Source organism: Sunxiuqinia elliptica (assembly GCF_900113005.1).
GTDB classification, from domain to species: Bacteria; Bacteroidota; Bacteroidia; order Bacteroidales; family Prolixibacteraceae; genus Sunxiuqinia; species Sunxiuqinia elliptica.
Genome location: NZ_FONW01000004.1, coordinates 1 through 57,671, shown reverse-complemented (window position 1 = coordinate 57,671; position 57,671 = coordinate 1). Strand labels below are relative to the sequence as shown.

Here is a 57,671-nt window from a genome sequence, read left to right as displayed (position 1 = left end):
ATATTTCCCGAAGTGACAGCAAAATAGAGTCGTGGTTTGCCCAACTTCTTAAAATCACGTAAATCATCTTGCCAGTTGGGTTGCGGCACAATGGCAATCCGCAGTCCCTCTGCTTCGAGTATCCGGCCAATTACGGCAGCTCCAAACGAAGGGTGATCGACGTACGCATCGCCGGTAAAGAAAATTACATCCAATTCATCCCAACCACGATCCAAAGCTTCTTTTTTGCTAGTCGGTAACCAATCGGTTGTTTGTAATTTCTGATATAGCTGATTCACGTGTTTTCCTTTCTTTTGATTTTCGATGCAAAGTTATCATGCTTTTGGGGATTTAAAAGACTTTCACCTCTTTTTTTTGAGTGATTATTCTTTAAAAAAACTAGTACTCGTTTGTAAAAGGAAACACTATCCTTTATAATTTTAGAGCAAGCTTAATTGATAAATCGATGGAAATAGTCAAACCCAAAGACATTCTGAAAGCCAACCCATATCTTGCGTTTCTGGGGGGTGAGAACCTGGCTAAGTTTATCATGTATGTGTTGCGATTTAATCGGCTTAATAAAATCTATGGTCAAATTGCCGATAAAGAGGGGATTGAATTTATCGATGAACTGATTCGTATTTTGGAAATTAAGTACGAATTTGATGAAAAGGAATTGAAGAAGATTCCTGCCAAAGGCCCTTTTATCGTGGTGGCCAACCATCCGTTTGGCGGATTGGATGGCATTTTGCTGATAAAAATGTTGAGTGAAGTTCGTCCCGATGTTAAGGTGATGGCCAATTTCTTATTGAAGAAAATTGAACCAATCAGCAACTTTTTTCTGGCTGTTAATCCTTTTGAAAATCAGCAGGAGAATCGTGCCGGTTTTGGTGGTATTAAGCAAGCCATGACGCACTTAAAGGATGGCGGAGGCTTGTGTATCTTTCCGGCAGGAGAAGTTTCGGGTTACCAAGCCAATAATAAGATATCGGACAGGCAGTGGCAGTACGCGGCTTTAAAATTCATTAAGCATTCTAAGGTGCCTGTTGTTCCTGTTTACTTTGGAGGGCATAACAGTCGCTTCTTTCATTTGATTGGGCGTATCAATCCCAACTTGCAGCAAGTGAGGCTTCCCTCAGAATTGTTGAATAAGAAACGAAAGCCTGTAAAAGTGCGTATTGGTTCCGCAATTCGTGTTGAGGAGCAAACGGCCTTTCCTGAAGTGTACCAGTTTGGGCGTTACCTCAGGGCAAAGACATACAGTTTGTGTTCCCGCATGGAGGTTAAGCGTTATTTTAACTATTCGCTGAAGCGCAAGAAGAAGCCGGAGCCAATTGCTGGGGCAGCTTCTACTGAAAAAATCAAAAATGAGATTGCGGGTTTAACTGATGAGTGTTTGTTATTTAAGGTCAAGAATTTTGCAGTGTACTGTGCTGCTGCTAATGCTATTCCAAACTTGCTGTATGAAATAGGAAGGCTACGGGAGATTACCTTCCGGGAAGTGGGAGAAGGGACCAACCGAAGCATTGATTTGGATGAGTTCGATTTGTACTATCACCAGTTGTTTATTTGGGATGATGAGGCTTCGTGTTTGGTCGGCGCCTATCGAATTGGGAAAGGGGCTGACATTTTGCACGATTACGGCGTCAGGGGCTTTTATGTCCAAAGCTTGTTTCGCCTGAAAGAGTCCTTTATTCCCGTACTGGAGCAATCGTTGGAATTGGGCCGTTCGTTTGTGGTAAAAGCTTATCAACGGCAACCCATGCCATTGTTTTTACTGTGGAAAGGGATCCTTTACTTTTTGCTGAAAAACCCGGAATACCGCTATTTGATTGGTCCAGTGAGTATTAGTGATGATTACTCGAAAACTTCGAAGGATTTGATCATTAAGTTTATCATGTCACATCATTTTGGCTGGCAAAATGCACGTCATGTAACTCCTCGAAAGGCATATAAATTTAAGAGTCAGGATCCAAATATGAATGTGATTATGGAGAACCTGGATGATATCAATAAGCTGGATCGGTTTATTGGCGATGTGGATCAGTTAAATACCGGTTTGCCTGTCTTATTGAAAAAATACATTAAGCTGAATGCCAAGATTATTGGATTTAATGTGGATCCTAAGTTTAACAATTGCTTGGATGGCCTGATTTTGCTGGATGTTTATGATGTTCCTAAAAACACGATTGAATCTTTGTCGAAGGAGGCTAACGATGGATCAATTCTGAATCGTTTCTACTCGAGCAGGGAGCATGCTTAGCATTATTCATTAGCGAAAAGTTGTTGCAATTAGACCGTTTATTTATCTGACTTGGATGTTTCAGGAAGGGCTTTTCCTTTTTTCTTTTGGTGTTTAGTTGTTTAACAGATAAATGTCAACCTTGAATTTAACTTTATTTTATTGTCTTTGTTTATTTTTATCAGATGACTGATTTAATTCAAGAACTATAAAAACACCAATTTATGAGATTATTAGCAGTGTGGCTATTAGCCAGCGTTTTATTGGCTTCGTGTGTGCAAAAAAAGAAAGAGTCGGTTCAGCCCATTAATACTAGTTCTTTGATGCGTGCGGTGACCGTTGATGAGGTGATTCAAACCGATAGTTATACGTACCTGAAAGTTACTGAAAGTGGAAATCAATTTTGGATGGCTGTTAACCGTCAGCCAGTCGAAGTTGGGCAGAAATATTATTACGATTCTGCTTTGGAAATGAAAGATTTCAAAAGTAAAGCACTTGATCGGACCTTTGAAACAATCTATTTTGTACAGAGCTTTAGCAAAGAGCCAATTAGCGAGAAAAAGGCAACAGCAAGTATGCAAGAACCCCAAGGGAAGAAGGTGGAAGCCTATAACAAAGCAATTGATGTAGAACCAGTAGATGGGGGAGTGACCATTGCTAAATTATATGAATCCAAAAAAGATTATTCAGGAAAGCAAGTGACCGTTCGCGGTCAAATTGTGAAAGTCAACAAAAACATCATGGGGCGCAATTGGCTGCATATTCAGGATGGTACCAACTTCGATGGGAAATATGATTTGACCATTACCTCAAGCGAATTGGCTGAGGTTGGACAAGTCGTAACGATTGAGGGAACCGTTACTTTGGATAAAGACTTTGGAGCTGGTTACTTCTACGATTTAATTATAGAAAACGGAAGTCTCGTGGAATAGGAGCCTATGCTGTTTTTCTAAGTTAACTATAGAATTTTAGTTTATGATTTTTTTTTAAAGTTTGGAATTTGAGCTTTCATCTCGGGCAATAAATTCCAAACTTTAAATTTTTCTTTCCTTCAATCACCCCTATCCTTAATTATTTTTTTCTGATCGATAGAACTGCTACTTTTGCAGTCGTTTTTATTGGCGACCTTAATTACATTATACTTTCGACAGGAGAATGCTTCTCACCTTGAGGCCTGAAAACATGTTTTATAAGTTCTACCTGTTGTGTGTTAATTAAGGGGCAAGGTCTCGCCCAACCTCAATCACTTATAGTTTTTTACATGATGAAACGAATTTGGCGTTTGTATCGTCCTCACTATGCCGAAACGCGTAGGCTTGCCCTGCCGGTAATTGTGGCGCAGATAGGACAAATTACGGTTGGTTTGGCTGATAATATGATGATTGGCCGCTTGGGAAAAACAGAGTTGGCTGCGGCAGCTTTTGCCAACACCTTGTTTTCACTCCCTTTAATTTTCGGGATGGGGTTTGCAATGGCAATTACTCCTTTAACAGGAAAAGCAACTGGTTCGAATGATTATTCCGAACTTAAATCCTTAAAGAAGGCTGCATTTGGGGCTAATGGCGTGATGGCGGCCATATTAATTGCAGCAAGTACTTTGCTGTATTCGGCCATGCCTTACATGCATCAACCCGAAAGTATTCTTGAATATTCGCAGCAGTATTTTAGTGTTATTGGGCTTTCTATTATTCCCTTAATGCTGTTTTTGAGTGGTAAACAGTTTGCAGAAGGTTTATCCAATACCAAGTTGGCGATGATGATTACCTTGGGAGCCAATGTTTTCAATATCTTGGGGAATTACATGCTGATTTTTGGAAAATGGGGAGCTCCTGAATTAGGGCTTGTTGGTGCCGGCTGGTCCACCTTGTTTGCCCGTGTACTGATGGCGATCGGAATGCTTGTTTTTATTCGCAAGCTTCATCGCGAGCAGCTCAAATCAGTGGTGATTAACTTTAAGGAGCTGGCAGCTTCAACACTAAAAATTATCAAACTGGGGATTCCGATGGGATTGCATATGTTTTCGGAGTCCTCAGCCTTTATTGTCGCTGGAATTATGATGGGATGGATTAGCGAGACAGGTTTGGCAGCTCATCAAATTGTGATTAGTCTTTCCACTTTTGGCTTTATGTTGTACCAGGGGATTGGTGTTAGCACAACGATTCGGATTAGTCAGCTTGCCGGGCGTCAGGTTCCTGCTTTAATTAAGCGAGCTTCAAACGCTTCGATTCAAATTGTTTTTGGCATGGTGATTATTATTTCAATAGCTTTTGTGAGCATGAGTACTTGGTTGCCAACGCTGTTTACAACCGATGCAGGCGTGATTAAGCTAGCTTCACAGATGATTATTGTACTAGCTGTTTTTCAGCTTTTTGATGCCATTCAGATTATCTATTCCGGAATTTTACGGGGAATGGCTGATGCTACTGTCCCGGGAATTCTAACTTTTATCTGCTACTTCATTATCACCATCCCATTTAGTTATTGGGCCGCTTTTCATGGTGGCTTTAATGAAATTGGGATTTGGATGGGATTTCCCGTTGGCCTGAGTATTTGTGCCCTGATGTTTCATTTCAGGCTGAAGTACTTGCATCGGAAATTATTGGTTAGCATGCAGGCCTAGCAAAAAAAGAAGCAGGAAGTAGCGGCCTCAAAGGCATACTTCCTGCTTTGTTATTGGGTTTATTACTGTCGGCTAATCTCTATAAAGCAAACATTAGTTTTGCACCTATTCGCAAATAACCACCACTACTAACAGTGTAAGTCATTTCTGGAGCAAGCACCATTTTTTCTGATAAATCAATGTTTAATCCAGCTCCCAGGTTAATTCCAAACTCTGAGCTAGAGTATGATTCTAAAGAGAAATCATCATGTTCAAAATTAGGGAAGTCGAAGCTAACGCTTGTGATGTTAATCCCGCCAATACCATATAGTGTGCCGAGGTTTTCAATGTCGGTAAGGTTGTAATTGGCGTTGAAATCAAAAGCAGTCCATTGTAAATAGTCTTTTTCCAGGAAATAAGTAAAAGAAGCGGTTGCAGCCCATGATTCATCAATTTGATAAGCAGCATTGGCGCTAAGTCCAAGTGAGCTAATGTCGGTGGCGAAACCAATTCCAGGGCCAATACTGAATTGTGCATTAGCTTGTTTTACTGCTGTTCCCATAATCAGAACCATGATTGCAAAGGCAAGTTTTTTCATCTTAAGAATTTTAAATTATTTGGTTATAAATGAATCGACTAATAAATCTTGTTTTTTTTATTAGTCAGACTAGTTAAACACAGGTTTATATAAAAAAGTTTTTTCGTCAGTAAAATTTGTCTAATAATATTTATGAGGGTAATTGAATGGGGCTGGTAGTCAGTTGATTTATGAAGAATGAAAAGTGCTAAAAAACTTTCAAATAAAGGATTATTTCTCTTTTCGATCTGTTCTTTTTATTAAGAAGATGGATGACTTGTAGTTTGATTTTGGATATGGTATCTACAAGTACATAATATTTCTATAAAATGATTTTTGTGATTTGGAATAGGTCGGTGATGTGATTTTTAGATAGGTTAGATAATGATAAAACTTGTTTTTTACCTAATCCATTTTTGATGCGGTAAATCGAAAAGCGGAACTTTTACGTAACCTGAGAAAGTTACCTAAAAAAATGATTAAACGATGAGACAGTCTGTATTTTTTGCGATACTTATAGTATGCGGTCTTTTCGGAACCGCATTTGGTCAAGACAATGGGCAACGGGAGAGAGAGGAGCGTTTTCGGGATAAGCTATTTACAGGGGGAAGCGTAGGAGTTTCTTTGGGGAGCTATACCAATGTGAATTTTAGCCCGATTATTGGAGCCCGCTTGACGGATCAGTTTTATGCAGGTGCTGGAATTGAGTATCAATATACTCGGTACAAATACGCTCGCGAAACCTATACCTCAAGTCAATATGGTGGACGTTTGTTTACGCAATATAATGTTGTGCCACAACTATATCTGCATACGGAATTTTCACTCGTTAATCTGGAATATTATACTTTAAATCAAAAAGATCGGAGTTTTGTGCCCTTTCTTTACGTTGGAGGGGGCTATCGGCAATTACTTACCAATCGGTCTTTTTTCACATTTCAGGTGTTGTTTGACGTCATTCAGGATAAAAACTCGCCTTACAATTCCTGGGAACCAATTTATAGCGTTGGTTTTGGCGTTGATATTTAAATTATTGGGAATTGTGGTCTTGTGATGAATTGGCTACCTGTAGTTGATAATCATTATATTCGTAGGATCAATAGATCTGTAACAGATCGTATAAAGCACATGTCATTTCATGGAGTGGTACTTTTATTTGGCTTTGGTTGGAGTTGGCTTGGTTGCTGGTTTTGTTAACGCTGCAGCTGCCGGAGGATCAATGCTCTCATTGCCTTTCTTAATTTTTCTGGGCCTTCCGGCTAATGTTGCCAATGCGACTAACCGGATTGCCATTTTATTACAAAATATTGTTGGAGTAAACGCTTTTCGTCAGGAGAAAATTTTTGATGTCAAAAAGGACTACCGACTCACCATTCCGGCCATTTTCGGTGCGGTAATTGGAGCGATGTGGGCTGTTGATATTGATGCTCGAACCTTGGAGAAGATCATTGGCTTCATCATGTTTTTCATGCTTCTGGTGATTCTTTTTAAGCCTGATGCTTGGCTAAAGAAGCAAGCCATTAAGACTCGTTCGGCACCATCCTTCTGGCAATACCTTATTTTCTTTTTTATTGGTTTGTATGGCGGCTTTATTCAGCTGGGTGTTGGCTTTTTCCTGCTGGCAGGCTTGGTTTTAGGATGCGGTTATGATTTGGTAAAAGCCAATGCCATTAAACTGTTTGTGATACTGGGGTATACTTTCTTTGCCTTGGCAATTTTTATTTACAATGATCAAGTGGATTGGTTGAGTGGCTTGTCGTTAGCCAGTGGAAATATGCTGGGAGCTTGGCTGGGGGTAAAATTGACGGTCAAAGGTGGGGCACGTTTTGTGCGTTATGTGCTGATTGTTGTATTGGTGCTGATTTCTGCGAAAATGTTGCTTAGCTTCTGAAAATAAAGAAGACCGGGTTGCCCCGGTCTTTTGTTTGTTATTCGTCTTTCGGTTCTTCCTTGGGATCTAAAATATCAATAAAGTGACGGGCTATTTGCAAAGCTGGAAGCTCGTTGTAATTGTCATCTAAGTTTGCACACATGGTGATTACCAGTTTTTCTTCCGGATAGATGGCGATGGCAGAAGCTCCCCCAACGGTATTTCCAGATTGTCCGATTACTTTGCGGCCATCATTGTCATAGGTGACCAACCATCCAAAGCTGCTGTTTAACAATTGGCCGGTGCTTAATTCGTAAGGCTCAGAAAATAGCTTGATGGACTGCTCGTTAAAATAGTCCGGCTTTAACAACTGTAATGAAGCCTTATTCAGGTCGTCAGCAGTTGATAAAAAGCCCAGCGCTGGAGCCATTGATCGTAAGTTGACCTGTGGCGCATTAACCAAACGGGCAATATAATCGCGGTGGTAGTTGGTGCTTCGGTTTGGGATGATGGCTAGGTAGTTGTCTACTTGTGTATTGGTTAGCCCTAAAGTGTCTAGCACCATTTCTTTGATAAGCTCTGGGAAACGGGTTTCGGTAATATCTTCAGCAAGGATGCCCAATAAAGCCCAGCTGTAGTTCGACTTCAAAAAATAAGTGTTGGGTTCATACACTTGAGGATCGTTTTCGTATAGCGACACATAATCTTTCAGGGTAACAAGCTTCTTGTCAAGTTTTAGTTCTTCGTTGGCTGGGGCCTGTGGAAATCCTGCTGCCTGTGCCGCCAACATGCGGGGCGAAAAGTCAAAATCTTTCTGGGGGAAATTGGGAATGTACGTATAGAAGCTTTCGTCCAAGTCAATTTTCCCCTCTTCTTCCATTTTAGCCATGAGAAAGGCAGTAAATAGCTGCGAACTTGTTCCGATTCGGAATTTTGTTTCGCGCGTGACGGGCGCTTTTAATTCCTTATTGGCATAGCCAAGCCCTTCCGACCAAATGACTTCTCCGTCAATTGTAACACAAACCGACATCCCCGGCGTAAAGCTCGAAATCAAATGAGCTCCCAATTCCTTTCTGCTTTCAAGAATGGCTTCCTTATAGCTCATGTTATAAACTGGTCCATTCTCGTCTTTTTTCTTTTTGCAAGATGAAAAACTGGAACTAATTACAAGCATTAGAATCAATGCTTTAATCATTGAAACAGATTGGTACATGTTCTTTTCCATTCGTTTTTTTGTTTTTAGAGATTCTTAGCGAGTTTGTGTCAGCCCCAAAATAAGCTGACAACTTTCTATATCGCTTATGTTTGACTTTAAACAATTTATTTAAGCTCAATCGTTTGCATTTTGATGAGGAACAAGATGCTCGATTGTGTTAAATTTTTGCAGCCCTGAAAATAGTAAAATCCATTAAATGAAACAGGGGATTTTGCTGAAAATGGTTTGCCGAACGAATTTCTTTATAAGATAAAGCAGAATCATGGATTTTTGCTCAAGTTGAGGTTCGACTCCAGATTCACATGAAGAACAACAAACAAGCGAGCTAAAAAAAGCCTCCGGTAAGGGAGGCTTCTTGAGCGTTTGTGGTAATATTATTTAAACTTTTTAAGCAAGTCTTTTACGGCGTCTTTATGAATGGTGAATCCCATCATCTTTAGTTTAATATAGTCTTCGTGGAAGAAATAGTATCCGAAACGAGAATCCTGATCACCAACATTTCTGGAGCCGGAGCTTGAGTCTTTTATCAGGTACCAGTCTTTTCCTTGTCCTTTGTAATTCTCTAAAATTCCAATCAGGTGCATGCCATGATCGTCAGTGGTAGTTTCATTCGAAAAACGGAATTGACGAGCATCTTCGTTGATGTATTCTGAAGGAATGTCGTAATCGGGCACCATGGCGCAATTGGTTTCGCGGCTAAAACCGGTTTCAGAAACATCACCTCCAATACTCATGGAGTAGCCTTCTTTTACAGCCTTTTTGATGACTTCCATATAAAAATCTAGCGGAACATTGTAGTAGTCGGCACTATGCCACCAGTTATCGGGAACTTTGTATTCCACTTGCTGCCAGTAAGGTTCTTGCTTGTACGACAGAATTTCGACAAAATCGTTTGGATTAAGCTGAAGGTAGTCCGTCATGTAGGTTTTTGGTGTATAGGTTTTGCCATCTACGGTGAATTCTACCGGAGGTTCTCCAATATAATGGTTCATAATGGACTTGATGGTTTCCAAACCGTAATTAACGTTCCAGGCGTTGGAGGCTTTCATGGATTCCAGGAAGCCCTTCATTTCTTCCATCATTTTTGCATGGGTGTGAAACTGACGATTGTGTAACAGTCCAGTGTAAACATCTTCAGGAACAACCCCGTATCGGTTCATGATACGAGCAACGGCATTCCCTTCCGAACCTTCGTCAAACTTCGAATCTCCACGTTTTTCAATGTAACGGCGGGCTTTTTCTACATATTCCCAATAAACCGTATATATTTCTGATAACTCGACTTTTTTACCTGTTTGACGATAAATTTCAGATTCATAAAAAGAGGTGGTTGAAAAAGACCAACAAGTTCCGGCATTCCCCTGCGATTCCGTTGAATGGCTCCAAATTGTCTCATATAAAGAAGGATCATTAGGAAGATCCAGCTTGCTTTGATCCATGTTGAATCGAATGTAGGGAGCTTCTTCTTCCAGCTCTTCATTAACGGCATTTACATCTTTCAAAATGGATTCGTAATAATAGCCTTCACCTTGATTGTAAACTTCAACTTTCCCTTGGCTTTCATTTTTTTGAGCAAAACTGCTAAGTACCAACACCGTGGCACCAAATGTCAATAAATATTTTAAATTCATAAATGGTTTATTTTGTGTGGAATATACGAAAATATGTCTCTATAGGTAACTGAGGGATGTCAGTAATTACATAAAAACACTTTTCTATTTTTAAATAAGCGTCCTTGTCAGTAGCAAGCTTTTAGTTATTAGCCCTTTATTGGTTAGTTATTGTTTGTGTTCATTAAAAACGGGCTTGGGAATTGGGCTTGCAGATTTTTTATTTTACATTTAAAAGTTCGTAAAAATCGAATCGAGCTATTGGTATGTGGCTGGTTTATTATTGGTAAGCATCCACTGCCAATACGAAGAGGGGAAGAATAATTCGAGGAATAATAATTTTCCAAGCTATAGTGGGGTGAAACAAGCGTGAATTAAGGGTTTTATTCGTTATAGTCGAAAAACAAAAGATAAGCAGATGAAGATACCTGTTCCATTGATTGATAAGTACAATGTTCCGGTGCCACGGTATACGAGTTATCCACCGGCTAATTTTTTTGGTGATGATTTTGTGACGGGCGATTATTTGTTGGCAGTTGAGGAGTCGAATGAGAAAGAGCCGGAAAATATTTCAATTTATTTGCATGTTCCGTTTTGTACGCAGTTATGTTTGTATTGTGGATGTAACACACATATAACCAAAGATCAGGATATGATGCAGCATTATATGGATGCTTTGAAAAAAGAGATTCATATGATTGGAAAGCTGCTCGATCGGAAACGAAAAATTTCCCAAATCCATTGGGGTGGGGGAACGCCGAATGTTTTACCGGCACAGTTGATTGGTGAGGTGATGGCGATTTTTACTTCAGAGTATGAGTTTATTGATAAACCGGAAATTGCTATTGAGTGTAATCCGGCACATCTGGATGAAGCTTATATTGATGCCTTGATCTCGTTTGGGTTTACCCGAATTAGCCTTGGTGTACAAGATTTTCAGGAGAAAGTGCTTAATGCCGTGCATCGGGAAGTTCCAGAGATTCCGATTGAAGAGTTGGTGAAAATGATACGCAAGCATCCGGGAGTTTCGGTGAATCTTGATTTTATTTACGGTTTGCCCTATCAAACGGTTGAGTCATTTGCAGGAACCATGGAAAAGGCGATAACCATTAATCCCGATCGGTTGGTAACCTTTTCGTATGCGCATGTGCCATGGGTTAAAAAGGCTCAAAAAAAGCTGGAAGACTATGGTTTACCGTCGCCTGAGAACAAAGTGAAGATGTTTGAAGAAGCATGGGCGCGTATGACTCGGGCTGGTTATATTCCGATTGGATTGGATCATTATGCCAAACCGGATGATGATATGGCTGTCGCCTTGAAGAATCGATCGCTTCATCGTAATTTTCAAGGTTATTGTACGCGAGAAACAACAGGGCAGGTTTACGCTTTTGGAGTAACTGGAATTAGTCAGTTGGAAGATGTGTATGCTCAAAACGCACGAACTGTTAAAGAATATATTGACCAGATTGACCGTGGAATGATCCAGGTGGTGAAAGGATATGCCCTTTCGGATACTGATAAAATTATTCGACAAATCATCAATGAAATCATGTGTAACCAGTATTTGTCCTGGAGTCAGATTGCCGAGCAGTTTAATACTTCGGTTGAGGAGCTGAAAGACTTACTGAATTTCAATGAGGAAAAGCTGGATGAGTTTGTTGCGGATGACTTGTTGTCGTACACCGAAGATGAAATTGTGATTACAGATCTGGGACGTTTCTTTCTACGGAATATCGCAGCCGTTTTTGATATTCGTTTAGAAGGAAGTATCCAAAAATTTTCAAAATCAGTTTAATAATGAATCAGAAAGTTGCTGTCATTGGCGCCGGGCTAACAGGCCTGACCACGGCTTATTATTTGCAAAAAAAAGGTTTTGATGTAACCGTATTTGAACAAGCGGATCGTGTGGGAGGCGTCATTGAGAGTGTTGTTGAAAAAGATTTTATCTATGAAAATGGGCCAAGTACTGGTGTGCTCGGTCAACCTGAAGCCGCAGCTTTAATTGAAGAGTTGGGCGATGCCTGTCAGTTAGAAATTGCTGATGAGGATGCTAAGTTCCGATGGATCTGGAAAGGGGATCGTTGGCATGCCTTGCCTTCAGGATTGATGGGCGGTATTCAAACGCCTTTATTTTCTTGGTATGATAAATTTCGGATTTTGGGAGAGCCATTCCGAAAAAAAGGTACCAATCCGGATGAAACTTTGGCCGCTTTGGTTCGGCGTCGGATGGGGGAAAGCTTTCTGAAATATGCGATTGATCCATTCATTTTGGGGATTTATTCTGGTGACCCGGAAAAGCTGGTTGTTCGTTATGCTTTACCTAAGCTATACCAGTTGGAACAAAAGTATGGTAGTTTTATCGGTGGGGCAATCAAGAAAGCACGTGAACCCAAATCTGATTGGGATAAAAAGGCTACACGCGAAGTATTTTCTATGCAAGGAGGTTTGACTTCCTTGATTAAAGCATTGGCCAATGCGATTGGAGCTGAACAAGTTCGATTAAACCAAAAAGGATTAAGCGTTGAGCAGGAAAATGACCAGTATGTAGTCCGCAAAGAGGACGAAACCTTGGGCACTTTTGACCGGCTTGTATCGACCGTTGGTGGGCATGCCTTACGTAAGTTATTTCCGTTTTTCCCATCGGCTGAACTTGAGAAAATAGAGGCAATGCCTTATGCACGCGTTGCTCAGGTGTCGGTTGGCTTTAAAAAATGGGAAGGTATTCCAATCAAGGCATTCGGAGGTTTGGTACCATTTTATGAGAACCGCGATGTATTGGGCGTTTTGTTCCTTTCGTCGTTTTTGAAAGGAAGAGCGCCTGAAGGTGGTGCACTATTGTCAACTTTTTTGGGTGGTGTTCGAAAACCCGAAATGGTTGACCTGGACGATGATAGCATTAAAGCTCTGGTAGAAAAAGAGCTAAAAAGCATGCTGGGATTAACAAAATGGCAACCAGATTTGTTGGTAATTAATCGTTATCAGCATGCTATTCCGCAGTATGGATTAGAGTCAGCTGATCGTCTGGCAGCTATTGCAAAACTGGAATCCCAATATCCAGGATTATTGTTGGGAGGTAATATCCGGGACGGCATTGGAATGGCCGATCGCATGAAGCAAGGACGACAACTGGCTGAAATCATCGGGGATAGCTCAAATTAAGAACTATCATGAGAAATGACAAGGTTGCATTTGCTTTCCGGAATTTACAACAACAAATTTGTGCCGAATTGGAAGAAGCCGATGGTAAGGCTCGTTTCATAACTGATCATTGGGAGAAAGAGATTGGACATGGCTATACCATGGTTTTGACCAATGGTGATGCGATAGAAAAAGCTGCCGTCAACTTTTCGGCTGTAGGAGGCACCGTTAGTGAAAGGATGCTAAAAGCATTGAAAATAGAGGAAGGAGAATCGTACTTTGCCACAGGTATTTCATCCATTATTCATCCGCGAAATCCCCATGCTCCAATAACACATATGAATGTGCGCTATTTCCAGCTGGGATCAGGAAAAGCTTGGTTTGGAGGAGGGATTGATCTGACTCCACACTTCGTTAATAAAAAGGAAGCTGGCTGGTTTCATCGGGAGTTAAAATCAATTTGTGATCAATTTGATTTGAATTTTTACTCGGACTATAAAAAATGGGCCGATGATTATTTCTTTTTGCCTCACCGGAATGAGACTCGTGGGGTTGGAGGAATCTTTTTTGATCATCAGGATGGTGAAGGGATTGAGAATTTTGAAAAGTTTTTTGCTTTTACCCAGGCTTTGGCCGAGGCTTATCCGAGGATTTATAACACGCTGTTGAATGCGAACCGGGCGAAAGCATACACCGAGGAAGAAAAGAACTGGCAGACCTTAAGAAGAGGCCGTTATGTTGAGTTTAACTTGCTCTATGATCGTGGAACAAAGTTCGGTCTGGAATCCAATGGACGAACAGAATCTATTTTTCTGAGTATGCCGCCAATGGCGTCGTGGGTGTATGATTATCAAGCGCGAGAAGGTTCGGCAGAGGCTAATACATTGAGCTTGCTAAAAAAAGACGTAGACTGGGTAAACATAGATTGAGGTTGTTGTTTTAAATGAAAACGAAATAGTTGCTTATGGATAATTCGAAGAGAACAGCTGTATTGTTAGTAAACGTAGGAACGCCAGATGAACCTAAAGTTCCGGCAGTAAGGCGCTATTTATTCGAGTTTTTGAATGATCGCCGGGTGATTGATTTGCCATTGATTCCACAAAAATTGCTAGTCAACTTGATTATTGTTCCTTTTCGGGCACCAAAATCGACCAAACTGTATGAGATGCTTTGGACTCCGAAAGGTTCGCCTTTACTGATTAACGCAGAGAAAAACCGGGAGAAGCTTCAGGAAGCTTTTGGGGATGAATTTCAGGTATTCACCGCTATGCGTTACCAAAATCCACATTTGCGAAAGGTGTTGCGTCAAGTGCGAGATGAACGCTATGGGCGGATGATTGTAGTGCCAGTGTTTCCGCAGTATGCTTCATCAACAACAGGAACTATTGCTCAGTTTGTTTCGCGCGAAGTCGCTAAATGGAATGTTATTCCTGAAATTAGGATGGTTAGTCAGTTTTACAATCATCCAACATTTATCAAAGCTTTTACTGAGCGAATAAAATCCTATCAGCCGGACGCATACGATCATATTGTTTTTTCGTATCATGGGCTCCCCAATCGTCAGGTTGATAAAGTACATCCAGAGGTTCCCTCGACATCATGTACTTGTGAGCAGGAAATGCCTGTTCACGGCAAGTATTGCTACAAAGCTACCTGTTATGAGACAACGCGCCTGCTGGCTCAGTCGCTAGGCTTAGAGCGTGAGGATTACTCCGTTTCTTTTCAATCGCGCCTGACCAAAAACTGGCTTACTCCATTTTCTGATGAATTGGTTATCCAAAAGGCCAAGGAGGGCGTGAAGCGAATTTTATTCGTGGCTCCGGCTTTTGTCGCAGACTGTTTGGAAACAACAATTGAAATTGGCGTCGAATATCAAGAGCTATTTGAGGAATATGGAGGTGAGAAAATACAACTGGTTGAAAGCTTAAATGATCACCCATTATGGATCGAAACCTTGAAAGATTTAATTTTGGAGCCATAGTGTAATATGCGTTATGGCATGCTTTGTTGGTCGCTGCAGAAAATTTTAGATTAATTTTTATCGATATAAAATGATAAGCTACCGCAGCTATTCTTTTGTGAGCGAGTGGCGTATTATTTATAGGCGTTTCGGGTGAATGTCGTGAACTGCCCACTTGTATGGAATAAGGTTTCCTTGTCTCAGATTTTTTAATACATTTGCAGTCACTGAAAGACTAATTGTGGATTGCTTCTAGTGAATAGTTTTCGGATAGTTTCTAAACTGGTTTTTTATTGACTGCTATTCGAGCGCTGAGGATTGATGTTTTAAGAGGGGATGGATTTAGGGCAATATTACATAATTTACTCCCCATTGATCATACTTGCATAATTTTTTTGGGTTGAAAGAAACTGAAAAATGGCATCTTCGAGCATCATAGATCGATCTACGAATGAATGGGAGTGTTAACTCCAAATCTAACAATAAGAATCCTAAATTTTTTTGAAAAAAAGTATTTTTCAACGCAGCTTCCTGTGTTGTTTTTCATCTTATGGTTGTAGCTTTAAAAGAATAAAAGCACGACAGAAGCATAATCACGCCAAATGGTGTTTGTAATGTACTTTGATTGATTGTAATTTGGTGTGCTTTATGCTTTTTGTCTGTGCTGATATCTTCAGTTATTCTGAAAGGTTTAAACTTAGGTAATGCATCGTTAAATCACAAGAATTATTGTGTTCTATTTCATATTTTTTTCACCCATTAAACTAACAACTAACAACAATGAAAAAATTAGTTTGCCTTGTCTTGCTTTTTCAATGTGCTTTGAGTTTTGCACAACCATCTAAAAATGCTGAAAAACAAAAACTTGAACTTACTACTTCCTTGTTTGGAGAAAATGATTTGATTCAATTTCAAGATTTAGTTGGAGCTCCTTCGTATGATGGAGTCAGTTATTTTTCCGTAGGGCTGACCTACCTTCGATCAATAAATTCACTGTTGGAATGGCAAACCGGTCTTGAATATGCCCATCATAAGGTGCAAATTAATCCGAATGTTGGCCCTGATGTGAATGCTGTTTCGAGGGAGGAACAGCTAGATTTAGTTGTAATTCCAATTGGGGTTCGCCTGAATTTTCTAAAATACTTTTTTCTGGATGGAGGGGCACTGTTGGATTTGGATTTAACATCTTCCGGCTCAGTTGACTCTCAGAGCGGGGTTGGAATAAACCTGGGGGTTGGGTGTTCAGTTCCTGTCATTCCAAAACTTTCATTTGTCTTGAAAGCTAATGCAAGAGCTCACGCGTTAGTTCCTTTTTCTTCTGAGAAGTATCACGAACGTTTGCTGGAAAATGGCGTTCACCTTGGCTTGTCTTATGAACTTTGAGTGGGTGGGCTAGCTGCATAATCAAGAAGATCTTCTTTTTGAAAAACGAAAGTGAAAGAGTTGTACTAAAAACACTGAAGTCCATGCAAACTTTTAGCGAAGTGTTATGTTTGCATTTTTAGTTCCTAAGGTAATTGTACGAAAATTTCATTGAGGTCTAACTATGCCTGTTGTTTGGCAAATATCAGTTTTACATTTAACGAACCAGCGATCACTGATTCGTGGTACGTTGCTGAAATATGCTCCTTATCACTACGACAAAAAAGTAAGTGGCTTCCGTAATTTCCTCAAAATAGGACGCTCGTATTTCACGGCAACTTATGCTAATAAGGAGATCAGAGTTACTGTAGGAGCTAATGAACTACATTCATCTACTGATAAAGACGGCTATTTTGAATTGATTGCCAATGGAGGACATCAGGATGAAATAAAGGTCTTTCTTCCTGGGAGCGAGGTTCCCGTAGAGCATGTGCAAGATTATCCTTTGGTGTTTCAAGAGTCGTTGAGTAAGCTCGGAGTGATTTCGGATATTGACGATACGATTGTTGTTTCTCACACAGCTAACTTTTTCAAGCGGATAAGGACTTTAGCTTTTAAGGTTCCGAACAAAAGAGTTGGCATCCCTTTTACTCGAAGCGTGTTTGAGAAAGCAAAAAAGCAAAACGCATGTTTTTTCTATATCTCCAGAAGCGAAAGTAACCTGTTGGGAGCTTTAATTGCCTTTATCAGGCACAATGGCTTACCGAAAGGAATGATTTTTCTTACGCCTTATTTGAGTTTCTTAAGATTATTCAATCCTAAAAAAGATGTAAATTACAAAATCAGTCACATTCGTTTTTTGATTGAGCATGCTGGAATTGAACGCTATATTTTGTTGGGAGATGATAGCCAGCATGATGTGCGCATATATCGGGACGTTGTCAAGTTGTTTCCGGATAAAATACAGCAGGTTTATATTCGGAAAACCCGACAGAAGTTATCTGCGTCCCGACAGCAAATGATGGACGATTTGAAGTCTTCAGGGGTTCCGGTGACCTATTTTAGCGCTGACGACGAACTGGATGTGATGGAGACGTGAGTTTGGGAACAACATGGTGACATGCGATTAGAAACAACTAATTTTAGATGAAATGAAATTACTTTTTGTTATCAATCCTATTTCAGGAGGAATCGACAAGGCACCCTTCCTGGAGCGAGCGGGGGCGTTTTGCCATAAGTATGGAATTGAGTCTCATTTCTTTAAAACCACGGGTAATAATGATGCTGCAAAATTGAAAAAGGTGCTGGAGGAGTTCAAGCCTGATCGAGTTGCTTCGGTAGGAGGTGATGGAACGAGTTTGTTTACTGCCTTGGCACTTTTGGAGCTTAAAATGCCAATGGGAATTATCCCCTTAGGATCAGCTAATGGAATGGCTGCCGAACTGAATGTCAACTCCGAACCCATGGAAGCTTTGAAAGATCTCGTTCTTTCGAATGTTATCGGTGAACTTGATTTGCTTGTTGTTAACGATAAGCACTATTCGATCCATATTGGTGATGTTGGAATCAATGCACAGATTGTTGAGGCGTATGAGAAAGATGAGGATAGAGGTTTGATTACTTATGCAAAGTATTTTTTGGAAGAATTATCTAATACTAATCCCTTTGAACTTCAGATTGAAGCCAACGAGGAAACCATTCAAGAGAAAGGAGTCATGGTCGCCATTTGTAATTCCCGTAAATATGGAACCGGCGTTCCCTTAAATATCAAAGGGAATCCAATGGATGGAAAGTTTGAAATTGTGGTTGTCAAAAAGATTGATGCCAACGCCTTAATAAAAGCAGGCTTATCTAGATTTAACGATAGTTACCATGATAACCTGAATGAACTTGTAATAAGCACCGATAAGGCACGAATTAAGTTTTCAGAGGAGCGATTGTTACAACTTGATGGTGAGGTGATTGGTAAGTTTAAAGAAATCAATATTGAAATTATTAAAGGGGGAGTTCGGTTGATAACTAACAACGACAATCCCTACCTGCAAAAGAAGCCAGAACATGTTGCAGACTGAGTCAATTTGTATTTTCAAAGAGTAAGCTTGATTAACAACGACTATTCATTCTTCGTTAAGATCATTTCTCCCTGTTAGTTCGTCTGTTTTTTTACCTTTGTTCCCGGTAGAATCAATAGAAATACTAACTATAAAATTACACGAATGAGATTATCTGCAATACTATTTGTTGCATGTTGCTTTCTGCAGGCTTGTAATGCGCCTCAAAAGCAGGAAGTTCAGTCGGTGCCGTCCGTTTTGGACTATGTCGATCCCTTTATTGGAACCGGAGGTCATGTGCATACTTTTCCGGGGGCGACAGTTCCTTTTGGGATGGTACAGCTTAGCCCGGATGGCGATACAAAAGGATGGGACTGGTGTTCGGGATATCACCAAAGTGATAATTCGTTGATGGGCTTTAGTCATACTCACCTGAGTGGTACTGGATGGTCCGATTTAGGCGATATCTTGGTGATGCCAACAACTGGAGAGGTAAAAATGGTGCCGGGCAGCAAGGAGAATCCGGATGAAGGATTCCGTTCGCGGTTTAGTCATGATAACGAAGAAGCATCAGCGGGGTATTACCGCGTATTTTTGAAAGATTATGCTATCGATGCTGAGCTAACAACGACTGAGCGTGTTGGGATTCATCGTTATACTTTTCCAAAGAGTGATGCTGCCCATGTGATTTTTGACCCGACTCATAAAATTTTTGGAAAGACTTTGCTTTCCAGTGTATCCGTTGGAAAGGATGTGGTTCGGGGGTATTCGCATAGCACAGGCTGGGGCGGAGAGCGTACGACTTATTTTACCGCAAAGTTTTCTAAGCCATTTTCGGCAGCAGGGGTATATAAAGATGGCCAGAAGCTGGAAGGGCAGATTGAAGCAGAAGCGGAAGATGCTAAAGCTTGGGTGAGCTTTGAAACCGAAGAAGGAGAGCAAATTGAAGTTAAGGTTGCAATTTCTGGAGTTAGCCAGGAAGGCGCCGATAAAAATCTGAAAGTAGAAGCTTCAGGGAAAGATTTTGATACCGTTTTGGCTGAAGCAAAAGCGAAGTGGGAGGAAAAGCTTTCACGGATTCAGGTGACTGGAGGTACGGAAGATCAGAAGACAATCTTCTACACAGGCTTGTATCACAATTTTATTGCGCCTAACCTGTGGATGGATGTGGATGGGAAATACTGGGCTCTGGATCAAAAACTTCAGGCTGATGGTTTTGCCAATTACAGTACCTTCTCGCTATGGGATACGTTTAGAGCAACGCATCCGCTATTGTCAATTATTGATCAGAAAACAACCGCTGATTTTGCCAATTCGTTGATTGCAAGATATCATGATGGAAATGGGACCATGCCGGTTTGGGAGCTTACGGGCTACGATAATGTTTGTATGATTGGCTATCATTCAGTATCCATGATTAATGATGCCTTGGCTAAAGGTGTTAAAGGAATTGATCCGGAAAAAGCATTGGAAGCAATGATTGATGCTTCGTTAACTTGTAAGGAAAGTAGTAGTGATGGAGCTTGTGGATTGAATGAGTACATTGAATTAGGCTATGTTCCTTCCAGCGTTGATAAATCTGTTTCGAAAACATTGGAGTATGCCTATAACGACTGGAGCATTGCTTCACTGGCTCAAAAATTAGGGAAAGAGGATGTTGCTGAGCAGTACTTTAAACGCTCAGAAAACTACCGTAACCTCTTTCAGAAGGATAAACATCGCTTTTGGATGAAAGGAGAAAATGGAACGTGGCATGATGATGTTGAGATGAACAAATGGGATAACCTGTTACCTCATTATATTTCTGGAAACTTCTGGGCTTACGACTATTTTGTTCCGCATAATGTCGAAGACCTGGTTGCTTTAAAAGGAGGAACTGAAGCTTTTGAAAAAGATATGGATGCCATGTTGGCGAACAATACACCAATGGTTGGCGATCAGCATGTGGACATTTCAGGCTTTATTGGGAAGTATGGACATGGCGATGAACCAGGACATCATATTCCTTACTTGTATAATTATACCAATAGCGCTTGGAAAAGCCAGCGTTTGATCAACGAAATTCGGAATACCATGTACGCCAATGCTGTGGATGGTATGGTGAATAACGAAGACTGTGGTCAAATGTCGGCTTGGTATATCTTCTCTTCGTTAGGATTTTATCCACTTTGTCCGGGCGAGTCGTATTACAACATTGGTACTCCACTGTGGAACGAAGCGAAAATTCAATTGGAGGATGGCAACGTATTTACCGTGAAAGCCAACAATGTGTCGCCAGAAAATATTTACGTGAAATCTGTCACGATTAATGGAAAGCCGATTGATGATTTAAAGCTTTTGCACAAAGATGTGATGGCAGGTGGTGAGTTGGTGTTTGAGATGACCAATGAACATCCCTAAAAGAAGCTATAATGCTGAAAATAGATACCAAAAAGGGCTCTGCACTGCAGAGCCCTTTTTGTATACGAGTATGGAATACTGTTGATTGATCTAGTTGTTGAACCAGCCGTCAACAAGTTCTTTATTTTCTTTGTACCAGTTTAAGGCAGCTTTATCTTCTTGCCCTGGAGCATTCTCGATAGCAACCATCAATGAACCTAACTGGTCATCATTCATCTTGAAATTTTTGAAGAATGGAGCCAACTCAGGGTTTGCTTCCGACCAGCCTTTTGTTGCAATTACAGAAATGGTCTCTGCTTGTCCCATGGTTCCTTTAGGGTCTTTCAGAAGTTTCAGATCGTAACGGGCAAATTTAGTGTGAGGTTTCCAACCGGTTACTGCAATCCATTCTTTTCTGTCATAGGCTTTTTTCAAGGAGGCAAGCATTCCTGCTTCACTGGATGCTACAAGCTCAAAATCCAGGTCGTAATCTTTTATTACCTGCTCAGTAACACCCATGATTCCGGCACCTGGGTTAATTCCAATGATTTGACCATCAAATTTGTCTTTTTGGCTATTTAGCTCGTCAATCGAGTTGATGCTTACATATTCAGGAACGATCAATGCTAATCTTCCGTCATCATAAACAGTTCCCAGATGTTCTACCTGTGAGCCAAATTTCTCGATGTATGATTCGTGTGTAATTGGCTCCCAAACCTCCATAAACAGGTCGGCATCGCCTTTGGCAACTGCAGCAAAAACTGGAGCTACATCGGCATTAACCAATTCTACATCGTAACCTCTTTCTTCAAGTACTACTTTTGCCAGGTGTGTATTGGCGATACACTCAATCCAATTTACCATGGCGATGGTAACTTCTTTTTTAGCTTCTTTAGAGTCGCCTTTCTTTTGTCCGCCGCTACAGCTTGCTAAAAAAATGGCTACAACTAAACTTGCTACAACTAGAATGTTTCTTTTCATCTTATTTGTCTTTTTTTATGGTTTACAAATGATTTCAGCACTAAGCTTTTTTCTGTTTTTTACCCAGATTTTGAGTAATTCGGTCAAGAATAATGGCTAGCAATACAACTGCTAATCCACTTTCAAATCCTAAGCCAATGCGAAGTTGGCTGATTCCCTGAAGAACGATTTCTCCTAATCCTTTTGCTCCAATCATACTGGCAATAACCACCATGGATAGCGACATCATAATGGTTTGGTTTACTCCAGCCAAAATGGTTGGCATGGCCAGCGGAAGTTGAACTTTAAGCAGTAGCTGGCGAGAAGTCGCTCCAAATGCCCGGGTTGCTTCAACAATATCGGAAGGAACCTGCTGAATTCCTAGTGATGTTAGTCGAACTACGGGAGGCATTGCAAAGATAATGGTTGCAAAAGCTCCAGGAACGGTTCCCAGTCCGAAAAACAAGACGGCCGGAATCAGATAAACAAAGGCAGGCATGGTCTGCATAAAGTCGAGAATGGGACGAATGATGCTGTTGGCTGTTGGACTTTTGGCACTCCAAATTCCTAAAGGAATACCAATGGCTAGAGCAATGATGGCTGAAGCCAGCACCAACGAAAAGGTCTGCATGGTTTCGTCCCAGAAACCGGTGAAATAAATGAAGGTCAGCCCCAGCACGGTGAGGATCGCATTTTGGAGGCCGGCTTTCCAATAAGCAACACCCGTGAATAGGGCAATTACCACATAAAAAGGTAGCCAAAGCCAAAAGAACTCAATGACTTCAATCAAGCCAGACATGCCGGTGTTGATCCCATCAAAAGCTCCTGAAAAATTTGCTGTCAACCAATTAATGGCATCTTCAATGTATTGTCCTATAATCATAATTCAATTGCTTTTTGGATGATCTCGTTGATTTCTCCTCTATCTTTTCCAGTTGTTTCAACAATAAGTGAAGTAGGAGATACTACACCTAGCAAATGGTTTTCTTCATTGACAACCGGAATCGGTAAGTTCGTTTTACTGATAAGTGGAAGCATGTCTTCTACTGTTGCATCAGGATTCACCGACATAACATTGTCGCTGATGACTGATTCAATGGATTTAGCTTCCTGCTTTTTGAGCTTCACTAGATCTTCGATTTTTACAAATCCAAGGAAAGTACGGTTTGTTCTAACTACAGGTAGTATATTGAGACTGGACTCACGCATTTTCCGAAGAACAACGGCAGGCCCATCTTTTTTCAAACGAGCAACGCTTGGTTTTTCAAACATGATTGAACCCGCAGTAACAATCTTGCTTCGGTCTACATTCTCAACAAAGGATTCTACATAGTCATTCGCCGGATTGGTGATGATTTCTTCTGAAGTTCCAATTTGAACAATTTCACCATCTTTCATAATCGCAATCCGATCACCCAGTTTGATGGCTTCTTCCAAATCGTGAGTGATGAATAAAATGGTTTTTTGCATTTTCTCTTGCAACAACAAGAGCTCATCTTGCATTTGGGAGCGAATAAGCGGGTCAAGTGCAGAGAATGCTTCGTCCATCAATAAAACCTCAGGAGAATTAGCCAATCCACGTGCCAGTCCAACGCGCTGCTGCATACCTCCGGATAATTCGCTTACCCTTTGGTTTTCATAGCCTTTCAGACCGACCAGGTCGATGGTTTCCAGGGCTTTTGATTCGCGTTGATCTTTGTCGATTCCTTGTAGTTCTAAGCCAAATGCAACATTGCTGAGCACGGTTCGGTGAGGCAACAATCCAAAGTGCTGAAAAACCATCGCAAGCTCTTTCCTACGAATATTTAACAACTCTTTGTCGTTCATGTTGGTAATCTCTTCGTTGTTGACAAAGATCTTTCCTGCTGTTGGGTTAATGAGTCGATTGATGCATCGAAGCAAGGTGGATTTTCCACTGCCCGAAAGTCCCATGATAACGAATATCTCTCCTTCATGAATGGTCAGGTTGGCATTGCGCACAGCTACGTTGCAGCCGGAAGCATCCAAGATTTCGGCTTTGCTTTTGCCTTGATCGAGCATCTTTAGCGCCTTTGTTTTGCCTTTCCCAAATACCAGGGAGAGTTTTTCAATTTTAATTTTTTCCATAAATGACAATTAAAAGTAATAGCCAATGTTGATGTTAAAGCGTTTCATCCACTCCGCATCTTCTTCGCCAACGCCCATTCCTTTACCAAAGCTGGAGTTAAGCCAAGGTTGGTTTTTCCCCATAGCGTAGTCGATGTATGTATAGACAGGTCCGGCCGAAATCAAGACGCCTGGAATCAGGTGGTGCATGTCGGCATAGTCATCATTGGTTTTGTCAACGTAAGTGTAGTCAACATAGGCTTGGATGTTTTTGATTGGTCCAAGGTCAACATCAAAGGCTTTGGCAATACCAACAGCGTATGCGTTGGCTTTGGCAGCAACATCGTAAGGAGATCCATAGGCTCCCATTTGAATGATGTCGAGTTTTTCTCCATTGTCAGCTTTTGCTGCGTAGTTGTAGTTGATGAATGTACCTTTGAAATTCCAGCCTTTTCCCCAGTCAGCTACTAAGTGAGCTGCAAAAGCGGTGCTGGTTTCTGCTTCATCCAATACACTGTTGTAAATTCCACCTACTTGTGCTGAAAGCCCGGCTTCAACTTGCTCACTAATGTGGTAAGCAGCCCGAACATTAAACTGATTCAATTCGCGGATGTGGGCATCAACAGTTGTCGTTCCAATTTTTCCAACGCCAGGAGTAATATCGTATGAATATCTTCCAGGACCAGCATTTCCGTATGTTACAGCACCTCCTGCTGTTGGTCCTTCAGGTTCTGCTTGTCGGTAGTAGGCAAAGCTCAAATCCAGATTTTCGATACCGGAATAATCAAATTTGATTCCCATATCGTAATCATCTTCCAATCCAAAGTAATATTGTCCTTGGAACCACCATGAGTGTGATGCAAACTTGGTGATACCAAAAGGGACTTGGTTGACACCTAATTTCATGTATAGGTCTTCACTCAAGCTATATCCCAGGTAGCCATGATGAATAAAATGTGTTGCAAAAGTGGGGTAGAATCGGTATTCAAAACTTAGATCGATGCCACCAGCGGAACCATCAACATTTAAACGCCAGGTGTCCCAGGTAAACTCTGGTTGAGTTTTACTGTCCACCCAACTTTTTGATAATAAGTTAAATCTTACTGCTCCTCCAACCTTAAAGTAGTTCTTTTTTTCTTGTGCATTTCCTGAAATTGCAAACGCAAAAAGGCATAAGAATAAAGCACTTAGCTTTACTGTTGACTTAAGTGATAGCTTCATAATGTCAATAAAAGTTAATGTGATTTGTATAATAATTAATAGTAGAAATAGTTCGGGTATTGTTTCTATAGGACAAAAATATGAAAAAAGAATGGTTTGCCAAGTTTTTTAGTTTTTCGGAAGTTGTTGTTTTTGTGGGCATTTGGGTGTTGTTTTGCTTGTTTTTTTAGCGTGGTAGGTATGTTCTTAGGTCTTTGTTTTTAGTTGATTAGGCTTCTTCATGCAATATAGATTCTATAGGAATGATTTAGGCGTTTTCTGAATTCTTTAATTTAAAAGAAAAATAACATAGGCTCTTTGACGTTCTATAAGACTATTCAGGATAAAAAGTTGAGGTAAAACGGTAGAAAAACGATCAAATAACTTGGACTGATAGCACCCCTAAGTGATTGTTATAGAGAATGAGTAGGGCAGGCTGATTGGTGCTATTCCCTTAAGAACGGAGGTTCGAGAGTTAGAGTCGGCCTTTTGAGATGAGATCGGCGAGGTATTCGTGGTCATAAAAATAGAAAGCCTGTCTTTGCTAACAACAATTAGGGACTAAAGACAGGCTTCGTTTGTATTATCTTCGTTTGATCTATTTCGAAGGATTCTTTTGTTTGACGGTGACAAAGGCCGGTTGCGCTACATACCTCTTTTGGTAGACGAAGAATGACAGGAAGCTGGCACAAGCAGCTATTATTCCAACTGGGTAAGCAATATCTTTTGACAGCGAAAAACCTTCAGGAGCAAGTAATAAGTAGGTTACAATTACAGCGGTCATGAAAACAGCAGGGATAAGTGTTATCCAGTAAAACTTGCGTTCCTGCAAAAGGTAGATAGAGATAGTCCACAAAACGACCGTTGCCAAAGTTTGGTTAGCCCAGGCAAAGTAACGCCAGATGATGCTGAAATCAATTTGAGTGAGCAAAAAGCCAATGGCAAATAGCGGAAGACTCACCAACAACCTATTTTTGATGGGCCCTTGTTTGAAATTCATAAAATCGGCAACAATTAAGCGTGCGCTTCGAAAAGCTGTGTCACCTGAAGTAATCGGAGCAGCAACAACCCCTAACAGGGCTAGCAGACCTCCCAAAGTGCCTAAAAGTGAATTGGATATTTCATTGACGATAAAAGCAGCATTGCCTTCGTTTGCGGTCATGACTTCATTCAACTCCCTGATTCCTCCAAAGAAACTCATGCTGATGGCAGCCCAGATCAAAGCAACAACCCCTTCGGTAATCATGGCACCATAAAATACGCGACGTCCGTATTTTTCATTGGTGACACAGCGAGCCATTAAGGGAGACTGTGTTGCGTGAAAGCCGGATATGGCACCACATGCAATGGTGATAAACAACATTGGAAAGATGGGGAAATCATCAGCGTTAACATGGAAATTTTGAAGGTTTGCTGCATTGAGCTCTGGAATATGATAACCTTTGACAAAAAGTGCAATAATGAGTCCAACAGCCATGAAAACCAAGGCAAAACCAAAGACCGGGTAGATGCGGCCAATGACTTTATCGATGGGCAGCATGGTAGCTAGCAAGTAATAGGCAAAGACTACCCATACCCAGAAGGTCATGGTTGCGATGTCAGGGGTGATATCCGCCAGAATTTTTGCAGGCCCCATAATGAAAACAGCACCTACAATTATCATCAGGAAGACGGTAAACAAGCGCATGAACTGCTTGGTGCCTTTTCCCATGTAGATGCCAACAATCTCGGTAATGCTTAGTCCTTTGTGCTTGATCGAAAGCATGCCTGAAAAATAATCATGAACAGCTCCGGCAAAAACAGAACCCAACACAATCCAGATGAAGGCAACAGGTCCCCACATGGCCCCGGCAACAGCTCCAAAGATGGGGCCAAGTCCGGCAATGTTCAGAAATTGAATCAGAAATATTCGCCACCAGGGAAGCGGCATGTAATCAACGCCATCATTCATGGTGTACGCAGGCGTTTTCCGTTGCGGATCAATACCTGCAATTCGTTCAATTAGTTTTGAATAAATGAAATAGCCAATTAGCAGAATTGCCAATGAGATAAAAAAGGTAATCATAGAATTTGTTAGTTAGGTTTGTGCAATGTTGACTGCCAAAATTAGCAAAAATATTGCTACCTCATGTGCTGCCAAGCCTTTTTAGATGAGTCGCTTTTATCCCAACGAGATAGCAATATTCAATATTGGTTTAATGCACTTTTGTTAATACCTGTTTCTTCGCAAGCAATCGTTTTTCTAACTCGGCGTAAGGAACTTCCTGGACCGAATGACTCCCGTCAATAGCCATTACCGCAGCGACTGCAGCCGACTGTCCCAAGATCATAAAGACTGGTTCCATGCGGATGGAGCCAAAAGCAATATGGCTGGAAGACACACAAACCGGAACCAATAAGTTGGTGCATTCTTCTGGCTTGGGCGTGAGTGATCCGTAAGAGATGGAATAGGGGCCTGGAGGATGAACGCCAATGTCGCCTTCATTTTGAACAAAGCCTTCCGGAGTAATGTAGCGCTGCACATTGTGCGAATCCATGGCGTAAGAGCCCATACCTACAGGCTTGGGGACTTCTCGTTTTAAAAGCACGTCATTCTCAGTGGTTACATATTCTCCAATCATACGGCGAGCTTCCCGAATATAAAGCTGATGCGGCCAGTTGCCATTGTCTGTGAATTCATCTTTTGCCAATCCCCAGTTTGCCATTTCTGTCCGTATTGGTTCAGGAACACGAGGGTCATTGGCAACAAACCACAGCAAGCCCATTTGGTAGTCTTTGTGTTCCTGGGTAATTTCACGGCGACGCTCGTAGCTTCCTTCCGGATAATCATAGTTCATGCCAATATTGTCGCTGCTAAAAGGACCGTGGTTGTTGGTGTCGGTCTTCTTGTTGGGAATGGGATCGAACTTGTTGAGCCAATCAGTACGGCCTGTTTCAAAAACACGCAGGAGCAGTTCATATTGGCCCGGATCATAGTTGGCTGGTTTGGGAAAGGGGAGGCGGTTTTCATCATGGTTCGTCATGCACATTCTAAAACAATAGGCTTGGATTTTATCATCACCAGCTCCGTATTCGCCAGGCGGCTCTGTTGAAATGCGAGGAAGCACGCCACTGTTTGGATCATCCGGAATTTTGTAGGGCGAAATGTTGGCTTTAAACCAGTGCTGGTGGTGTAAAACTCCGGTTTGCACGCCGTTCCATTGCTCATTATAAGTGTCTTTGCTTTCGCGGCCAACATGATAACTCACTCCGGCTTCGGCCATCAGATCACCTTCGTAAGTGGCATCAATAAACATTTTTCCTTTAAATGTTTTTCCGGATAAGGTTTTAAAGCTGATGATTTGCTGGCCGTTTTTGCTTACGCCATTTTCCCGGTCGAGCCATTCATCCCGATAGACGGTTAAGTTGTTTTCTTTGACAAAATCTTCAAATACTTGTTCTGCTACATGAGGTTCAAAAATCCACATCGTGCGGTTTTCTCCATCCATGGCTACCGTGCCTTGTCCTTTATTTCCATACTCCGAATGCTTTTGCCAAACCCAGGCTGCGGAGTCGTTGTAGTGGAGCCAAACTTTGTGATAAAATTGACGCGCAAGTCCTCCAATAACTGATTTGTTGCCCGTATCGGTATAGCCCAAACCTCCAGAAGTTAACCCGCCTAAGTGGGTGTCGGGAGAAACGATTAAGACAGACTGGCCGGATTGGCTGACTTCGACTGCGGCAATGACTGCTGCCGAAGTTCCTCCATAGATGATCACATCGGCTTCATAAACAGGAGCTGTTGATTGCTTGGGTTGGCAACTCCAAAGAAGGCCGGTTGCCAAGAATGTAAGTAATGCATATTTCATTTCATGATTTGTTTGAGGTTGATGTTGGATGTGCGGTTAATGCGGAAAAGCGAATAAGTATGTGCTCGTTGGTATCTAAATGAATAGAGCAGGGGATAGCTCCCCTGCTTTTTGAGTGTTATTTGCTGACGTGCTGAAGTACTTGCCTGTCGCTTAGTAGTTTTGCTTTCAGGTCAGTGTAATTCACCTGCTGAATAGCGCAATTCGCATCGATTGCCAGAGAGGCTGCTGTTGCTGCCGATTGTCCTAACACCATAAAAACAGGTTCCATGCGGATGGAGCCAAAAGCGATGTGGGTTGAGCTGACACAAACAGGAACCACGAGATTAGAACACTCGTTTTGAGAAGGAACAATGCTTCGGTAACTGATTGGGTAGGGCTTAAAGCCATGGGCTTCAACATTTCCTTCGTTTTGAACATAGCCATTGGCATCGACGTAACGTTGTACTTGATGTGAATCCATACCGTAGGCTGCCATTCCAATAGCATCTTCAGCTGTGTCAAAGCCTTCACAGTTGTGTTGAGTCATAATGTAGTCACTAATCATACGACGGGCTTCGCGCACGTAAAGTTGCTGTTGCCAGCCGTCTTCGCGCTCATACTCATCTTTACAAGTTCCCCATTCCGATACCGCATCGCGTACTTTTTTTGGGATGCGTGGATGATAAGCCAAAGTCCACATAAGCCCCTGTTGGTAGCTTCGGTGACGTTCCACAATCTTTTCACGTTCAGCATAGGAGGCTTCCGGATAGTCGTAGTTTTGCCCAATAAAGTCAGTTGAAAAACCTTTTTGATTGTTGGTATCTGTTTTTCGGTTGGGCATTTGAGAGTTGATCCACGGAACCAAGGGATCGCCATAGGAATACATTTCTTCGATTGGCCCATCAGCAGCTTCATAGTTCCGGAAAAGCAGTTCGTACTCTAATTCATTATATCCTTCCGGTTTTTTAAAAGGGATTCGATTCTCTGGATGATCCGTCAGGGTCATGCGAAAGCAATAAGCCTGTATGCCTTTGTCTGCATCTCCTTCAACGCCTGGCCCGCCTTCGTTAATAAATGGAAGTAATCCGCTTGAAGGATCGCCTTTGACGATGTAAGGATCAACGCGACTGATGAAGTTGTGGTTGGTGCTATTGCGAGAAAGGGTTTTTCGGAGAGTCGCGTTATAGTTGTTAGCTTGCACTCCGTTTAAAGTTTCACCATACTGTTTGTTCGATTCGCGTCCGTAGGTGTAGTTTACACCAGCTGCAGCCATCAAATCGCCCTCGTAGGTTGCATCAATAAACATTTGTGCTTTGTAGCTAGCTCCGTTTTCCATTTCAATAGCCACAATCCTGGTGCCTTCTTTCTTGACACCAGTTTCACGATTTAGTCGCTGGTTATAGACGATATCTATCTTTTCCGGCTTTAGCATTTCGTGGTATACTTTTAAAGCAGCAGAAGGTTCAAAGGTCCACATGGCATCTTCATTCTTTTTGTTTCGTGCTTGTTGATATGCCTCTGCACGTTGCCATTTCCAGTTAGCCGGTTCTGAATAATATTCTTTGATGTTTTGATAAAACTCGCGAGAGATGCCACCAATCACTTGCTTGTTACCAATGTCAGTCGCACCCAAGCCTCCTGTGGTTAAACCTCCGATCCGGTTGGTGGGCTCAATCAGCAGAACTGATTTTCCCATCCTGGAACTTTGAATGGCAGCAGATACTCCAGCCGAAGTCCCTCCGTAGATGACGATGTCATAGCTTCGTTTTTTTGCAAAAGTATTTCCTGATAAGGAGGCCAATAGGATAAAAATGATTAAGAAATAGAATATTTTTTTTCCTGAATTCATAATTGAAAAATTTAGTTAGACGTTTATAAAGGTGTTGTTAAAATTGCGACTTCTATTTTACAGAAGTCGCAATGATTAGAACTGTTAAGTTAATTCCCGTAACCGGGGTTTTGCTCCATTGCGGTATTCGTATCTAATTCAATATAAGGAATTGGCCAGAGGTAATCCCTGTCTTTATTGAAAGAACGTAATTCCACTACACGCATTTTGAAATCGGACGATTCGCCTTGTTCGGCGATAGGGATCTCATCGTAGTATGAGGTTCCATATTCGTCGACTCTTGGAGCAATTGCTGGATATGACCTTTTCATTCTTCCAAGTACCGGGAGGTTCATGACTCTTTCTGCAATTTTCCATCTTCTGATATCGAACAGACGAAGTCCTTCGCCAGCTAGTTCATACTTCCTTTCGCGGTAAACAGCATACTTGAGCGCTTCCGGATCAGTTGTTGTGATTGGAGGCATTTCTACGGTTGGCCGTTGTCTAATTTTATTAATTGCATCAAGAACTGTTTGATCAATACTTCCAGAGGCTATTTTGGCTTCGGCATAATTTAGTAGCACTTCTGCATATCGGATGACAATCATATTCAAATCGCAATCATTGACGGCTAGGCGATCTAAGTTGTCGGCATATTTTCTCCAGCCAATCCCGGTAAATGTCGCATAAGCATGTGTTGCTTCCAGATTGGGAATTCGTTTTGGCGGATCTTGGTTGTAATCCCAACAGTAAGTGCTGTCGCCATGAGTTTCATATTGAAATCCCAAATAGATTGAGCCAGGTAAAGCAAGCGTATAGCCAAGTCTGGGATCGCGATTTTCAAAAGGGTGCTGCGGATCATACAGAGGGGATTCATCAATTTGAAGCCCGTCTATACATTCCCAGGAGTCTGCTGTTTGATAACTTGGCTTTTTGTTGGTATGGCCTTTGGCATTTCGCGTACCAAAGAAACGGAACATAGAATGTGTTTGTTCTCCTTTTAGAAATTGAGCTGAGAAAATGATTTCTTTGGAGTCCTGACCGGCATATTGAAAGAGATCCATGTAGTTTGGGTGGATAAGGTACTCTGTTCCTTCCAAGGCCATTACTTTTTGCGCCGAAGAGATTGCAATGTCCCATTTTTCATTGTAGAGTGCGATTCTGGAGGCAATTGCCCAGGCAGCTCCTTGGGTAGCCCTTCCATTGGTTGGATTGTTTTCAACTGGTAAATCATTGGCGCATTCTTCCAATTCAGTGAGCAGAAAGTCTACAATCTGGGATTTCGAGGAGCGTGGAACATTGGCCTCTGAAAGCGTTAAGGGTTGGGTAACCAGAGGAACACCGCCCCATAATTCAATTAGGTAGTGATAATATAAAGCTCTGAGGAAGCGGACTTCAGCTTTTGATTGGTTGTAAACATCAGTCGGGATGTTCTCTTCCCCTCGAACCATGTTGGTTAGTACGTAATTGCACTTTGCAATTCCTTCATATAAATCTGCCCAGAGCCCAAGAAGATCACCATTACTAGAGTCGGCTGCACCTCGTCCAACAGCTTGCAGGGGTGAACCATTACGATCCCAGCCAATATCTGATATTTGGTCAAAAACGGGGACAAAAGGCATAGATTGGACTTTGGTCCATAGAGCATTGTAGCAGCCTGTTACAGCCATGTTTAGTTCGGTTTCGCTCGAAAGGAAAGTTGCATCTGAAGGATTATTCAGAGGGTATCTTTCGATATAATCATCACATGATACCAGCAAAGTGGCCAGTAACAGTGTTTGTAGTATTTGTTTAATGTTTGATTTCATCTCATTAAGATTGTTTATTTCATTTGCATTCGATGGAACTCTCGATGAATTTTAATTCTTTTTGATTGTGAATTTGAAGAATGAAAATTCTTGTTCGTTTCATAAGATTGCCTTTTTTAGAATTTGATGTCAACACCAATACTATAAGTTTTAACCTGCGGGTAGTAACCTCCATTGCCCACAGGCGCTTCTACATCATATCCATTCCAGAAATTGTCAATGGTGAATAAATTCTGGCCGCTTAAATAGATTCTAAGTTTTTCTGCTTTAATTCGATTGATTATTCTGGACGGAAATGAATAGCCTATTTGCAGGTTCTTCAACCGGATGTATGATGCATCTTTCATCCAGAAGCTGGAAACCTGCTCATTGTTGGTTTCGTTAAATGCAAGACGTGGGAAAGTGGCATCCCTGTTTTCAGGAGTCCAATGGTCTTTGTGTTGTTCCTGAACGGTACCTCCTTCAACAAAAGGCATTATACCTTGTCCGCGAATAAGTCCGTCGGCTTTTCCAACTCCCTGGAAAAATAAGCCTAAATCAAAATTCTTGTATTGTGAATTGAAAGTCAATCCAAAAGTGAATCGAGGGATTGTTTCTCCAATAATTTTGTAATCGCTTGCATTAATTATTGAGTCATTATTTTGATCAATGTATTTGATGTCTCCTGGGGCAATGGTTCCATATTGGGTAGCTCCCAGATAATTACCTTCTTCGTCAAAATCTTCTTCGCTGATAAATCCATCTGCTTCCAATCCATAAATCGAGTGCATTGGATATCCTTCATGGTAAACTGTCAATCCTGTTTTGTTGACGCCTTTTAGATCTGTCACCTTGTTTTTTACATCGGAAATATTGAACCCAATATCGTATTTGAATTCATTATCCCAATTGGTATAGTTTATCCCAAGGTCCCAACCTCTGTTCTCAACTTCACCAGCATTTTGCTCCGGAGCGTTCATGCCAATTATCTTGGGAATATCAAGTGCAAGCAAGATATCCTCAGATACTTTGTAGTAGTACTCCGCAACGATGTTTAAACGGTCGAACAAGGTGAGGTCAAGTCCAAAGTTTGATGCCGTTGTTGTTTCCCAGGAAATTTCGGTATTGGCCAGGTCGGTAATCCCTGCGCCACTTGCCACTTGCTTGTCAAAAGCGTATTTCAAACCAAGATTAACATCTGAGGAGAAAGGGTAGAGACCAATGTCCTGATTTCCTAACCGCCCCCATGAAGCTCTCATTTTTAGGTTGCTGATAATGGGTTTGAGTCCAGAGAAGAAATTTTCTTCAGAGACTCGCCATCCTGCGGAGAAGGAAGGAAAGAAACCCCATTTACGTCCGGTTGCGAATCGAGAAGATCCATCTTGTCTGAAGTTTGCCTCAAGCAGATAACGTTCCTTGTAATCGTAATTCAACCTTCCAAAGAAAGATAGCAAGGCCCATTCACTGGCTGATCCGTAAGCTTTTTGGTTTTCTTCGCCACCTGAGTTAAGGACGGGATAGTCAGGAAATGGGAAAACTTCGCGGTAGCCTCTTAAGGCATCATTCCGGTAATCTTCTTGCTGGTATCCTGTTAACAGTTTAATGCCATGGTTGCCAAAGGTTTTGTCAAAAGTTACAGTTCCTCTAAGGTTGTTGTGTAAGCTTCTGTTATGACTTGCATTTAATGTCGTCTTTTGAGGAGCTTTATAACTTTCTGATCCATCCCATCGGTAGGTTTGGATTGATTTTTCAAAATCAGAATAGTTGGTTTGCCAGTAGTTTGGTGAGTAAGCAACATCCAGAGAAAGCCAATTAACAGGTTGATATTTTAGAACTAAGTTCAGCGTGAAAGATGGGGCATCTTCAACTCGTAAACCCCCGTCTTTGGTAAAAGCAACGGGGTTGTCTCCATTCCATCCTTCTCCCCATTGACCAGAGGAGAGAACTGCCGTTTGATTGGCAGGAATACGTCCCGACCAGTGAATTGCCGAAGCGGTTCCCCGGGAAGGTTCAATTAGTTTCGACTTTTTGATGTGTGCATCAATTTGTGCCGAAAAGGTATTGGTCAGTTCAAGGTCTGTGTTGATGCGTAAAGTATAGCGTTTAAAGTCAGTGTTCGACATGAGGCCATTTTGGTCGAGATAACCTAATGATGCTAATACCCGAACTTTTTCAGAGCCTCCGTTCATGGTCAGAAAGTGACTTTGCATTAACCCGTTTTCTGTTAATACTTGATCGTACCAATCCGTATCGGGATAGCGGTCTGGATTGGTTTGCATTCCCTGTTTGTACTCTTCGATATACGCTTCGGTGTAAAGAGGTGATTTCCCGGTATTGACATAGGCTTCATTGGTTAATGTCATGTGGTCAATCGCGCCGACAACATCCGGAAGATCGGTCGGATCTTGCCAACCAACATAGCCGTTGTAAGAAACTGAAAGCTTATCTTTCTGTCCTCTTTTGGTCGTAATTAGTATGACACCGTTGGCTGCTCTGGATCCATATATCGACGAGGATGCAGCATCTTTCAATACGGAAATTGACTCGATTAAAGTTGGATCAATATTGTTGATCCCCATTTCAATTCCGTCAACCAGAATCAGAGGATTGCTATTTCCGAGTGTTGTTTTTCCTCGGATGCTAATCGTTCCGCCATCCCGGCCAGGTTGACCGTTGCGCTGTGTTACGGCTACTCCAGGGGCAACACCTTGCAGAACCATCGATGTTTGAGCAACCTGGCGACGAGCTAATTCCTCGCCATCCAGTGCTGTTATAGCTCCTGTGAGGTTCACTTTCTTTTGGACTCCATAGCCAACAGCTACTACTTCTTCTAAACCAATGGTGCTTTCCTGCAGAATGATGTTGAAACTAGATTGAGCTGTGATGGGAACTTCTTGGGTTGTCATTCCTACAAATGAAATAACAAGTGTTTGTCCCGTTTCTACATTGGTTAGTTGAAAATTACCATCAGGATCAGTAATAACACCATGCGATGTTCCCTTGACAACGACAGTTGCGCCTGGAATCGGTTGTCCTGATTCGTTCGTTACATTGCCGGTGATTGTCCTTTGGGCTTGCTTGCTTAAAAGATTATCCGGCGATAGAACAATTTGTCGATCCATGATCCGGTAATCAATGGAGTAGTCATCGAACAATAAGGAGAGAACTTCTTCTACTTTTTGTTGGTTAACCTTCACATTAACAACGCGGTCTACATTAACTAGTTTTTGGTTGAATAGAAAGAAGTACTCTGTCTTTTCTTCAATTTCATTTAACACATCAATGACTTTCACATTGGATAAGTTCATTGTTAATCGTGTTTGCTGAGAGTAGGAATTGGTTGCCCAAACCTGGGCAATACAGACTAGCACAAAGAATAAACTTAGGCGCATGATTCTCCAGATTTTAATCGGTGCACAGAAAGACTCTGCCACACAGATTCGTTTTTTTTTCATAAATTTGATTCATTAAGTGGTTTTACATTTTAAACGAATTACACTACTTATTTTAGCAGGGAAGTATGGCCGTACTTTCCTGCTTTTTAGTTTGTTTTATTGGTTTTAGTTATATCTGGTTCCAGTGTCACTTTTTTCTTTTTGATGTAAACTCCTGGACTGTTATTGTTTTGTTCTTCAATTTTAAATTTGATGGGGGATGTAAGCGTCAGAAGAGTCAGTACTTCTTCTAGGTTGTGATCCATAAAGGTTGCGTGAAAAGTGTAGTCCTTTAGTGATTTATCAGTTATTTCAATATCAACATTATACCATCGTTCAATTCGCTTGGCAACGGCTTCCAATCCTTCATTTCTGAAAATAAGTTTGCCTTCTCGCCATGCCGTAAAATTGGAGGCCTCTACACGATTGATTTGATATTGGTTGTTGTCCAGGTTAAGCGAGAGTTGCTGGTTGGGGTGTAAAGTCGCTAACTTTTTTCCGTTTAAAACACAGACTTTCACCTTGCCGGTTTGGAGAATGACTTCCTCAATGGCATCATCTTCGTAGGCCATGACGTTGAACGATGTACCCATCACCTGAACATCGAGGTTGTTGGTCTTGACATGAAACGGATGCCCGTTTTTGGTGACATCAAAGAATGCTTCTCCTGAAAGCAGGACCTCCCGGTTTTTATTGAATGGCACAGCATAACGGATTGAACTGCCATTGTTCAGAAAGCCGGAGCTTCCATCTGGTAAGTGAAATTGGGTGCGCGTTCCATCAGGACATTGTATCTCGGCATATGCAAGCTGTTCTTTCCCGGCATGATTGTACCAAAAGTAAGTGGCAAAGCCCAGAACTAGGGGAATGAATAAAATCGCGGCAATACGTTGAAGCTGATAGACGAAACTGATTTTTTTATGTGGCGTATTTTCTTTTGAATGAATTTGATGATGTAGTTTATTTAATAGTGGCTCAAAGTCTGTCTTTTCTTGTTCGGGGCTAAGCTTAAAACGGTCCCAGTGTCCTTCCAGGTTCTGCTGAAGATTTTCTTTTTGAGTAGAATCAGTAAACAACTGTTGGGTAAAATGAAGGTCTTTTCGAGAATAGTTTCCCGAGAAATACTGATGTAGTCTGTCTTTTTCTTTTTTCATTGTTAGCCCATCTTAAAGAAAGCCAAACAAGTATTGTTGGACTTTGCTATATAAGTAATAGGGACAACTCAGGCTGATCCCCTAGTTTTTCGATGAAAAAAAACAGATATAGTGGTAATAGTTTGGTATTTAGTTTTTTATGAATAGGAAGTAATAGAGTTCGCCACCGATGTTTCGATTTTCAAGGGCTTTCCGAAGTTGTTTTAAGGCCTGTGTTAGGTGATTTTCAACGGTTTTGGGCGATAGCTCTAATTCGGATGCAATCTCTTTAATGGATTGTTCTTGTTGACGCTTTCGCAGTAAAATGTCTTTTTGTCGAGGAGGTAGCTGATTAATAATTTGATTGACTTGATCCAATAAGGATTGGTAGTTGGTTTGTTCATCCAGTCGGTTGCTGAATGAGCTTGCCTGATTGATTATTTCATGCTGGTAAGCTCGTTGCAAATTGAGTTTTTGGAAAAGCTCCCGGATGTGGTTGAAAGCAATTTTGAAAATATAGGCCTTGAAGGATAGCTCGGGGTTGATCAATTCGCGCTTTTTCCAGATTTTGAAGAAGACTTCTTGAACCACTTCCTCGGCCTCCATCTCTGATTTTAAGTAGCCCAATGCAAAAAAATAGAGTCGTTTGCCATAGGTATTGAATAAGGCATCAAAAGCTTCAGCACTGCCTTTTTTTAGTTCACGGAGCAGTTCTTTCTCTGTATGTTCAGGCAGTTTCTTCAAATTTAGGAGTTAGGTTGGCCCTTTTTAGGTTCAGCGCTTTCCACTGAATTATTTTTTCTGCGGATTTTTTTCTTCCGGATATTCGATACGAACATGATAAATATTCATCAATTTTTCAAGGATTGTGTCCTTAAAGATTCGAATATCTCGTAAAGTTAATTCCGCATTTTCCAGTTGGCCGGCGTCCAGTTTGTCTTTCACCATCTTTTCAATTAGCTCCCGAAGGTTATCTGGTGTTTTTTCTTTTAAAGCCCTTGCGGCGGCTTCAATGCCATCAGTGAGCATCACAACGCTGGTCTCCTTATTCTTTGGAGGAGGTCCGGGATAAGTAAATTCACGGGCATCAACTTCTTCTTCCGGATGCTCATTTTTATACATGGTGTAGAAATACTTGGCCTGAGTGGTACCGTGGTGACTGCTGATAAACTCAATTAGAATTTCGGGGAGTTTATAACGACGAGCTATTTTTACGCCTTGGGTGACATGGTCAATAATAATTTTGGCACTCTCTTTATTATCCAATTCGCTGTGAGGACTCATGCCGGCCGCTTGATTTTCGATAAAAAAGACAGGTTGGTTAATTTTACCAATGTCATGATATAGCGCACCCGCCCGCACCAAAAATGGGTTTCCTCCAATTCGCAGGATGACTTCTTCTGCTAAGTTGGCAATTTGCAAAGAGTGCTGAAAAGTGCCGGGAGCCTCTTGAGCCAGTTTTCTTAGCAAGGGTTGGTTGGTATCGGCCAACTCAATCAAGGTGACATCGGATACAAAGCCAAATAGTTTCTCAAAAATATAGATTAACGGGTAAGCCAATAGGATCAATAGCGCATTACCTCCAAACCATTCCAGGTCTTCCCAGGCAATGGATTCGATATTGCCTTCTTCGATCATCGAGAGAGCCAGGAAAACAATCGAATAGGCGATAAAGACCCAAAGGGCCGTAAAAACCAAATGCGATCTTCGGTGAAGCTTGTCGAGGCTAAAAACGGCTGTAATTCCTGCAACCATGTTTAGAAAGATGTACTCGAAGCTGTTGGGGGCAAAATAGCCAACCAATAAAGAAGTTACCAATAAAGCAAAAATCGCAGTTCGGGAATCAAAGAATATGCGAAGCAGGATCGGTAAAATTGCTAAAGGGACTAAATATAAGTCAATAAAATCGCGATCATTGACAAAGCGTGAGGTAAACACCATCAATACAATCATGATTAGAATAAAACTCAGGCGCCTTTTTTGATTGAAAATTTCCGGCCTGAAATAATAGAGATAGAAAATCATGATCGATAAACAGGAAACAATCAGAATAATCTTTCCAAGGATTAGCAGATAGCGTTCAATATCTTGTCCGCGTTTGGTTTCGTATGTTTGCTTTAACGATTCGAGAATGGTAAACTTATCAGGAGTAACAAGATCGCCTTTAAAAATGATGCGTTCGCCAGCCTGAATCATTCCTTGTGTATAGGAAACTTCTCCGAGTTGTTTTTGCAATTCATTCTCGTTGAAAGCCTCATCGTAACTCAGATTTGCATGAATAAAATCACTCAGGTTAACTTGCTGAGTAAAAGTATCAAAAGTTTGTCCTAGTTCTGCTTGCAAGGTGTCACTAAGAGCTTGGTAAGCTGTTTTTAACGAATGCAGCTCTTTGATATCAACACGTTCGGCAAGTTTGTTTTTGACCAAGATAACCTGCTCTTTATCCTGAAGGGCAGGGTAGTTTTCCGATGCTTGTTCAAGAATTCCATCTTGGTATAGTGTCCCGATAAAGTCGGTCAGGTTATTGATTGTTTGCTGGTCTTGTTCAAGCTTTTTCAGGGTGTTGCCTAAATTATTTTGCTGTGCAATTCCAGTTAGTGTGTCAAGTTTGAAGTAGGCAATGTACTGACTTCTGACAGAATCTTGTTCCGCTTTGATCTGTTCATTGGATTTGAGAATGGCAAAATTGAAAGGAGCCATCAACGTTTCGTGCCGCCAGGGAGCATTTTTTTGAAACTCGTATTTAAAACGACTTTCTCCGGGAATGATCAGATAGAGAAGGAAAACCGTTGCTAAAAAAACGAATGCAATGTAAAAAAAGTGGTAGTAGCGGGCGAGACGCGTTAATAACTTTTTCATAAATACCTTTTTAATAGACTTCCTATAACTTACAAAACTAGTCTTGAAGTTATATATTTGAAGAATAAAATTAACAAATTCTCGCATGAAACGCGCGCTAACAGTGTTTTTCTGTTTTAAAATAATGCTGTAATGTGTTTGATGTCGATACAAGAAAGCTAGTAGCAAATGAATTACGGAATTTCCGGTTTAAGCATTATTCCCTTAAGAAAAGATCCTTCAGAGCGAAGTGAGATGACGAGTCAGGTATTGTTCGGTGAACATTTTGAGGTCCACGAACAGTTTATGGGATGGTGCCGGGTTACGCATGGGTACGATGGGTATGAAGGTTGGATTGATCAAAAGATGATTACGGAGCTCTCGGAGCGGGCTTATTACAAAGTGGTGAATTCGCCTTCAGCAGTGTGTACCGATATTTTCAATATCATTCCGGTTGATGAAGAGCGAACCTTAATGATTGTTGCTGGAAGTACCTTGCCGTGTTGGCGTCCTTATAAAAAAGAGTTTTCAGTTAATCGGGACGTTTATCAAATGACTGGAAACTTTACTTATCAGGCTCCTATTGATGTTCGAAAATTCATTATACAACAAGCTTTGATGTATTTCAATGTTCCTTATTTGTGGGGAGGTCGTTCTCCAATGGGAATTGATTGCTCAGGTTTAACCCAGATCATTTACAAGCAAGCAGGTATTCAAATTCCTAGAGATGCGAGCCAACAGGTACATTTAGGAACCGCTTTTTCTTTTGTAGAAGAAGCTCAGCCAGGTGATTTGGCTTTCTTTGATAATGAAGAAGGGAACATTGTCCATGTTGGAATTATCTGGGAAAAGAACAAAATTATTCACTCTTCAGGTAAAGTTCGGATTGACAATGTCGACCAGTTCGGAATCTTTAATGTTGAGACAAAGCGTTATTCGCATAAAATGAGAGTGATGAAGCGTTTGATTGAGCCAGAAGAATAGGAGAGAATAAGTGCGATCAGAGCTCTTCAATTAATTGACTACAATAATGACACATACGTATAAATATCCGCGTCCGGCAGTTACGGTTGACGCCTTAATTTTAAAGAAGACAACAGCCGAAGTTTTATTGGTAAAGCGCGCCGGGAAACCTTTTAAGGATTGCTGGGCTCTTCCCGGAGGTTTTGTTGAGATGGATGAATTGCTTGAAGACGCTTGTTTGCGCGAACTGAAAGAGGAGACCGGTTTGGTGCTGAATCAAGTTGAGCAATTTCAGGTTTACGATGGACTTGAACGTGACCCCCGAGAGCGTATCCTTTCCGTTGTTTTTTATGGTTTTGCAGAAAAAGATGCGGAAGTTAAAGGCGGTGATGATGCTGCGGAAGCTGCTTGGTTTAAGCCGGATGAACTTCCTGAGCTTGCTTTTGATCATGCCACTATTATTCGTGATTTTCTAAAGCGCCTTGGGCAGTAATGAGAATATGCCAAGATTTTAGACCAATAGGCATTAGACGATAGATTTCTAGATGCTCGGATTCTCAGACAATTTCAAACGCTGGACTCCGAACTATTTCAAATTTTTTCAAACAACTTGGAACTTGAAATTTCGAACTTTGGGGCAATTCCTTGTTTGCGATGGGCAGCTTAGTCTCTTGTTTAAATCTTTCCTCTGCCTAATCCTGTCACCCCAGAATACTCTTAAGCAGTACTTCGTAGCTTTCTGATCCGCAGTTGAAAAGCAGGTCTAAACAACTTAAGTTGGGGGTAAACTGAAATTTGTCATCAAAAACCTGCGTGTAAGGATAGGCCTGAAAATGGGCATCAGGCAAGGCTTTTTGAGGCTTTGGATGAATGGCATCACGAAAGTTTAAACAGTTTTCGGGAACCTCTTCAAAGTCAGCGGTTCGCTTGATGGAATTAGGTACTTCCAGAATGCCCAGCACCGTTGCTAGAATCGCTTCATTGAAGTCAAGTAGGAAATTGGGCTTTGTTTCAAAAAAAAGCTGGAAATCATCTTGTAGTACTTCGAAAAACGGAGATGACTGGTAGGCTGAAACAATGGCCTGCCAATGAATATGCTGCCAGTTGGTATCGTACGAAATGCGAATATCCTTAATGAGCTGTTTTCGGCTTCGTCCCTTTTCTACCGGAACAACAAGTGCTTCTGGTCCATTGGCTGCCAAAATAATGGTTCGGTTCCGGTAAGTTTGCTTGCTAAAATTCTCAAAGGTTTCAATCCAGATGGTTGAATGCATCAATAGCTTAGAGAGGTACTGAACAGGAGGGAAATAGGCTGTGCTCAGTAAAATATCCTGGTTGTTCATAAAAGTTAATCCTTAAAAAAGCTTGGGTCGTCTTGTCCGTCGGTGATTTCAACACCTTCGGCATGGGGGTTTTCAAGAGCTTCGCTGTTTTGCTCTTCCAACTTAGTCAATCGTTTTTGTGTTTCTTTGAGTTGTCCTTTTAGTTTCCAAATTTTGGGGTAGCTGAGTAAGAGTGCTAAAACAACTCCCAGTATTAAACAAATGATTAGGGCAAGGACTAAGGAGACCTCATGTATATTCCAGAAAAAGACATGTAGATCAACAGTTGTTGGATTCTGTAATGTGAAAATAACCAGCAATAGAGCCAGTATCAGCAAAAAAATAATTCCAGCAGACATAATTTTGTTTTGGAGGAAATTTACTAAAAAAAAGGATAATGAGGCAAATCCCCATTATCCTTTTTATGCTGTTGTCTAAATTAATTAATGGACAAGGTTGAATAAGCGGTTCCAGCGAATGTTCGCCGGGAACCCTTTTTCTTTATCGAGTGAAAGCCAAATGAACACGGCTTTTCCAACCACATGATCTTCGGGAACAAATCCCCAATAGCGGGAATCTGCCGAGTTGTGGCGGTTGTCACCCATCATCCAATAATAATCCATTTCGAAAGTGTAGCTGTCTGTTGCTACACCATCAATATAAATTGTATTGTCTTTAACTTCCAGCTGGTGTCCCTCATAAATGCTGATGAGACGCTGATATAAAGGAAGGGTCTTCGCATTTAAATCAACAGTAACTCCTTTTTGAGGAATCGTCAGAGGTCCGAAATTATCAACGTTCCATGGGTATTGAGAATCGTGAGGAAAGATATTCCTATCCCAATTGCCAGCGGGAATATTGACTCGCTTGATGGAGGTAATATTGTTGAGTTGCTCTAATTCTTTGACATATTCATCGGTAAGTGGATATAAATATTGCGTATCGGAATAGATTTGTTGGTCCGCTTTGGCAATCCCTATTTTCTCCAGCGTTCGCTTATTAATGGGCGTTCCATTGGTTGTGATGATATAATCGTACTGAACGCCTGGAAAACTTTCTTGTGTTTTTCCATTGACATACAACTGACCGTCTTTCAATTCCAAAACATCACCAGGCGTTCCAACACATCGCTTGATGTAGTTTTCTCTTTTATCAACCGGACGGCTGATAATCTTTCCAAAGGTTCGTTTGTCGTTCCAAATTCGGTCTCTTCCATAGGAGCGTACCAATTGGTAGTAATCTTGGGTAGGCATATTCAGAGCTACCGTATCTCCATGCGGGAAGTTGAATACAACAACATCATTATTCTCAACATCACCAAATCCGGCCATTCGTTTGTAAGGGTTTTGAATCCATTCCAAGTATGATTTCTTGGTTTTTGATAAGGGCATGGTATGGTGCACAAATGGAAAAGAGAGTGGGGTGTTAGGCAATTTGGGGCCATAGGATGTTTTACTTACAAAAAGGAAATCGCCAACAAGCATTGATTTTTCCATGGATGAAGTTGGGATGGTGTAAGCTTCAATGAAAAACATGCGGATAAAAGTGGCGGCAATTACCGCAAAAATGATCGCATCAACCCATTCCACTACTTTGGTTTGTTTTCCGTTAGCAGGGTTTTTCTTTTTCCAGAAAGCCCAGTGTACCTTTTTGGTAACGTACATATCAAAAATAACAGCCAGGCCAATAAACCACCAGTAGCTTTCCATCCAAATTACCCACGAACTATAGATGAGGGCAACAACGATGAATTTGAACCATTTGTTCGTTAATATTTCTTTCATCGGTTTGAGTGTGTTATAAGTTTAAAAGATCATTCATGCTAAGTAAACCTTTTTTTCCGGCGCTGAACTCGGCAGCTAAAACGGCCCCTAAAGCAAAACCTTGGCGGCTTTTAGCACTATGCTCAATTTCAATATAATCAATTTCAGATTCGTATTTAATCCGGTGGATGCCCGGCACTTGCCCTTCGCGAATGGCTTCAATGTGCATTTGCTCGGCTTGTGATGGCGATTCGAGGGTCCAGCTTGTTTTTCCTGGATGAATGTCAAACAAGTCTTCGGCCAGTGTTATTGCAGTTCCACTTGGCGCATCCAACTTTTGCGTATGGTGGACTTCTTCCATCGTGATATCGTATTCGCTGCGGTTCTTCATCAGTTCAGCCAACTTTTTATTGAGGGCGAAAAACAGGTTTACGCCTAAACTAAAATTGGATGCATAAAAGAAGGTTCCATCTTTTTGCTGCATGGCTTTCAGTACCTCGTCTTTCTTTTCCAGCCATCCGGTGGTTCCACTAACAACAGGAACTCCGCTATCGAAGCAAAGAAGGTAGTTTTGAAGGGCAGATGATGGAATGGTGAATTCTATTGCTACATCAGCTTTTTCCAGATTTTCTACAGTCAAGTCTTGTTGGTTGTTTACATCGATGGTTAAAACGATCTCATGACCACGCTCTTTTGCTATGGCTTCAATTGCTTTTCCCATTTTTCCGTAACCAATTAATGCGATCTTCATATATCTTGTCTTATTTTATTAGCAAACTATTTTGAAATGCTCCCGGTTAGTCCTCTATCTGCTTTAACAGTAGGCAAGTACGAAAAAGGAAACATTCTTTCCAAAGTACTTGTTGTTGTATTACTCAGAAGCGTGACTATAACTTGAAAGTCAGGCCGGTTCATTTTGAAAGCTTACAAAGATATAAATTACATCATAAATGTATAATTCTGACCTGAGGCATTAAAGAAAATTCGATAAACAATGTTGAAAGGAAGTTGAACAAGATTGATTGATCGAGTAGTATTGCGAAAGGTTAAATTTGGGTTGTGTTTAGTTTATTGTTGATTAAGATTGACAGCATTTCACTATTTTTGAATGACCTCTTGGCTTACAACTAACGGTTTTAGCAATGATAGAGAGGTGTTGAACATGAACAGCAAAATTTAGGGTATGATTATAAATTCAGTTCCGCGGGTAGCCGCAATTCATGATTTGAGTGGTTTTGGGAGGGCTTCATTGACTGTAGTAATTCCTATTTTATCAGCCATGGGCGTACAGGTTTGCCCACTGCCAACAGCTGTTCTGTCATCGCATAGCGCTTACCCGGATTTGCATGCTGTTGATTTGAGCGATGACTTGCAGCCCATGATTGACCATTGGAAAAGGCTGGGGGTGGAGTTTGATGCGATATACTCAGGCTATTTAGCTGGTGCAGGCCAGGTGGATACGGTCAAGCGCTTTATTCATGATTTTTCAGGCAGTAAGCCTTTGGTGATGATTGACCCTGTATTGGGAGATAATGGAAAGCTGTATTCGGCCTACACGCCGGAAATGGTTGAAAAGATGAAAGATTTAGTTCAGCTGGCCGACGTAATTACGCCCAATCTAACCGAAGCAGCTTACCTGTTGGGCGAAAAGCATGATACGTCGATTGGCTTGGATGAAATAAAGCAGTGGGCCAGACGGCTGGCTGATATGGGACCCGATAAGGTGATTATTACGAGTGCGCCTGATCAAAGTAAAAATAATAATACATCGGTTGTGGCGTTTAATAAAACAGACCAACGCTTTTGGCGTGTGAGTTGTGATTACATCCCCGCCCATTATCCAGGAACAGGTGATGCGTTTGCCAGTGTCATGGTTGGCGCACTTTTGCAAGGCGATAGTTTACCGATTGCCTTGGATCGTGCCGTGCAGTTTATTTCCTTGGGGGTAAGGGCAACTTTTGGGCACAACCGTCAGGCGACTGAGGGTATTTTATTGGAGAAGATGTTGCCTTCGCTGAATGCTCCGGTTCAGATAAGTAGTTACCAGTTGTTAGATTAAACCATTATTTTAAAGAAAGGTAGTAGAAATGAAAGCTATTCGTTTAGTTGCCACTGATTTGGATGGCACGTTTTTGAAAGATGACAAATCAATTAGTGACGAAGATCTCCAGATGCTTGAAGTGCTTGGAGAACGAAAAGTTTTGCGGGTTGTTGCAACTGGCCGTAATCTGAAAAAAGTACACGAAGTTTTGCCAAAACACCTGCCTTTTGACTATGTGGCGTTTTCATCAGGAGCTGGAATTTGTGAATGGAAGAGTCAGCGATTGGTGTATCGCCAGAATATGATCAAAGAAACGACCAATGCGATTATTCGTTATTTTATTGAACGAGATACAAATTTCCATTTATTCCGGGCAGTGCCTGAAAACTCAACGTGTTGGTATTACAAAGGAAGTAAAGCCTGCAATGAATTCGAACGCTATTTTGAGTTTCACAATTCTGTTTCGGAACCGCTGCCATCTTCGCAACAGATTGATGGTGAGGCTTGCCAGTTTTTGGTTATTTTCCCGAACCAAATGGAGCTTTTCTTAAAAGTAAAGCAAGATCTTGAAGAGCGCTTTGATGACATCAAAGTCGTGAGAACAAGCTCACCTTTGGATACCGGCTATATTTGGATGGAGATCTTCCATAAGGATGTTTCAAAGGGAAATGCCGTTAAATTTTTATGTGACCACGAGAACATTCATCACCATTTAACTTTCGGTATTGGTAACGACTACAATGATCTGGATCTGTTAAATTTCACCTCTTATTCTTATTTAGTTGAGAATGGTCCGGAAGAATTGAAAGCAAACTATCGCCAAGCTGTTTCTAATCAGCAAAGTGCATTCAGCAATAGTTTAAAAAAGTACCTGTAGCGAGCTAGCGAATGGCTGGGCCTACTTCAGGTAAAGATTGCTGTCGCCATAGCTCAGGAAGCGATAGTTGTTGTCAAGTGCGTGTTGGTAAATCTGTTTCCAATTGTCTCCAAGGTAGGCTGCAATCAAAAGCAAAAGGGTGCTTTGTGGTTGATGAAAATTGGTAATCATTCCGTCAACTACTCTAAAATTGTAGCCAGGCACGATAATAATTTGTGTCGAAGCTGTCAGGTGATTGATGGAGTGCTTGTCCATAAAGTCAATCAGGGCTTGTAAAGCTTGTGTTTTTGAGGCTTCTGTTGTGTTTTGATAAGGTTGCCATTGGGAAATGTGCAAACTATCAGGCGCTTGATCTTCGTTGTCGATGAAGCTAGTGCCAAGCCAATATAAGCTTTCAAGGGTGCGAATAGACGTAGTGCCTACCGCGATAATTGGGTTGCGCTGCTTTTGGAGACGAACGAGCAACTCGCGAGTCACTAGAAACTGTTCAGCATGCATCTCATGGTCGGCAATTGTGGCAGCTTTTACGGGTTTAAAAGTTCCTGCTCCAACATGTAGGGTAACCTCAGCGGTTGTGATGTTTTTTTGCTGAAACGTTTGGAAAACTTGATCTGTGAAATGTAGCCCAGCGGTTGGTGCAGCTACCGATCCTTTTACTTTCGAGTAGATGGTTTGGTAACGCTCTAAATCGCTGCTTTCGGTTTCGCGATGTAGGTATGGTGGAATTGGTAAAATGCCGCATGCTTCAATCAGGCTTGAGAAATCAACGGACTCATCATCCCAGCTAAATTGAACCAGGACGTTGCCTTCCGATTGGCTAATTTTTTTTGCCGTTAGCACGACCTCCTTACCATTAATTGGGATTCGTCTTTGTAAAGGCTCTTGTTTCCACTTTTTGAGGTTGCCAACCATGCAGTTCCAGCTACAGGATTTGGTTTGCTGAAAAGCTAACTGGTAATCTGCAGGAGTGTGCGGGTCAAGACAAAAAATTTCGATTTGGGCTCCCGTTGTTTTCTGAAAAGGCAAACGCGCCCGAATAACCTTGGTGTTATTAAAAACCAATAGGCTTTCTTCTGGAAGAAATTCAGCAATTGTTCCAAAGTTAGCATCTTGAATGGTTCCGTTTTGCCACACCAATAGTTTGGAGGCATCACGTTCGGCTAGCGGATACTTGGCTATTTTGGCATCCGGAAGCTCGTAGTTAAGAGCCTGTGCACTTTGATCAAAAACGGGAGTAGTCGAAGTTTTTTTATTCATGGGCGGCAAAAATACAGAATAATTATTGTCAGTTAAAATAGTTCTTAATTTTGTAGTAAAAATTACAACGAAATGATAAAAGTAGGTGATCGGGTAAAATTTATGAATGATGTAGGTGGAGGTGTCGTAACCAAAGTCTTAAGTAAATCAATGGTTCATGTAGAAAATGAAGATGGATTTGAAATTCCAACACTGGTTTCAGAACTGGTTGTTGTGAATGATGATCCGGTATCAACCGGAAAACCATCGGTTGAGCAATTTGCAGCTCAAGCAAAACCCGAAAAACAAATACCGGAAGTAGAGCCAGCCAAATCTGATAATGTGATCATTGAAGGAAATGATGAGCCAAACTTCCAATTAGCTTTTGTGCCTGAGAATAGCCAGAACCCGCTGGATGGAACGATTCGCTTATATCTGATCAATGATAGTAACTTTTCAGTTTTATATCATTTTTCCGAATTTAAGTCGAATGAATACTCGAGCAAGGAAGCGGGCGAGTTGGAGCCTAATACAAAGTTGTGGTTGGACTCCATTTCGCAGGTGGATATTGCAGAGTTGCCTGAGTATTTCTTTCAACTGATTTACTTCAAGGAGAAGTCAAATCGCTTGGAACAGCCTCTGGAGGCTTCCGTAAAAGTAAATGCGGTGAAGTTTTACAAATCAGGAAGTTTTGCATCGAATGAGTTTTTCACTGAAAAGGCCATGGTGATCAAGCTGAATCAATCGGCTATGGAAAAGGCTGTTGAAGCATTGTCTCCTAAAGAATTGAAAAAGGCAGCACGTGAGAAAGAACCTGCGCGCAAAGTGAAACCTGTGGTTGAAAAAACTGACTTATTAGAGGTTGATCTGCATATTCATGAATTGATTGATGATACTGCTGGCCTATCGAATAAGGAAATGCTGGAGTTACAGATGAATCATTTTCGGGAGAAAATGGAGGAGGCCATTAAAAAGCAGGTGAAGAAAGTGGTTTTTATCCATGGACTTGGCAATGGCACTTTGAAGCAGGAGTTACGCCGGGAGCTTTCTTATAAATACAAAAAATATAATTTTCAGGATGCGAGCTTTCAAGAATATGGTTATGGAGCGACACTCGTGATTTTGAGAAAATAGTTGATGAAATAGGATACGAATTGTTTCGTAATTTCTAATTTTGCCGCGCAGACCGCTCTATCGCCTTCTGGCTTTTGTCAGAATGAGGAAAGTCCGGGCAGCAAAGGGCACCATGCTTCTTAATGGGAAGGTGGGCGAAAGCTTGCAGTAGCGTAACAGAAAATGACCGCCTCGTGTATTCGGGGTAAGGGTGAAAAGGTGAGGTAAGAGCTCACCGGTTTCGGGGGTAATCTCGAAAGCCGTACGCCTCATGGGTTGCAAGACCAAATATATCACGATAGGGGCGGCCCGTCCTGTTTCAACTCGTTTGAAAGTCGTGAGGGGTAGGTTGCTAGATCGTAGCAGTGATGCTACGGCCAGATAAATGATAGAGGTTCTCTTCTTCGGAAAAGAATACAGAACCCGGCTTATAGGTCTGCTTTTTATTATCACAAGACAAACTATTTGAACAGTATGATGTTATGATAGTTTGTCTTGTGTTTTTTTAGCCTGTCTGGAAAAGAGGAGGGACGATGACTGAAGGAATTGAGAAAAGGTTAAAATAGTCAAGTCGCAACTTATGGGCTATTCTCCATAATTTATAGTTTGTCTGTCCGTTGATTAAAAAAATAATAGGCAAATTTAATTCGATAAGATGACCATGTAATACTTTTTTGAGTGAAACAGGTGCTTGATTAAAAGAGTTGTCTTGCTGGCGATGAAAGTATAAAGACATGAGTCATTATCGAAAAACAAACAATTTTAGACGAATGAAAAAACAAATTGTCCTCGCATTTTTAGTGTTTTCTTCAATGCTGAATGGTTTTACTCAGACAAGGAGTAATTTCCCTTCTATTGATATCGAGTCCCGGTCAATGGTGTCTTCAGCAGATGAAGTTCCATTTTGGATGCAGATGAATCAGCAAGGAATATACGATTCAAAAGATTCTTTTCAGCAATTATTCCTGCTTGGGCTTACAAGCCAGGAGTCCAATAAAGAGATCAATAAGGTGCAATTAACCTATGGCCTTTTAGCTGCAGGAAGAGTCTCAGATCATTCGGATTTTCAGCTGGTCAATTACTGGGGACGTGTGAATTGGAAAAACTGGTATATTCATATGGGCGCTAAGCCTGAGCCTGTTTTTGGCAATGGCTTGTCGCTAACCAATGGAAACTTGTTTCTGTCAAATAATGCAAGGCCAATGCCTCGTGTCGGATTTGGAACCAATGATTTTCAATTGTTTCAATCAGGCTGGTTAAGTCGTTTTGCTTTTGACTTTGAATATAATGAGTATTTTTTTAATGATGACCGCTATGTTGAGGATGCTAACTTACACCATAAACGGTTGGATGTAAAATATACCTTTTTGCCTAAGTGGGAGCTTTCCGTTGGCTTGGATCATTGGGTATTCTGGGGTGGTGTTTCTCCAACGTTGGGCAAAATACCTGGCTGGGAAGATTATTTTAGATACATAACAGGCCGTGTCGGTGGCGATAGTGCTCCATCAATTGATCAGGCTAACGTTGCTGGAAATCAATTGGGGCAGTACTTGGTATCTATCACGAATCGTGGAGAGCATAACCATTGGAAGTTTTATTGGCAGCACCTTTGGGAAGATCGGTCAGGGATACAATTGGAAAATGCTCCAGATGGTTTGTGGGGGATAATGTGGCATCGTAAAACTGAATCCTATCCCTTGTTGGAAGCAATGGTTGTTGAGTACACCAATACCCGAGACCAGAGTGGCGAGTATCATAAGCATCGTCCGGATCCTGAAAATTCGGACTACGAGATAGGAGAAGGGCGTGATAACTATTTTACTCATGGCGTGTATCGCTCCGGATTTGTAAGTTACAATCGAATGATGGGACTTCCATTGTTTATCCCTGCAATTGGGGAAGATGGCATTTCTACAGGATTTTCAAATACCCGTTTGTGGGGGATCCATCAAGGAATGAGTGGTTGGCTTTCTGAAGATATTGAATGGAAATCTTGGTTAACCTATTCAAAGCATTACGGGAACTATGGTGCTGAATATGACTCGCCAAAATCTTGGTTGTCCGTGGCCGCTCAAGTTGGTTATCTGGTTCCAAATAGTCATTGGCAGGTGAAAGCTAAAGTGGCTTACGATGATGGTTCCGTTTTGGATTCTGGCTTTGGTGCAGAGCTTCGTCTCTTGTATGCTTTTTAAGGAAACGATTGAGCTAATCAGAAGGTCGGTTAGTCAGTTGATAAAATAGAATGAGAGCTTTGGGATACTCTTTTAACGTATCCAAAAGCTCTCATTTTTTTATTTTGTTTGTGCGTTCAGCACTTTGTGATATTCAGGGGTTGTAGGGGATAACCCATTTGAAACTATTAGTTCTGATAGATTTTCTTTTCGTAAATTTTGTCGTTTGCTTTTACGATATGGAAAGGATCTTCGTGAATTGGTAGGCCACTTGATAAAATTCGACGAGTAAGTTGAATTTGTCGTGCTCTTTTTTGTTTGATGCTTTTCTGATTCTTGTGAAGAAATCCGACAATGGAAAAGCTAGTTGCTAACGTAAGCACAAAACTCATTGTTGTAGACAAGTAATTCATCGTAACCAAACTTAGTAAAACAAAGAAAGAAGTATATAAGATTAAAAATCCACTGGCTTGTAGATGTTTCATTCCTGATTTTATTAGAATATGATGGATGTGGTTCATATCTGGCGAGAACGGAGAACGTTTTTGGGAAATACGTATTGTAAAAACCCTTAAAGTATCAGTCACTGGCACGATAAATAAAGCCAATATAAATGTTGGTCCATTAGCAATTTGCAATGATTCAGGTGCTGAAATATTGAAGCTTAAAAACTTGATAGCCAAAATTCCTAGAAGACCTCCTAGAACCATTGAACCAGTATCTCCCATGAAAATCTTATTTTCTCCTCCCCAAAGATTAAATCTCATAAAGGCAAGCAGACTTCCTGTTACCGCAAAGCTTAAAATGGCATATTCCAAATGCCCAGCTATGAGAAACCATCCTCCAAGTATTCCAGAAATAAAGATGGTGATTCCGGATGCAAGCCCATCAATTCCATCAATAAGGTTGATTGAGTTAATAATAAAAAGAAGTAGCATGAAGGATAAGGGGGCGCTAATCCAGATGCTGATTTGGTTTAAGTAAAATAAATTAGATAAGCTTTTGATTTGAATCCCTCCAAGAAAAACTAGAATGGCCGCTGCAGCAATTTGAATCATAAGTTTTTTTCTGGGGGCAATTACCAGAATATCATCTTTCAACCCGATAAAGAACAGCATGATTAGTGCGGCAATAATGTATCTCATTTCAGGGAAAGAAAGTTTCCCAATAAAGAGCGTTGAAGCTAGCGTAATACCTATAAAAATACCAACTCCTCCCAGTGTAGGGACAACCGTTTTGTTTAGTTTCCTTGAATTTGGAACATCAAAAAGATGCTTTTCTTGTGAGATTCTGACAATTGGCGGAATACACAAATAAGTAAATAGAAAACTAAAAACTACAGTGCAGAATATATTAAATAGTGATTCAGTCATATCAAATTATTTAAACTTACAAATATAGTTATAAAATATGCTGTTCAGCATTTTTTGTGTTATTATAACGTTTCTTTTTCCCAATCAGATATGATTGAGTTGTATTATTATTCGATAACTAATCGATTTATTTTGAACTATTTTTCAAATTAGATTAATCCGACAGAGTCTTTTTGGTCCATTTTTGTTAGAATGGTTACTTTTGACATCTGAAAAATGAGAGTATAATTGTGGCATATAAATTGATCGTCTCTTGTTTCTTTGTTATATTCTGTTTAGTAAAATTTAATTGTTTATGCATCTTAATGACTCTTTACTCCTAAACAAGATGAAGTTTTGAGAAATTAGTTGCGTCACAAATAAAAAAATATGATTCGAGCAGTGAATTACAAATGGTATGCCGTTTATGTCAAATCCAGAGCAGAAAAGAAAGCTTTGACTGAACTAACCTTAAAAGGGGTAAATGCGTATTTGCCTCTTAGAGTTGTAAAACGAAAATGGAGCGACCGGGTGAAACTAGTTGAAGAACCCTTGTTACGAGGCTATCTGTTTGTTTTTGTAAGCGAAAGGGAATATCTAACCGTGTTACAAACACCTGGTGTTGTGGGGTATGTGAAATTTGAGGGAAAGGCCGCTGCTATCCCCGAAAGGGAAATAGAAAACTTGAAAATATTTTTAGAGCGAAATAAAGCTTTTGTCGACGTGAGTTATGAAAACATCGCTAAGGGGCAAAAAGTGAAAGTCGTTGGAGGTCCTTTGGAAGGCATTGAAGGAGAGGTTTTTGAGTTGAGGGGGAAAAAGCGTATCAGCTTGAGATTTGAGACTTTGGGCTGCTCTGTTTTTGCCGATGTTTCATTGGAGTTACTAGAAAAGATTGAACTTATAAACTCTTAGCTGGAGCTTGCCTCTTTGTGAAGTTTAAATCTGTTGATTAGATAGTTGTAAAGCAGGATTCCAATTCCTAATCCAGTTGCATTGGCCAAAATATCTAACCAGGAAAAATGACGTCCAGAGCGCATCAGGATTTGTAGAATTTCCATTACCAATCCCCATAAAAGAATGAAGGCATAAAGGGTAATGCGTTTTGTTGGTTTGGAGTGAAAGGTCCATAAGAGGATGATTGCCAGATTAAAATACATTCCAATATGAATGAGTTTATCGGCATAGGGGAAAAGCGGAACCTTCGGAAGGTCTTGTGCTGGCAGCAAGGACAAAAGCATCACGATGGCAATATATAGGAATGATAAAAAGAGCTTTGCCTTAAAAGGAATATGATTGAATAGTTTGTGCATTTCTAGTTTTTTTCAGGACAGTTTATTTTTTTGCTTCTTGTTAATAACAATTTAAACGCGACTTTATTGTTGATGGCTTGTTTTTCTCATTTTGAGAAAAATTATGTCGTTTTGATTAACGTTTTTTTCTGAATAGTTATTTGTATTGGCTTATTTCTGTCTTTTCGGTAAACAACTTTTCGTTCAGTTTAGTTTTATCTTTTTTTATTCTTGACCTTATCCTAATAAAAGGGGATGGTTTCACATTTACTAACGAAACTGGAAGGGAATATCACAACAAAAGGGGATTGTTGAACCAGATTGTTTCGGGTAATTTTGTTTCTTCGAAACAATTAGACTTGGCGAGAGTTGCACTAGCGAAAAAAAGCTGGTGGTTGCAAACGTCGCTTCTTTAAAATGATACTGAAATGATTGAGCAAACGGATAAGGTTCACAAAGAGACAATTTCTAGTCTTCGCCCGGGAGAGAGAGGAATAATTCAAAATTTCTCGGTTGATCACATACCATTAAAATTACAAGAAATGGGGTGTTTACCTGGAAACGAGGTTCTCTTAATTCAATGGGCACCTTTTAAGGATCCCTTGTTTTTAAGTATAAATGGTAATAATCTGGCTATCCGTAAAGAAATGGCAGCCTTAATCGAAATTTCAAAAGTGTTGTCGAAGTAGCAATGGATAAAACCCTTCGTGTTGCCTTAATTGGCAATCCCAATACCGGTAAAACATCGTTGTTTAACGCACTAACCGGTTTAAATCAGAAAGTAGGAAATTACCCGGGAATTACAGTTGAAAAGAAGCAGGGAAGTTGCCATCTCCCCTCGGGGAAAAAGGCACGGATCCTGGATTTACCCGGCACATACAGCTTGAATGCTTCATCTGCCGATGAACAGTTGGTTGTTGAGTTACTGTTGAATCGTTCTCATTCGGACTTCCCGGATGTTGCAGTGGTTGTCGCTGATGTTGAAAATTTAAAGCGTAATCTAATTTTATATACGCAAATCAAGGACCTGGGGATTCCTGCAGTTCTGGTAATAAATATGGCAGACCGCATGGAACGTCAAGGAATTACACTGGACATAGCGTTACTGGAAGAGCGGCTGCAAACTAAAGTGGTGCTTGTTAGTACCCGCAAAAAGCAAGGAATTGATCAGTTGAGAGGTCTGCTTGACAGTCACGAACAACAAGCAAGCGGACAGTGCGTCGATGTAAGCGACATTGATAATAGCTACTTTAAGCATTTGCAGGAAGCATTTCCAAAGGAGGACATTTATCGGCTTTGGCTGGTGGTGTCTCAAAGTAATGATTTGAAAAGAATTGATTCGGATTTGTTGCCCGTTAATCATTATTCAGAAAGAAATACTTCTGAGATCAAACGTTTACAACAGAAAGAGACGATTGCCCGATATGTTTTTATCAATCGCTTTATGAAGGAAGCCTATCAGGTTGATTTAACTAAAGCAAAAGATTGGCGAAGCATTCTTGATCGAATTTTGACACATAAAGTATTTGGATACTTAATCTTTTTCATGGTGATGTTGCTGATTTTTCAGGCTATTTACAATTGGAGCAGTATTCCAATGGATTGGATTGATCAAGGGTTTGCATCGCTAAGTGAATGGACTCAAAACAAACTACCAGAAGGAGCTTTTACGAGCTTATTAGCCGAAGGAATTATTCCTGGGATTGGGGGAATCGTCATTTTTGTTCCGCAAATTGCCTTTCTTTTTCTTTTTGTATCACTATTAGAGGAAAGTGGGTATATGAGCCGAATTGTCTTTCTAATGGATCGGGTAATGAGGCGTTTTGGCTTGAGTGGGAAAAGCGTTGTTCCACTGATTTCAGGAACAGCATGTGCTATTCCTGCAGTAATGGCGGCTCGAAATATCGAAAATTGGAAAGAACGGCTAATCACCATTTTGGTAACTCCTTTCACAACATGCTCTGCCCGGTTGCCCGTATATTTAATTATTATCGCGTTGGTTATTCCCGACGAAACAGTAGCAGGAATCAACCTACAGGGACTGACCTTAATGGTTTTATACCTCTTGGGCTTTGGTATGGCCGTTTTTTCTGCTTTTATCCTCGACCGGGTAATTAAAAATCGGGCTCGCTCATTCTTTGTAGTTGAAATGCCTGCCTACAAAATGCCGCTTTTTAAGAATGTTGCTTATACCGTTTTTGAAAAGACTAAAAGTTTTGTTTGGGTTGCGGGGAAAATCATTCTGGCTATTTCAATAGTTCTTTGGTTTTTAGCGTCTAACGGCTATTCTGATGATTATCATCGAGCCGAAGAGATTGTAACGGAGCAAGTTGCAGATAATCCTCCAATGAGCGATTTAGAATTGCAAACTGCGATTGCTTCATATAAGTTAAAACACTCTTATCTAGGGGTACTTGGACATGCTATTGAGCCGGTGATTAGACCTCTAGGATATGATTGGAAGATTGGAATTGCCTTAGTTAGTTCGTTTGCTGCCCGCGAGGTTTTTGTTGGGACCTTGGCCACAATCTATAGCGTCGGGAGTGAAGAAGAGGAAACAATTAAGGAGCGAATGGCTAACGATGTTAATTTGGAGACCGGGAAAAAGTTGTTTGATTTCCCAACAGGAATCTCCTTGCTACTCTTTTATGCCTTTGCCTTACAATGCATGAGTACCTTGGCGATTGTAAAAAAGGAAACGAATAGTTGGAAATGGCCGTTGATCCAATTAGTGATGATGTCTGGTTTTGCCTATTTAGTGGCTATGGGAGCCTATCAGGTTTTGAGTTAATCGAAAGTAAACGAAATGGAATTGAACTTACAAGACATATTAGCTTATCTAGCGGTAATTGCAGCTGTTGTTTTTCTAATTCGTAAATTCTTTTTCAATAAGAAAAAATCGGATTCAGGCTGCGGAGGTACTGATTGTGGATGTCATTAAACCAGAAATGGTGTTCCTATTCTGGTTTAATGATTAGCAATTAGTGATAAGCTGGAGCCAAAGGCTGAGTCTAATTGAGATTTCAGCCTTCTTCTGTTTTTAGTTTGCTCGAATAAAGGTGATTGTTTTCGTGCTTTAGGGGAAGTGACCTTATCTCATATGTTCGGAGTATTGAGGGGGGGATACTTATTCTAACGAATTATGGAGTTGCTACATTTGATCGGACAATAAGTTAAGGTATGATTGGCCTTAAATTTTATCTTAGTATGATGAACAAGGCAAGAAGGACTTTTACAAGAGAATTTAAGCTTAACGCAGTTGAACTTAGTTACGAAAGAGGCAACATAGTAGAGCTAGCTAATGAGCTGAAGATCCGTCCAGAGTTAATTTATCGATGGCGTAGTGAGCTAGCCAGTTGTGAGGGAGCAAGTTTCCCGGGAAACGGTAATCCTAAATTAACAGAAGAACAAAGAGAGATTGCTCGTCTTCAAAAGGAATTGGCAGACATGAAAATGGAACGGG

47 protein-coding genes and 1 other RNA gene (1 of these 48 running past the window's edge) are annotated in these 57,671 nt (G+C 40.9%); 25 read left to right on the top strand and 23 right to left on the bottom strand.

Annotated elements, in window-relative coordinates; all coding sequences use genetic code 11:
* Positions 1-278 carry the 5' portion of a YgiQ family radical SAM protein gene (locus BM156_RS10030; RefSeq protein WP_093919738.1) on the bottom strand. It extends 1,564 nt beyond the left edge of the window, so 278 of the gene's 1,842 nt are visible here — the first part of the coding sequence; its start codon is at positions 276-278; its stop codon lies off the left edge, out of view.
* A 167-nt stretch (positions 279-445) separates the two neighbouring features.
* Here BM156_RS10030 and BM156_RS10025 point away from each other — a divergent pair, with 167 nt between their 5' ends.
* The 3 genes from BM156_RS10025 to BM156_RS10015 all read left to right on the top strand — a co-directional run bounded on the left by BM156_RS10025 (position 446) and on the right by BM156_RS10015 (position 4,841).
* On the top strand, positions 446-2,242 hold the full coding sequence (locus BM156_RS10025) for a GNAT family N-acyltransferase (RefSeq protein ID WP_093919737.1): 1,797 nt from the start codon (positions 446-448) through the stop codon (positions 2,240-2,242).
* A gap of 203 nt (positions 2,243-2,445) precedes the next feature.
* Positions 2,446-3,153 carry a GW dipeptide domain-containing protein gene (locus BM156_RS10020; protein ID WP_093919736.1) on the top strand — a complete coding sequence of 236 codons (708 nt, stop codon included), beginning with the start codon at positions 2,446-2,448 and terminating at the stop codon, positions 3,151-3,153.
* A 329-nt stretch (positions 3,154-3,482) separates the two neighbouring features.
* Positions 3,483-4,841 (top strand): MATE family efflux transporter, encoded by a 1,359-nt coding sequence (locus BM156_RS10015; protein WP_093919735.1) that lies wholly within the window; start codon positions 3,483-3,485, stop codon positions 4,839-4,841.
* Positions 4,842-4,920: 79 nt separating this feature from the next.
* Here BM156_RS10015 and BM156_RS10010 read toward each other — a convergent pair whose 3' ends face one another.
* The gene (locus BM156_RS10010; protein WP_093919734.1) at positions 4,921-5,418 is read right to left on the bottom strand and encodes an outer membrane beta-barrel protein; all 498 of its coding nucleotides are present in this window, start codon (positions 5,416-5,418) and stop codon (positions 4,921-4,923) included.
* Between the two features lie 465 nt (positions 5,419-5,883).
* On the opposite strand from BM156_RS10010, the gene BM156_RS10005 reads away from it, so the two are divergent.
* Together BM156_RS10005 and BM156_RS10000 are read left to right on the top strand one after the other, a co-directional pair.
* Entirely contained in the window at positions 5,884-6,426 is a 543-nt protein-coding gene (locus tag BM156_RS10005; protein ID WP_093919733.1) for a hypothetical protein, read from the top strand.
* A 109-nt stretch (positions 6,427-6,535) separates the two neighbouring features.
* Complete coding sequence (locus BM156_RS10000; RefSeq protein WP_093919732.1) at positions 6,536-7,288, top strand: sulfite exporter TauE/SafE family protein; 753 nt, start codon at positions 6,536-6,538, stop codon at positions 7,286-7,288.
* A 37-nt stretch (positions 7,289-7,325) separates the two neighbouring features.
* Here BM156_RS10000 and BM156_RS09995 read toward each other — a convergent pair whose 3' ends face one another.
* Positions 7,326-8,492, bottom strand: coding sequence for a serine hydrolase domain-containing protein (locus tag BM156_RS09995; RefSeq protein ID WP_093919731.1), 1,167 nt, complete (start codon positions 8,490-8,492; stop codon positions 7,326-7,328).
* A gap of 365 nt (positions 8,493-8,857) precedes the next feature.
* The gene (locus tag BM156_RS09990) at positions 8,858-10,114 is read right to left on the bottom strand and encodes a C1 family peptidase (protein ID WP_093919730.1); all 1,257 of its coding nucleotides are present in this window, start codon (positions 10,112-10,114) and stop codon (positions 8,858-8,860) included.
* Positions 10,115-10,511: 397 nt separating this feature from the next.
* Between BM156_RS09990 and hemN the strand changes: the two genes are divergently transcribed.
* The 8 genes from hemN (at position 10,512) to BM156_RS09950 (ending at position 21,004) form a co-directional block, all read left to right on the top strand.
* Positions 10,512-11,888, top strand: a complete 1,377-nt coding sequence (gene hemN, locus BM156_RS09985; RefSeq protein ID WP_212733476.1) for an oxygen-independent coproporphyrinogen III oxidase — start codon at positions 10,512-10,514, stop codon at positions 11,886-11,888.
* A gap of 2 nt (positions 11,889-11,890) precedes the next feature.
* Complete coding sequence (gene hemG, locus BM156_RS09980) at positions 11,891-13,252, top strand: protoporphyrinogen oxidase (protein WP_093919729.1); 1,362 nt, start codon at positions 11,891-11,893, stop codon at positions 13,250-13,252.
* Positions 13,253-13,260: 8 nt separating this feature from the next.
* The gene (gene hemF, locus BM156_RS09975; protein WP_093919728.1) at positions 13,261-14,160 is read left to right on the top strand and encodes an oxygen-dependent coproporphyrinogen oxidase; all 900 of its coding nucleotides are present in this window, start codon (positions 13,261-13,263) and stop codon (positions 14,158-14,160) included.
* Positions 14,161-14,195: 35 nt separating this feature from the next.
* Positions 14,196-15,212, top strand: coding sequence for a ferrochelatase (gene hemH, locus BM156_RS09970; protein ID WP_093919727.1), 1,017 nt, complete (start codon positions 14,196-14,198; stop codon positions 15,210-15,212).
* A 759-nt stretch (positions 15,213-15,971) separates the two neighbouring features.
* Positions 15,972-16,574 (top strand): hypothetical protein, encoded by a 603-nt coding sequence (locus tag BM156_RS09965; RefSeq protein ID WP_093919726.1) that lies wholly within the window; start codon positions 15,972-15,974, stop codon positions 16,572-16,574.
* Between the two features lie 163 nt (positions 16,575-16,737).
* Positions 16,738-17,652 (top strand): phosphatase domain-containing protein, encoded by a 915-nt coding sequence (locus tag BM156_RS09960; RefSeq protein WP_093919725.1) that lies wholly within the window; start codon positions 16,738-16,740, stop codon positions 17,650-17,652.
* Positions 17,653-17,704: 52 nt separating this feature from the next.
* Positions 17,705-18,625: a diacylglycerol/lipid kinase family protein gene (locus BM156_RS09955; RefSeq protein ID WP_093919724.1), complete on the top strand. Its 921-nt coding sequence runs from the start codon at positions 17,705-17,707 to the stop codon at positions 18,623-18,625.
* Positions 18,626-18,769: 144 nt separating this feature from the next.
* Positions 18,770-21,004, top strand: coding sequence for a GH92 family glycosyl hydrolase (locus BM156_RS09950; RefSeq protein WP_093919723.1), 2,235 nt, complete (start codon positions 18,770-18,772; stop codon positions 21,002-21,004).
* Positions 21,005-21,094: 90 nt separating this feature from the next.
* Here BM156_RS09950 and BM156_RS09945 read toward each other — a convergent pair whose 3' ends face one another.
* The 12 genes from BM156_RS09945 to BM156_RS09890 all read right to left on the bottom strand — a co-directional run bounded on the left by BM156_RS09945 (position 21,095) and on the right by BM156_RS09890 (position 40,099).
* Complete coding sequence (locus tag BM156_RS09945; RefSeq protein WP_093919722.1) at positions 21,095-21,964, bottom strand: glycine betaine ABC transporter substrate-binding protein; 870 nt, start codon at positions 21,962-21,964, stop codon at positions 21,095-21,097.
* 40 nt (positions 21,965-22,004) lie between these two features.
* Positions 22,005-22,826: an ABC transporter permease gene (locus tag BM156_RS09940; RefSeq protein ID WP_212733475.1), complete on the bottom strand. Its 822-nt coding sequence runs from the start codon at positions 22,824-22,826 to the stop codon at positions 22,005-22,007.
* Entirely contained in the window at positions 22,823-24,049 is a 1,227-nt protein-coding gene (locus BM156_RS09935; RefSeq protein ID WP_093919912.1) for a quaternary amine ABC transporter ATP-binding protein, read from the bottom strand. Before BM156_RS09935 ends, BM156_RS09940 begins: the two co-directional genes overlap by 4 nt.
* Positions 24,050-24,058: 9 nt before the next feature.
* Complete coding sequence (locus BM156_RS09930) at positions 24,059-25,249, bottom strand: hypothetical protein (protein WP_244525730.1); 1,191 nt, start codon at positions 25,247-25,249, stop codon at positions 24,059-24,061.
* A 577-nt stretch (positions 25,250-25,826) separates the two neighbouring features.
* Complete coding sequence (locus BM156_RS09925; RefSeq protein WP_093919720.1) at positions 25,827-27,293, bottom strand: carbon starvation CstA family protein; 1,467 nt, start codon at positions 27,291-27,293, stop codon at positions 25,827-25,829.
* 130 nt (positions 27,294-27,423) lie between these two features.
* A complete protein-coding gene (locus BM156_RS09920; RefSeq protein ID WP_093919719.1) occupies positions 27,424-29,076 on the bottom strand; it encodes an FAD-dependent oxidoreductase in 1,653 nt (550 codons plus the stop codon).
* 118 nt (positions 29,077-29,194) lie between these two features.
* Positions 29,195-30,907, bottom strand: coding sequence for an FAD-dependent oxidoreductase (locus BM156_RS09915; RefSeq protein ID WP_093919718.1), 1,713 nt, complete (start codon positions 30,905-30,907; stop codon positions 29,195-29,197).
* Between the two features lie 89 nt (positions 30,908-30,996).
* Entirely contained in the window at positions 30,997-32,694 is a 1,698-nt protein-coding gene (locus BM156_RS09910) for a RagB/SusD family nutrient uptake outer membrane protein (RefSeq protein ID WP_093919717.1), read from the bottom strand.
* A gap of 116 nt (positions 32,695-32,810) precedes the next feature.
* A complete protein-coding gene (locus BM156_RS09905; protein WP_093919716.1) occupies positions 32,811-36,128 on the bottom strand; it encodes a TonB-dependent receptor in 3,318 nt (1,105 codons plus the stop codon).
* An 86-nt stretch (positions 36,129-36,214) separates the two neighbouring features.
* The gene (locus tag BM156_RS09900; RefSeq protein WP_093919715.1) at positions 36,215-37,261 is read right to left on the bottom strand and encodes a FecR family protein; all 1,047 of its coding nucleotides are present in this window, start codon (positions 37,259-37,261) and stop codon (positions 36,215-36,217) included.
* Positions 37,262-37,390: 129 nt separating this feature from the next.
* Positions 37,391-37,984 carry an RNA polymerase sigma factor gene (locus BM156_RS09895; protein WP_093919714.1) on the bottom strand — a complete coding sequence of 198 codons (594 nt, stop codon included), beginning with the start codon at positions 37,982-37,984 and terminating at the stop codon, positions 37,391-37,393.
* A gap of 48 nt (positions 37,985-38,032) precedes the next feature.
* Complete coding sequence (locus BM156_RS09890) at positions 38,033-40,099, bottom strand: HD family phosphohydrolase (protein ID WP_170846925.1); 2,067 nt, start codon at positions 40,097-40,099, stop codon at positions 38,033-38,035.
* Between the two features lie 168 nt (positions 40,100-40,267).
* Between BM156_RS09890 and BM156_RS09885 the strand changes: the two genes are divergently transcribed.
* Together BM156_RS09885 and BM156_RS09880 are read left to right on the top strand one after the other, a co-directional pair.
* A complete protein-coding gene (locus BM156_RS09885) occupies positions 40,268-41,062 on the top strand; it encodes a C40 family peptidase (RefSeq protein WP_093919712.1) in 795 nt (264 codons plus the stop codon).
* 46 nt (positions 41,063-41,108) lie between these two features.
* Entirely contained in the window at positions 41,109-41,534 is a 426-nt protein-coding gene (locus BM156_RS09880) for an NUDIX domain-containing protein (protein ID WP_093919711.1), read from the top strand.
* A 208-nt stretch (positions 41,535-41,742) separates the two neighbouring features.
* Here the strand turns inward: BM156_RS09880 and BM156_RS09875 are convergent, their stop codons facing one another.
* The 4 genes from BM156_RS09875 to dapB all read right to left on the bottom strand — a co-directional run bounded on the left by BM156_RS09875 (position 41,743) and on the right by dapB (position 44,877).
* Positions 41,743-42,384, bottom strand: coding sequence for a WbqC family protein (locus tag BM156_RS09875; RefSeq protein WP_093919710.1), 642 nt, complete (start codon positions 42,382-42,384; stop codon positions 41,743-41,745).
* A gap of 5 nt (positions 42,385-42,389) precedes the next feature.
* The gene (locus BM156_RS09870; RefSeq protein WP_093919709.1) at positions 42,390-42,722 is read right to left on the bottom strand and encodes a LapA family protein; all 333 of its coding nucleotides are present in this window, start codon (positions 42,720-42,722) and stop codon (positions 42,390-42,392) included.
* Between the two features lie 84 nt (positions 42,723-42,806).
* On the bottom strand, positions 42,807-44,147 hold the full coding sequence (lepB, locus tag BM156_RS09865; RefSeq protein ID WP_093919708.1) for a signal peptidase I: 1,341 nt from the start codon (positions 44,145-44,147) through the stop codon (positions 42,807-42,809).
* Positions 44,148-44,160: 13 nt separating this feature from the next.
* On the bottom strand, positions 44,161-44,877 hold the full coding sequence (gene dapB, locus BM156_RS09860) for a 4-hydroxy-tetrahydrodipicolinate reductase (RefSeq protein WP_093919707.1): 717 nt from the start codon (positions 44,875-44,877) through the stop codon (positions 44,161-44,163).
* Between the two features lie 432 nt (positions 44,878-45,309).
* Between dapB and BM156_RS09855 the strand changes: the two genes are divergently transcribed.
* Positions 45,310-46,185 carry a pyridoxamine kinase gene (locus BM156_RS09855; RefSeq protein ID WP_093919706.1) on the top strand — a complete coding sequence of 292 codons (876 nt, stop codon included), beginning with the start codon at positions 45,310-45,312 and terminating at the stop codon, positions 46,183-46,185.
* Positions 46,186-46,213: 28 nt separating this feature from the next.
* Positions 46,214-47,044: an HAD-IIB family hydrolase gene (locus BM156_RS09850; protein ID WP_093919705.1), complete on the top strand. Its 831-nt coding sequence runs from the start codon at positions 46,214-46,216 to the stop codon at positions 47,042-47,044.
* Between the two features lie 21 nt (positions 47,045-47,065).
* On the opposite strand, the gene BM156_RS09845 is transcribed toward BM156_RS09850, so the two are convergent.
* On the bottom strand, positions 47,066-48,301 hold the full coding sequence (locus tag BM156_RS09845) for an S-adenosylmethionine:tRNA ribosyltransferase-isomerase (protein WP_093919704.1): 1,236 nt from the start codon (positions 48,299-48,301) through the stop codon (positions 47,066-47,068).
* A gap of 72 nt (positions 48,302-48,373) precedes the next feature.
* Between BM156_RS09845 and BM156_RS09840 the strand changes: the two genes are divergently transcribed.
* The 3 genes from BM156_RS09840 (at position 48,374) to BM156_RS09825 (ending at position 51,585) form a co-directional block, all read left to right on the top strand.
* On the top strand, positions 48,374-49,414 hold the full coding sequence (locus BM156_RS09840; RefSeq protein ID WP_093919703.1) for a Smr/MutS family protein: 1,041 nt from the start codon (positions 48,374-48,376) through the stop codon (positions 49,412-49,414).
* 44 nt (positions 49,415-49,458) lie between these two features.
* An RNA gene (gene rnpB, locus BM156_RS09835) (RNase P RNA component class A) lies at positions 49,459-49,840 on the top strand.
* 323 nt (positions 49,841-50,163) lie between these two features.
* Positions 50,164-51,585: a capsule assembly Wzi family protein gene (locus BM156_RS09825; RefSeq protein ID WP_170846924.1), complete on the top strand. Its 1,422-nt coding sequence runs from the start codon at positions 50,164-50,166 to the stop codon at positions 51,583-51,585.
* A 167-nt stretch (positions 51,586-51,752) separates the two neighbouring features.
* Here BM156_RS09825 and BM156_RS09820 read toward each other — a convergent pair whose 3' ends face one another.
* Positions 51,753-52,937, bottom strand: a complete 1,185-nt coding sequence (locus BM156_RS09820; protein ID WP_093919700.1) for a glycosyltransferase family 4 protein — start codon at positions 52,935-52,937, stop codon at positions 51,753-51,755.
* A gap of 369 nt (positions 52,938-53,306) precedes the next feature.
* Here BM156_RS09820 and BM156_RS09815 point away from each other — a divergent pair, with 369 nt between their 5' ends.
* Positions 53,307-53,831, top strand: coding sequence for a UpxY family transcription antiterminator (locus BM156_RS09815; protein WP_093919699.1), 525 nt, complete (start codon positions 53,307-53,309; stop codon positions 53,829-53,831).
* Here BM156_RS09815 and BM156_RS09810 read toward each other — a convergent pair.
* Positions 53,828-54,229 (bottom strand): VanZ family protein, encoded by a 402-nt coding sequence (locus BM156_RS09810; RefSeq protein ID WP_093919698.1) that lies wholly within the window; start codon positions 54,227-54,229, stop codon positions 53,828-53,830. The two genes, BM156_RS09815 and BM156_RS09810, sit on opposite strands and share 4 nt — an antisense overlap.
* Positions 54,230-54,636: 407 nt before the next feature.
* On the opposite strand from BM156_RS09810, the gene BM156_RS09805 reads away from it, so the two are divergent.
* The 4 genes from BM156_RS09805 to BM156_RS09790 form a co-directional block, all read left to right on the top strand.
* Positions 54,637-54,897, top strand: a complete 261-nt coding sequence (locus BM156_RS09805) for a FeoA family protein (RefSeq protein ID WP_093919697.1) — start codon at positions 54,637-54,639, stop codon at positions 54,895-54,897.
* A gap of 2 nt (positions 54,898-54,899) precedes the next feature.
* Positions 54,900-56,999, top strand: a complete 2,100-nt coding sequence (gene feoB / locus BM156_RS09800) for a ferrous iron transport protein B (protein ID WP_093919696.1) — start codon at positions 54,900-54,902, stop codon at positions 56,997-56,999.
* Positions 57,000-57,014: 15 nt separating this feature from the next.
* Positions 57,015-57,149, top strand: coding sequence for a FeoB-associated Cys-rich membrane protein (locus BM156_RS20935; protein WP_093919695.1), 135 nt, complete (start codon positions 57,015-57,017; stop codon positions 57,147-57,149).
* 266 nt (positions 57,150-57,415) lie between these two features.
* Positions 57,416-57,671: transposase (locus tag BM156_RS09790; RefSeq protein WP_170846923.1), on the top strand; the 256-nt coding region annotated here is incomplete at its 3' end.

What these genes read in the sequence shown, in the direction of transcription:
- BM156_RS10025 (WP_093919737.1), top strand. Translation starts at nt 446, where the DNA reads ATGGAAATAGTCAAACCCAAAGACATTCTGAAAGCCAACCCATATCTT.
- BM156_RS10020 (WP_093919736.1), top strand. Translation starts at nt 2,446, where the DNA reads ATGAGATTATTAGCAGTGTGGCTATTAGCCAGCGTTTTATTGGCTTCG.
- BM156_RS10015 (WP_093919735.1), top strand. Translation starts at nt 3,483, where the DNA reads ATGATGAAACGAATTTGGCGTTTGTATCGTCCTCACTATGCCGAAACG.
- BM156_RS10010 (WP_093919734.1), bottom strand. Translation starts at nt 5,418, where the DNA reads ATGAAAAAACTTGCCTTTGCAATCATGGTTCTGATTATGGGAACAGCA.
- BM156_RS10005 (WP_093919733.1), top strand. Translation starts at nt 5,884, where the DNA reads ATGAGACAGTCTGTATTTTTTGCGATACTTATAGTATGCGGTCTTTTC.
- BM156_RS10000 (WP_093919732.1), top strand. Translation starts at nt 6,536, where the DNA reads ATGGAGTGGTACTTTTATTTGGCTTTGGTTGGAGTTGGCTTGGTTGCT.
- BM156_RS09995 (WP_093919731.1), bottom strand. Translation starts at nt 8,492, where the DNA reads ATGGAAAAGAACATGTACCAATCTGTTTCAATGATTAAAGCATTGATT.
- BM156_RS09990 (WP_093919730.1), bottom strand. Translation starts at nt 10,114, where the DNA reads ATGAATTTAAAATATTTATTGACATTTGGTGCCACGGTGTTGGTACTT.
- hemN (WP_212733476.1), top strand. Translation starts at nt 10,512, where the DNA reads ATGAAGATACCTGTTCCATTGATTGATAAGTACAATGTTCCGGTGCCA.
- hemG (WP_093919729.1), top strand. Translation starts at nt 11,891, where the DNA reads ATGAATCAGAAAGTTGCTGTCATTGGCGCCGGGCTAACAGGCCTGACC.
- hemF (WP_093919728.1), top strand. Translation starts at nt 13,261, where the DNA reads ATGAGAAATGACAAGGTTGCATTTGCTTTCCGGAATTTACAACAACAA.
- hemH (WP_093919727.1), top strand. Translation starts at nt 14,196, where the DNA reads ATGGATAATTCGAAGAGAACAGCTGTATTGTTAGTAAACGTAGGAACG.
- BM156_RS09965 (WP_093919726.1), top strand. Translation starts at nt 15,972, where the DNA reads ATGAAAAAATTAGTTTGCCTTGTCTTGCTTTTTCAATGTGCTTTGAGT.
- BM156_RS09960 (WP_093919725.1), top strand. Translation starts at nt 16,738, where the DNA reads ATGCCTGTTGTTTGGCAAATATCAGTTTTACATTTAACGAACCAGCGA.
- BM156_RS09955 (WP_093919724.1), top strand. Translation starts at nt 17,705, where the DNA reads ATGAAATTACTTTTTGTTATCAATCCTATTTCAGGAGGAATCGACAAG.
- BM156_RS09950 (WP_093919723.1), top strand. Translation starts at nt 18,770, where the DNA reads ATGAGATTATCTGCAATACTATTTGTTGCATGTTGCTTTCTGCAGGCT.
- BM156_RS09945 (WP_093919722.1), bottom strand. Translation starts at nt 21,964, where the DNA reads ATGAAAAGAAACATTCTAGTTGTAGCAAGTTTAGTTGTAGCCATTTTT.
- BM156_RS09940 (WP_212733475.1), bottom strand. Translation starts at nt 22,826, where the DNA reads ATGATTATAGGACAATACATTGAAGATGCCATTAATTGGTTGACAGCA.
- BM156_RS09935 (WP_093919912.1), bottom strand. Translation starts at nt 24,049, where the DNA reads ATGGAAAAAATTAAAATTGAAAAACTCTCCCTGGTATTTGGGAAAGGC.
- BM156_RS09930 (WP_244525730.1), bottom strand. Translation starts at nt 25,249, where the DNA reads ATGAAGCTATCACTTAAGTCAACAGTAAAGCTAAGTGCTTTATTCTTA.
- BM156_RS09925 (WP_093919720.1), bottom strand. Translation starts at nt 27,293, where the DNA reads ATGATTACCTTTTTTATCTCATTGGCAATTCTGCTAATTGGCTATTTC.
- BM156_RS09920 (WP_093919719.1), bottom strand. Translation starts at nt 29,076, where the DNA reads ATGAAATATGCATTACTTACATTCTTGGCAACCGGCCTTCTTTGGAGT.
- BM156_RS09915 (WP_093919718.1), bottom strand. Translation starts at nt 30,907, where the DNA reads ATGAATTCAGGAAAAAAAATATTCTATTTCTTAATCATTTTTATCCTA.
- BM156_RS09910 (WP_093919717.1), bottom strand. Translation starts at nt 32,694, where the DNA reads ATGAAATCAAACATTAAACAAATACTACAAACACTGTTACTGGCCACT.
- BM156_RS09905 (WP_093919716.1), bottom strand. Translation starts at nt 36,128, where the DNA reads ATGAAAAAAAAACGAATCTGTGTGGCAGAGTCTTTCTGTGCACCGATT.
- BM156_RS09900 (WP_093919715.1), bottom strand. Translation starts at nt 37,261, where the DNA reads ATGAAAAAAGAAAAAGACAGACTACATCAGTATTTCTCGGGAAACTAT.
- BM156_RS09890 (WP_170846925.1), bottom strand. Translation starts at nt 40,099, where the DNA reads ATGAAAAAGTTATTAACGCGTCTCGCCCGCTACTACCACTTTTTTTAC.
- BM156_RS09885 (WP_093919712.1), top strand. Translation starts at nt 40,268, where the DNA reads ATGAATTACGGAATTTCCGGTTTAAGCATTATTCCCTTAAGAAAAGAT.
- BM156_RS09880 (WP_093919711.1), top strand. Translation starts at nt 41,109, where the DNA reads ATGACACATACGTATAAATATCCGCGTCCGGCAGTTACGGTTGACGCC.
- BM156_RS09875 (WP_093919710.1), bottom strand. Translation starts at nt 42,384, where the DNA reads ATGAACAACCAGGATATTTTACTGAGCACAGCCTATTTCCCTCCTGTT.
- BM156_RS09870 (WP_093919709.1), bottom strand. Translation starts at nt 42,722, where the DNA reads ATGTCTGCTGGAATTATTTTTTTGCTGATACTGGCTCTATTGCTGGTT.
- lepB (WP_093919708.1), bottom strand. Translation starts at nt 44,147, where the DNA reads ATGAAAGAAATATTAACGAACAAATGGTTCAAATTCATCGTTGTTGCC.
- dapB (WP_093919707.1), bottom strand. Translation starts at nt 44,877, where the DNA reads ATGAAGATCGCATTAATTGGTTACGGAAAAATGGGAAAAGCAATTGAA.
- BM156_RS09855 (WP_093919706.1), top strand. Translation starts at nt 45,310, where the DNA reads ATGATTATAAATTCAGTTCCGCGGGTAGCCGCAATTCATGATTTGAGT.
- BM156_RS09850 (WP_093919705.1), top strand. Translation starts at nt 46,214, where the DNA reads ATGAAAGCTATTCGTTTAGTTGCCACTGATTTGGATGGCACGTTTTTG.
- BM156_RS09845 (WP_093919704.1), bottom strand. Translation starts at nt 48,301, where the DNA reads ATGAATAAAAAAACTTCGACTACTCCCGTTTTTGATCAAAGTGCACAG.
- BM156_RS09840 (WP_093919703.1), top strand. Translation starts at nt 48,374, where the DNA reads ATGATAAAAGTAGGTGATCGGGTAAAATTTATGAATGATGTAGGTGGA.
- BM156_RS09825 (WP_170846924.1), top strand. Translation starts at nt 50,164, where the DNA reads ATGAAAAAACAAATTGTCCTCGCATTTTTAGTGTTTTCTTCAATGCTG.
- BM156_RS09820 (WP_093919700.1), bottom strand. Translation starts at nt 52,937, where the DNA reads ATGACTGAATCACTATTTAATATATTCTGCACTGTAGTTTTTAGTTTT.
- BM156_RS09815 (WP_093919699.1), top strand. Translation starts at nt 53,307, where the DNA reads ATGATTCGAGCAGTGAATTACAAATGGTATGCCGTTTATGTCAAATCC.
- BM156_RS09810 (WP_093919698.1), bottom strand. Translation starts at nt 54,229, where the DNA reads ATGCACAAACTATTCAATCATATTCCTTTTAAGGCAAAGCTCTTTTTA.
- BM156_RS09805 (WP_093919697.1), top strand. Translation starts at nt 54,637, where the DNA reads ATGATTGAGCAAACGGATAAGGTTCACAAAGAGACAATTTCTAGTCTT.
- feoB (WP_093919696.1), top strand. Translation starts at nt 54,900, where the DNA reads ATGGATAAAACCCTTCGTGTTGCCTTAATTGGCAATCCCAATACCGGT.
- BM156_RS20935 (WP_093919695.1), top strand. Translation starts at nt 57,015, where the DNA reads ATGGAATTGAACTTACAAGACATATTAGCTTATCTAGCGGTAATTGCA.